Below are 42,184 nucleotides of genomic sequence, written 5' to 3'. Positions count from 1 at the left end.
ACAATTTATTAACAAAAATAATCCTAAATTATTTTAAAGCCTCTTTCTTAAAACTACTTTCTATTAATTCGATATTATCAATATTTTATAAGTTATTCATTTTGCTATCTAAATGTAAAATAATTATATAATGCACCTATTAAATTAGAGTCATTTTCAAATGTACATTTTTCAACTTTTATTTGAGGAAAATCACCTAATTCAGAAATTGCATCATAGCTTTCCTTTAAATTCTTATTTATATATTCTATTAAAATCGGCTGAGAACTTATTCCACCTCCTATTGATACTTTTTCAGGATCAAATACACATCCTAGATTAATTATCTGAACAGCTATTGTCTTTGTAAAATCATCCAGTACCTTTAATACATCCTCATCTCCATTATTTATGTATTCAAATACTTTATAACCATCTAAATCCTCTTCTTTTAATCCTTTAACATCTGCAGCAGCCTTTATTAAAGCACTCGATCCACTTTTCCTTGCCCATATGTTATCCAGATTATCTGGATCATTAATATCTGTTCTTATAAAACTGAATTCTCCAGCAAAAAAATGTTTTCCTTTATGCACTTTTCTGTCTTTTATTACTGCTCCTCCTATGCCAGTTCCAAGAACAACAACTATTCCATCTCTGCAATCTTTTAAAGATCCTCTCCACACTTCTGCTAAAGCAGCACATTTTGCATCATTTTCAATGGTTATTTTAATTGGACAGCGTTCTTGCAGTATTTTTACAATTTCTTTTTGATTATTATATAAAAGATTTCCTCCAGTATATGCATATCCTCTTTCACTGTCGATTAACCCAGGCAAACTCATAGCCATACCTTTTATTTCATCCTTAAATTCATCATATATTTTTCCAATCACTTCAACAAAATCCTCTATTTTTTCCTTTGGTGTTGGAACCTTTCCTTTTTTTAAAAACTCAGCTTCCTTTGTCATAATTGCATATTTAATAGAACTTCCTCCAACATCCAAAACTAAATACTTGTCCATAATCATTGTCCCCTTTACACTAAATCTAAAAATTACTTTATAAAAAGTCCGAGAAAAAAATTACAAGATTAATAATTTTCCAAAATTCTCAGATTATACAACAATATATCCTATAAAAACGCATACAAAACAATTTATGTATACGTTTTTATATGTTTATATTACCATTTTGATAATAATCAGTCAATATTTAGCGTTCCAATATAAAATTATTAATTTATATATAATTAAATTTAACTTTGTATTTGAAATATCTAAGTCATTATAATTTTATATTTTCTCCAATGATAATACATTTCGAATCCTTTCCATGTCCTATTTCTCCTGTTTTTATAATTGGAATATTTAAATCATTAACAATTTCTTTTGTCAACTCTACAATACTTGGTTTATATTTTTCTTTTTCCATTTCAGTATAACTTCCTAAAATTATTCCTCTTATTTTCTTAAAAACTCCAATATGTCTAAGCTGTGTTAGATAAGTTGCCATCTTTGCTGAATTGCCACTAAAACTTTCTAAAAATAATATTTTATCTTTAAAATCTGGCATATATTCTGTTCCTGCAAGTTTTAGCAAACACCTTATATTCCCCCCTACAACTATTCCTTCCATAAAACTTCCTTGAATCCACTCATAATTAAAATTTAAAATTGACTTATTTCCTTTTATAAATGTATCTTCAAAATTTTTTACCTGCTTTAATTTATCTGAATCTATTAAATTTCTAATTTGATATAAATATGATTTCTTACCTGTCTTAGCATATATAGAATTTAATACAACTGTTAAATCACTATATCCAAAATACGGTTTATAATATTTTTCTATTTTATTAAAATCCAAATGTTCCAATATCTCATTAGCCAGATCTCCTCCAGAAACATCAAATATAGCTTTTATTTTTTCATCTTCATAAAACTTCATTAATGTATCTGCTCTTTCTTTTCCTGTTCCATTATATGCTGAATATTTTCTATATAGATTATTACTCATAATGACATTAAGTCCCATATTTTTTAATACATACTCAAGTTCACATATTTTTTCTGTCATATTAAATTCCAATCCATTAGAACATGCTACTATTGCTACAGTATCTCCTCTTGATAATATTTTCATTTTATTTCTCCTATTGTTTCCCATTTTTAATTGCAATTCTTATTTAATTTCCATATATTGTTCATTGCATTTTCCATTAATTATAATTTTTATATAGACAACATAATTGTATCACAATATAAACTATAACTTTAAAATATTATCATTAAACAAATAAATTCTGATCCATAGTCTTAATATTTTTATCTATAACAGGTTCAAAATCCATTAAATCAATTATATCTTTTTGTATATCTACTCCTGGAGCTTTTTCAATTAGATAAAGTCTGCCTTTTAATAATTTGAAAACAGCTCTCTCTGTCACATATATGACATCTTTACCAAGATCCGAGGCTATACTTCCATTAAAAGTAATCTGATTAACCATTTTCTTGAATTTTATAGTTCTATTATTGTTTATTATTTTAACTTTCCCATTAATCATATACATTTCAAATCCTTTAGCTACAAAAGTTCCACAAAACACTATTTTATTTGTGTTTTGCGTTATATCAATAAAACCTCCACATCCAGCAAGTCTGTTTCCAAATTTGCTTACATTTACATTTCCACATTTATCACATTCCGCCATACCTAAAAAAGCCGTATCTAATCCTCCTCCATCATAAAAATCAAACTGATTTACCTGATCTATTATACATTGCGGCTTAAGAGAAGCTCCAAACAACTTTCCACTCTGAGCAACCCCTCCTATTGGTCCTGCTTCAACTGTTAATGTTATATATTTATGCATCCCGGATTCTTCTGCTGCTTTAGAAACTTCTTCTGGAATTCCTATTCCTACATTTACAATGTCACCCTTCTTTAATTCACATGCTGCCCTTCTTCCTATTATCTTTCTTGGATTTAATGTTTTTTGTCCTGACATAAAATTTCTTTTTATATTAATATTTTCTGGTGAGTTTATATTATAATTTTTTCTATCTAAATTTATATTTTCATTTCCATCTATGTCATGATATGCTGTAATCATAGAATTATATTTCATCCCTAATGCCTGAGAGTTTTCATTATTAGAAGAGGTAACTACAACATAATCCACATAAATTCCTGGAATTTTTATGCTTCTGCATTTCATTTCTCCTGAACATATTCTATCTACCTGAACAATAACAATTCCCCCACAATTTTTTACTGCTTGTGCAATAATAAACGCTTCTGAATATGTTGCTTCATAATCTAATGATATATTTCCATAACTATCGCAATAGCTACCCTTAATAAAAGCTGCATTTATATTAAGGTGATGAAATAGCAGAAAATCTTCTCCATTAAGTTTTATAAGCTCAACTAAATCTTGATTTGTTATAGAATTCACTTTGCCACCTTCAATTCTAGGGTCTACGAATGTTCCAATGCCAATTCTGCTCAATGTAAATTTTGATTTTCTTGCTATATCTCGAAATATGTTGCACATAACCCCTTGAGGAAAATTAAACCCTTCAACAATATTTTGATTCATCATTTTTGCAAGTTTAGGTGCTAAATTAAAATGTCCTCCAATAACTTTCTTTACAAGTCCATTATGAGCAAGATGGTTTAATCCCTTAGTATTTCCATCTCCTTGTGCTGCAGCAAACATAAGTGTCAGGTTTTTAGGCGTTTTACTATTTTCATATCTCTCTTCTAATGATTTTATAAGTTCTTCTGGCACTGAAAGTCCTGCAAAACCTGAAACAGCAACTACTTGATTATTTTTTATAAGAAAAGCAGCTTCTTTAGAATCAATAAATTTTACCATATGCAGCTCCTAAAAAATTATTTTTAGCCATTTAATATTCAGTTTCTATAGGGTTGTTTAGTTAGAAATAAAAAAATCAATGATAAGTACTTAATTTTGCTTTTAATACATATCATTGATTTTCGACATTGTAATCTATTCCCTTCAAGATTTTATTTCATTAATATCGAGGCGGTTAGGTTCTTTAAATTGATTTAAAATTAATACTTTATAATAAATTTCTGCAACATCCTCAACATATCTGGCCTTTGTGAGAAGTCCATCAATATCTTTGCTCGTTATTACCACCCCATGTCTTTCAAGAAGACATACATCATTTTTACTTAGAGGTTCTATAACACTTTTAGCAAGTTCTACTGTCTGCGCTCTCTCATAAGGAGCAACATATATATATCCTCCATAATGTCTTGAATCTGCAATTATTGGAGGTATAACCTTGTTAGCTACTGCAAATATTGTTGCATATAATGAATGAGCATACATTACAGATCTTACTTCCTTCTTCTGTTTATATATTTCTAAATGAAGCTTGAACTCACGACTTGGCTTTTTGCCTTTCTGAACTTCTATTTCATTTCCATTCATATCTATAATACATATATTTTCTGGTTTTAATTCGCTTCGACTCACTTGAGAAGGTGTAATCAGAACATATCCAGTTGAAAAATCTTTAATGCTGAAACTTCCAGTCTTTTCTTTACATAACCCATATTCTTCTGCTTTCTGAGCAATTTTTATAAGTTTTATTCTTAAATTTTCAAGCAAACTCATAACCTCCCATAATATACTACAAGAATACCCAAAGCCTTGTTATTTTTTTATCAATTTTATGTGTGATCTTTCCCTTAATGAAACTGATGACTGTATTCTCAATATATTATATGATTATATATGTTTTCTGTTACTAAATATTTATTTTAAGATTTTTTATATTAGTATAAATCGCCAAAAATAGATCAATAAAAAAATCTTTCAAATATTTTATAATTTATTATAAATTGTACATTGTTAATTAAAATCTATACATATTAAAATAGGATATATTCTTATGAGAATATATCCTATCCTTACTATCTTTAAGAAACCATTGCTCCTGAATCTCCTACATAATAACCGTTGATCCATGTGTTCCTTGCCATCTGCCCATTAGAATATAAATAGTACCAGCTTCCTTTATAGTTAACCCATCCTGTCTGCATAATACCATTTCCATCCATGTAATACCAATAGCCTTTTACCATTTTCCATCCAATCCCTGGAGCATTATTTTCAAGATAAATCCACTTTCCATCACTTGCTCTTCCCCATTGGGCATTAGTTCCTTCAATTGCCATCATACTCACTATATCAGTTGCACTTATAGGCCCAACTTGATCATATTTATATTCTGATATAACGTTATCTTCCTGATCATCATCATCCATACTAATTGCTTTTTTGGCAGAAAATGTATTCTTACCTGATTTCACATACTGATCACTCTTAGCTATATCATATGCCCCAAAACCTGGCAGTCTATTTTCAATTTCTTCTTTATCAAAATCATCTTTTTTGCTTGAACTTGCTGCATTTGCACCAATTCCTTGAAGCATTAACAAAGATAATACCAATGTTAGAATTTTTAATTTTTTCATTGTCCTCATCCTCCATAAAGCTTACAGAAATCATCTCCATTTTTATGATTTCTGTAATATATTACATAAAATCAAAATATATCTTCTAAATATTAATACATCAATAACTTTGCTTTTTAGGTATATTTTATTTTATTTATCGATAAAATAATTATTTTCTTAATAATATAAGATTATTTTTAAATTAAAAATGTACTTTTATCCAACCATTTATATTCTGGCTTTATTCTTTTTATATCTGAAACCAATTTATATAATGCTTCATCTTTCATCTTACATTCAAGCATAACATCAAAATCTCTATCTAATATTTTTGCTTTTTCTATAAATTCAATAAAATCATAAGGATTTATATAATCTGCATGTTTTCTGTCATTTATAAATTCTCTTGGTGATGAAAAATGAATTTTAGGTGGAAGTTTTTCTCTATTCCATGTATTGAATATACTTTCTAAAAATTCTTCCACTTTCTCTCCATCATTATTACAATTATGGTGATGTACATCTAAAACCATTGGAATCTTTAATACGTTACATAATTTTAAAACTTCTTTTGCTGTATATATCTTATCATCATTTTCAAGTATAAGTTTTGATGTTATCTCTTCTGGATATTCATTAAAATTATTTATAAATCTTTTGATACCTTGATCTTTTCCACCTGTTGCACCACCAACATGAAGTATCATTTTTCCCATATCATAATTCAGATCTTCAAACCATTCTGCTTGACATATAAGATTTATTTTTGTATTTGCTACCACTCTGGGATTTATACTATTGAGCACATTAAATTCATCTGGATGAGTATCTATCCTGATTTTGTTATTGTTTATTATTCTTCCAATATATTCAAAGTCCTTTTTAAATATTTCTCTATGCCCCCAATATCCTACTTCTGGATGTGTTACAAGAGGAATTAAAGCTGAAGTTATTCTATAAAAATGTATATTATTTTCCACATTATATCTCAAAATCTTTTCTAAGTCATTTAAATTGGATAACGCTACTACTTTAAGTTTATTAATCCTCTCCTCCTTAGTACTTAACTTATTATAATTTTTAAATGTAACAGTGCTTGAGCTTGTAACCTTTTTTCCAAGCTTCATAGATATTGCTACATAACCAAGTCTTACCTTCATAATTTAACTCCTTATATACAGTATTGAATATTGTATATATGTTCTAAGCAATAAACCTGAATAATAACCAAAGAAATCATACAAAAACTTTATCATTCGCTTTTAATTAGAACATATATTATACTTTATTTTTCTCAAATCTAATAATTTTAATCAAAAAACAGCCCTTCTCAAAATAAGAAGAGCCGTAGGTATATAAAAAGATTTATGAGCTTGTTTATAAGAACACGTTTACAATATATGTTTTACCCTATTCCATTTTCATTATAACTCAAAAATTAAAATATGTAAACAATTTATGAACTCTTTTTATTATTTATATTTCTATAAATAATCTTTCACTGTTTCATTATACTTAATACATCATTTACATTGCTTTTTATTGTAAATATTATATTTTCATCAATTTTTATTTTAGTTTGATTATCATTTACTTTAATTTGGTTTATTGTTAAATTATTAGACGACAACTCCCTATATCGTCCTGCCGAAACATCCACATTAAATTTTTTATCCTTCATTCCTGTTAATTTTACTATTGTTTCTTTTTTACAATCTTCATTTATCTTTATATGAATTATATTATCCTTTATGCTTTTACATATAGATTGATGATTAACTTCTGGAATTTTAACTATTTCAGCTTTTCCTGTAATTGTCATCCATCCTCCACTTAAAGCTGATCTAATAAGAATATCCATTTCATTTTTATCAGCAACATTCTTTAATACAGTTCCTAATTCACTTATTGTAAATTCAAATTTCATTTTATCATCTCCAATTAATATATAAAGTTTGATTAAATATATTCCCATTATTAATATATATACTAAAATATTAAAATTACATTTAAAATTTATTTAATACATGTAAAATGCAAAATTTGAAATGTAAAAAAATAATCATAATGTGCAGAACAACACAATAATCAAATAAACCTTGCAAAAATTTCATCATTAGATTGCAATTATAACATGATATATAATTTTCTTCTTTATATTATAATACAAAAAAAGAAACTATCACACAAAAATCAAACAATATTTATTATATCAATTTTAAAGTAACATCTATAAATATTGCAGTTACAATTCTTAATGTGACAGTTATCTTTTCTTCATATTGACTATTTAAATATTAAATTTTAAAATCAGATGGATCATATTTCTTTGCTTTTGGTTCTCCAAAAACAGCTTTTACACTTTCTTCTTGTGCATTATGACTCACATGTTTCTTTTTTCTGCTATTATCTGCTTTCATACTTTTACCCATGATTATCACCTCAAATTTATGATGCTCTCATATAAGTGGTTTTATTCAAAATAGATTTCTAATTATTATTTGTTATATTTTGAGACGATGATTTTTTAGGATTTAATTCTTTTTTCACCAGTTTATTTCCAGTTTTTGAAATTATGCCATCAGAATAAACTTGTAAAAACTCGCCTTCATAATTTATTGCTTTTCTTGTTGTAAGTTCTGTAACTGTTTTTGATGCTTTATCATTAATATAAATTTTTCCTGAATAATCTATTGAAATATCTTCTTTAGGAACTGATTTTGATAGTTCAAGTATATTCCATTTTAAATTTTCACCATTTAATATAGTATAATATATCTTTGTTATGCTTCCATTTATTTCTTCACCAAAATATACATAATCATTTATATCCGCTCCTAGTATTCTCGCCTTAGAAATATTTGGTATATATATATTATCCGGGCTATGCAGAATAGTGACACCATCACCCATCTCCATAACACAGTTAGCATTTGTAGTTGGAACTACAATATCTCCTATATCTTTATTTTCTCTTACAAGAGTCATTTGATTCATTACATTTAATGAGTATAAGTCACTCTTTCCATTTCCTTTTCTTATTTTTATATAAAACACATTTGTAGCTGTAGAAAATTCCACATTTTCTATAAATTCATTGTTACTGTTAACTGGAATCCTTATCTCATTGTAATTAAAATCAACAATATTGGTTACAGTATCTTTTTTAGCGTTATATGAAATTGGTTCATAATATATTTCGCCTTTTTCTTTTACTTTTTGAATTACTATCATACTGCTTCCCTCAGTAAGCCATTTATAAAATACAACATCACCCTTATTTTCAGGATTAAATACATTTTCTTTATTTTCTTTTGAGTCTAAAACTTTTAAGTTTTCTCCATCAACATAAGCAACAAATCTTCCATCATGGGATACTGATATATTTTCAACTCCATCTTTCAAAGCTATCTCTTCATTAACTTCTTGTGGTTCTTCTGGTTTCTCTTCTTCAACCTTTTCAGCTTTTATTTCATAATCAGTAGCAAGATATACATTCTCTAAATATAAAAATATACTCTGCTGTATAACTACTGCCAATAATGTCCAGACTATTACTCTCAATATATTTTTCATCTATCTGATCCTTTCATAATAATTATGTTATTCTACATAAAATGCTGTAGCAACACTTCTTTCTCCATTCCATGCATTTGGTGAATTTATAACATCACCTTTGTAATACATAGTTGATGAATATCCACCATCAAGTGCTCCTGCATTTACAGCACCTCTTTCCATCATTATCTCCTGAACATCATATAAGCTTGCTCCTGGCGCTGTTATCTTTCTTCCATCAATTACAAGGAAAATTACTGTTCCGTCCTCTTTCTGACCTACTGCAGTTCTAGGATTAAGCCCTTCTGCCATCTTATCCTTTACTTGTCTTACTCCATTTATTATTATGTTAGGTTTTCTGAAACACATAGCCTCACGCACATTAAGTTTTTCAAGATCTCTTAAAGAATGATCTCCTACTATAAGTTTTCCTTCTTTTGTAAATGCAACTACATTTTCAATTTTATCCTTATTAACATTTTCAGTAGGATATATCACTTTTCCATCCGATATTACAAATCCTCCTGGTTCTGCACCTGTTCCTGCATATACTGTTCCATCACTTGATTCATCAACAAATGCTCCTCCATTTATTGCTGCTATAGCATTATGCTCTTCTGCCATTTCACTTGTTTTTTGACCAAGCCTCCCCAAATATTTAGTCATTGCAACTTTGATATTTTTGGGATTTTTTATTTCAAGTATATATGCACTATATCTATCTGTATTCACAGTATATGATTCTATTTCCGTTCCACTTGTATATTTTATATTTATTTTATCCATATCCTGATTTGTTTTTTCTTCCTGTTTTTCATCTGCTTTTACCTGTGCTGATGTTTCTTTTATTCCAAGAAGGTTGTTTATAGTTTCCTGAGACATATTATCTGTAATCAAGTATGCATGCCTTGTAGCTAAAATTGTGTTTATAAGTGCTCTTCTTGTATTTTCATATGGTCCGAATAATAATACAAGGGGCGTGGTTATTCCTAAAAAAACAATTATATACATAATTGATACAAGAAATACTAAAGGTCTGAATCCCTTTTTTTTATCTTTACTGCTCCTTTTTTTTCTTGTCACTCTATATTCCTCCAAAACAAAAATATTTTAGCTTGTCCTAATATTCTTCAGCTATATAGTAAACTTCAATTAAACATTATACCATACTTAAAACAAGTATGTATTACATTTTTATTATTAATGAAAAAATAAAGCTGAACCACATAGATACAGCTTATTTATAAATTTACTAATTTTAATTAATTTGAATTTTTCCTATTACTTCCTTTGAAACAGCAACTTCAGCTTCTTTATAAGATAAATGTTTTTCCTTATCCATATTTTTAACCGCCACAGAAAGCATAAGCTTTATTCTATTAAGCTGGTTTACATTAGATGCTCCTGGATCATAATCTATTGCAACTATATTTGAATCTGAATATTTCTCTTTAAGTGCTTTTATTACACCTTTTCCTGTTACATGATTTGGTAGACATGCAAATGGCTGAAGACATACAACATTTTTTGTACCGCTTTCTATAAGTTCAATCATTTCAGCCGTAAGGAACCACCCTTCTCCTGTCTGATTTCCAAGAGAAATTATTGGTGATGCCATTTTAGCTAATTCCCTTATATTTTTAGGACTTGAAAATCTTCTACTCTTGTCAAGGTATTTTTTCATAGTACTTCTATATGTTTCCATAAATTTTATTGCAAGATTATAAATATTCTTTGTCATTTTCTTGCCGCCTAAATAATCAGCTTTAAATTCCTCATCAAATGCTGAATAAAACATAAAATCAAGAAGATCTGGAACAACTGCTTCTGCGCCTTCTCTTTCTAATGTACCAACAATATCATTATTTGCAGTAGGATGAAATTTAACTAGTATTTCACCTACAACTCCTACCTTTGGTTTTTTGATATTTAAAAGTTCAAGTTCATCAAATTCTTTTATAATATTCTTAACATTTTTTGAAAACTCTCTTCGGCTTCCATTTTTCACATTTTTCTTCGCTTCTTTATTCCACTTATTATACAATTCATTTGCAGAACCTTTAACTTTTTCATAAGGTCTTGTCTTATATAAAACCCTCATAAATAAGTCTCCATAAACAAGTGCCATTAAAGCTCTGTTTATTAATTTTAAACTTATCTTAAATCCAGGCTGTTCTCCCATACCTACTGCATTTAGTGAAATTAAAGGAACTTGTCCAAATCCAGCCTTTTTTAGAGCCAGCTTTAAAAAGCCTATATAATTTGTTGCTCTGCATCCACCACCAGTCTGACTCATTATAACAGATGTATTTTCAACATCATATTTACCTGATTTTAATGCTTCTATCATCTGGCCAACTACGATTATTGATGGATAGCAAGCATCGTTATTTACATATTTCAGACCTTCATCAATAGCTTTATCATCCATTGATGGAAGAACCTCAAGATTGTACCCTGACGATCTTACAGCTTCTTGAATTATATCAAAATGTATTGGAGACATCTGTGGACATAATATTGTATGCTTCTTTCTCATATCTTCAGTAAATATCCTATTATTATATTCAATTTTTTCTTCCACAGGCTTATAATTCTTTCTTATTCTCTCATCCATTGCAGCTTTTAATGATCTTATTCTTATTCTTGCTGCTCCAAGGTTATTACCTTCATCAATTTTAAGTACAGTATATATTTTTCCTTTTTCAGATATTATTTCAGATACCTGATCAGTAGTTACTGCATCCAGACCGCATCCAAAAGAATTAAGTTGTATAATATCAAGACATGGTTCATCTGCTACATATGATGCAGCTCTGTATAATCTTGAATGATATACCCATTGATCTACTACTCTAAGTTTTCCATGAAGTTTTCCCATATGGCTGACACTATCTTCTGTCAACACTGCCATTCCATAAGATGTTATTATTCCTGGAATTCCATGATTTATTTCAGGATCAATATGATAAGGTCTTCCACATAGTACAATACCTCTCTTATTATTGTCTTTAAGATACTTTACTACCTCTTCTCCCTTACTTCTAATGTCATTCTTATATTTTTCCTGCTCCTTAACGGCACATTCTACAGCTTTTTTGGCTTCTTCCATGGTTACATTGAATTGTTTAAATTCATCATGTATTCTCTTTATTAATTCTTTTACATTATTTAATGATAAGAAAGGCTGTATGAAATTTATATTTTCTTTTTTTAATTCATCTACATTATTTCTTATAACTTCCGGATAAGAAATAACCATTGGACAATTATAATTATTATCAGCTTCCTTATACTCTTTCTTTTCATAAACTATACATGGATAAAATATATTCTTTATTCCTCTATTAATAAGATTCATAATATGTCCATGAGTAAGTTTTGCTGGATAACATGCTGACTCTGATGGGATTGTTTCAATTCCAAGTTCATAAATCTTCTTGCTAGAAGGAGCAGATAATTTTACACTAAACCCTAAATTTGTTAAAAGAGTAAACCAAAATGGATAATTTTCATACATATTCAACACTCTAGGTATTCCAATAACTCCTCTTTTAGCCTCTGATTCCTTTAATGGTTTATAACCAAATGTCCTCTTATATTTGTAGTCATATAAATTAGGAAGTTTTTCCTCTGCTGTTTTTTCTATTCCACTTCCTCGTTCACACCTGTTACCTGATATGAACTCTTCACCTGTTGAAAATTTATTTATTGTTAATAAACAGTTATTTCCACATTTTCCACATCTCTTAAAACTTGATTCCATTTTAAAATCATTGATTTTATCCTTTGTAAGAAGTGTTGTTCTATGTCCTTCTTCAAATCTTTCTTTTGCTATTATAGAACATCCAAATGCTCCCATAAGACCTGCTATATCAGGCCTTACTGCATTTCTTCCTGAAATTTTTTCAAAACTTCTAAGAACTGCTTCATTGTAAAATGTTCCACCCTGAACAATCACCTTTTCTCCAATATCACTTTCATCTCTAAGCTTTATTACTTTATATAATGAATTTTTTATTACAGAATAAGATAATCCTGCTGATATATCAGAAACCTCTGCTCCTTCTTTTTGTGACTGCTTTACTCTTGAATTCATAAATACAGTACATCTTGAACCAAGATCTACTGGTGCTTTTGAAAAAAGGGCTTCTTTTGCAAAATCTTCAACCTTCATTCCCAGTGATTTTGCAAAACTTTCAATAAATGATCCACATCCTGACGAACAGGCTTCATTTAATAATATACTATCAATTGCTCCATTTTTTATTTTAAGGCACTTCATGTCCTGACCGCCTATATCCAAAATGAAGTCTACTCCTGGGAGAAAGAAATCAGCTGCCTTATAATGAGCTATTGTTTCAATTTCACCAATATCTACATGAAGAGCAGCTTTTATAAGTGCTTCTCCGTACCCTGTAACTGCACTATTAGCTATAGTTACTCCTTCAGGAATAATATAATTTAAATTTTTTATTATATTTATAACTTTATTTAATGGATTTCCTTCATTGCTTCCATAATAGCTATAAAGCAATTCATAATCTTCACTCATAAGAGTTACTTTTGTTGTTGTTGAACCTGCATCTATACCTAGATAAGCTCTTCCCTTATAAGTGTTTAACTCCCTTCGTTTTACTATTTCTTTGTCATGTCTTTCTTTAAATTCTTTGTATTCAGCTTCATTTTTAAATAGAGGCTCTAATGTTTTTGCTTCCTCTTCTTTTATTTCTGAAATCTTAGAAACTTTATCTGCTATTTTCTTTAATGTTGTCTTTTCTTTATCAGCAGATAATAGTGCCGATCCAATTGCAACAAAAAGCTGTGAATTTTCTGGAATTATTGTAGTTTCAGGTGTAAGTTTTAAAGTTTCTATAAATCTTTCTCTAAGTTCTGACAAGAAATATAGCGGACCACCCAACAATGCTACATTTCCTCTTATAGGCTTACCACAGGCAAGTCCACTTATTGTCTGATTTACAACTGCTTGAAATATTGATGCTGCAATATCTGCTTTATCAGCTCCTTCATTTATCAAAGGCTGCACATCTGTTTTTGCAAATACCCCGCATCTTGAAGCAATTGGATATATTATTTTGTGATTTTTAGCAAGTTCATTAAGTCCTCCTGCATCAGTATTAAGCAGAACGGCCATTTGATCAATGAATGCACCTGTACCACCAGCACAGCTTCCATTCATTCTCTGTTCTATACCGCCTTTAAAATATGTTATTTTGGCATCTTCACCACCAAGTTCAATAACTACATCTGTCTGTGGTATAATTTCCTCTACTGTCTTTGAGCATGAAATAACTTCCTGTACAAAATCCAAATCAAGCCATTTAGAAATAGAAAGACCCCCTGAACCTGTTATACATATAGTACAATCTATATCTCCAAGGGCATCATAACATTTATTTACTAATGATATAATGGTGCTTCTTATATCTGAAAAATGCCTTTCATATTTACTATAAACCAACTCATTGCTGTCATTTAAAATTGCTAGTTTTACTGTAGTTGATCCTACATCTACACCTATTTTATAATTCATCATGTTTCAAATTTCACCTACTCTATTTTCATTCATACATTCTAACATAGCTTGGCAATAAATTTACCCTATATAATTCAAAATTATACCATACAACTTTTAAATTTTCTATTATTTTTCTTTTATACAAAACATATAGACTTATCAAAAACTATATTTGTTACAATTTCTTGAATATTATTACAATCATTAGTCAATAATAAAAATGATTTATTTAAATCTATTTATTTTATGGAGGGAATGCTTTAATGAATTATTTCAATGAAGGAAACAAATTTTATAATAGAAAAGAATATAATAAAGCAATTGAATGTTATCAAAAGTCAATTGTTCAAGATTTAAACAGACCATGTTCATACTATAATATAGGTGTTTGTTTTATTAAATTAAAAAAATTTGATGATGCAATTGATATGTTAAAAAAAGCAATTTCCCTTCAAAAAGAAAGTAAATATTATTTTAATTTAGGTTATTGCTACAGCATGAAGAATTGTCTTGATAAAGCTATACGTCACTTTAACTTAGCATGGTCTATGGCTCCAGATGATGACGAATGTGAAAAAGCAGTAAATTTAATAATATCAAAACTAAAAAAAATATAACAGAGAAATGGAATCACCTCACCATTCTCCTGCTATATTTTCAATTTTATGTTGATTAAATAAATTGGAGTCAAAATAATTTCCAGCACTATAAAATGTAGGATCTACATTAATCCATATATTTTCATGCTGTAAATAAACCTGATTCCATGCATGACCTACATATTGTTCACCATCATAAGCTTCTCCACTTACAAGCCTTACTTTTAAATCTACCGCTCTGGCCATAGCAACATAAAGGCAAGCTTTATCAAAACAGATTCCTTTTCGTGTTTCAAATGCACATATTGCTCCACTTTCAGGCATTTTACTTCTGTCTGAATCATCCAAAACAACTTCTGCTTTTTCATTATCATATTCTATGTTGCTTCCTATCCATTCATATAAAGCCCTGGCTTTTTCCCTTTCACTTGAAATTCCTTCAGTAAGCTGAATTGCTTTATTGTCAATATCATTATTGGATTTAGTTCCTTCATCTATGGTCACACCATTATATATTATTATCTCTTTACCAATATTTCTTGATTTATACTCAAATTCTTCTAGTAATTTATACAAATCATTCTTTAACAATATACCATCCGTGCTATTATTTTTTATAATTGAAGGAGTCATAATCAAAAATATTAATATTCCACCTTGAATAACAGCAGAAATCACACCAATAAAAACAAGAAAAAATTTCTTCATTTCCAATTTTTTCCTCCATTAAATTTTATAATCAAAATCATTTGTTCATTGGTTTAATACATCCTTATATATATTATTCAAAATCATCTATAGACATTACATCTTTCACAACTTCTTTTACAATATCATATGAATATCCCTTGGATATTAAAAATCGATATAACTTTCCACTTATTTTATAAGTATCCTTTTCACTTTTTTGTATAACTCTAAGTTTCTTTTCTGCCAGTTCTTTTGCTTTATTCTTTTCATCTTCCTTATCTATATGCTCTAATTTTTCCTCTACTATTTCTCTCGATATTCCTTTTCTGATAAGTTCTTGTTTTATTCTCTGACTTCCTTTTGAATTTAATTTATCCCTTATAAAAGCCTCTGCATAATAATCATCATTCAAAAATTTATACTCTTTAAGGAACTCAATAGCTGATTCAACATATTTTTCTTCATATCCTTTAGACTGAAGTTTTTCTCTTACTTCCTTTTCTGTCTTATAGCTTCTTTCTACTATTTTTAATGCTGAATTTTTGCACCTTATATATGCTTCTTTATCTGCAACATGTTTTAATTTTTCAGTATCTACTATATCTTTTACTTTAAGATTTTCTTTATAAACAAGCTCTGCACTTATTGAAAAAGCATATTCATTATCAAGATATATATTTACTCTATCTTTATTTCTCTTTTGAATTTCTATCTTTGTTATTACTGACATATTATCACCTTTTCTTTAATTACAGGTCTTCAATATATGAACTGTTGGATCTTTCAAAACTTTCTTTCCTATTTCATTTATCTTTTTTACATTTAATGTATTAAGTCTATTCATATCATTTAGGAATTCATAAATATCCTCATCTTCAAGAGCCTGATGAAGCATATAATTACATAATTCTGAACTATCTTCTAATGTAGAAATAACAGCTGTTTTATGAACTTTTTTCATTATATCAAGGTCTTTTTCTCCAATTACAATCTTTCCTTCAACAACATTCTTTAATGTTTCATCAATAGCCTGCTTTGCCTCTTCAATATTTTCATTGCTTACGGCTGTATATATATATAATGTCTTTATATTATTTGTTATTTCCAAATGAGTGTATATATCATAAGCCAATCCTCTCTTCTCACGTACCTCTCTGAACAAAAGAGAATTGGAACTTTCTCCAAGTCTATGATTTAATATTCTAAGTGGGAGTTCGTCATCCTTATCAATATCATAAAAAGTATATAAATAAACTATTGTGCTCTGCTCAATATCTTTTTTATAACTTACTTCTACTACATTTTTATTCTTTTCTTTAATTATTTCCATATTTTCATTTTTCCTTCCAGACCACATGCCAAAATGCTCTTCAATAAGTTTTACTGCTTCATCATGACTGAGTGATGATACCATTGTTATAAGTGCATTTTCAGGAGTATAATGTTTTTTATAATATTCTTTTATTTCATTTCTTGTGAATCTGGCAACATTTTCTTCAAAGCCCGTAACTTCGTACTTCAATGGACTCTTATCAAAAGCTGCTTTATTTACATTTTTAAAACTCAAATCTTCAATATCATCCTTGCTCATTCTTATTTCAGATAATATAACCCCTCTTTCTTTTTCTATCTCATTTTTATCAAACTCTGGGTTTATTATCATATCGCCTAAAAGTTCTACTGCATTTTCAAATTCCTCTGCCAGGCAACTTATTGTATATACTGTTACATCATAATCTGTATATGCATTATACTCTCCTCCAAGAGCTTCAAGTTCTTCATTGAGCTTTTCATCATTTCTTTTCGTAGTTCCTTTAAATAGTGCATGCTCAATAAAATGACTTATTCCTTTTTCGTTCATCTTTTCATATAATGCTCCTACCTTTATTCCTATATTTATTGAAGCTATCTGTGTATCTTTATTAATAGTTATTACTTCCAATCCATTTTTAAGAATATGCCTTTTAGCATCAAAGTTTAATTTTATCATTCTATCTGTTCTCCCAAATATGTTTCGTTTCTTCATATAATATCTACTATTAATAATACTTTAAATTCAAATAAAAATATAGTATTAAATACTTACATAAAAATTTATTTCTAATTATTTAATGTTTTTATTTGATTATTGATGATAAAATATATTTGGATATTTGTATAAATTTATTACTTTTTGTGATAGATTTGACTTATTTTTATGATAATATTATAAATAATTATTATATATTTGAAATTATGAAGCGTTGTTAGGAGATGATATTTTATGAAAAAATCTATTTTAATTGTAGAAGATGAACTTAGAATACGATTTTTATTAAGAGACTATTTAATGAAGGATGACTTTAATGTATTTGAAGCTTCAAATGGTGAAGAGGGACTTTTTGTTTTCAGCACACAAAAAATAGATTTAGTAATTCTGGATATAATGATGCCTGTTATGGATGGACTCACAATGCTTGAAAAATTAAGAGAAGTTTCAACAGTACCAGTAATACTTCTCACTGCAAAGAGTGAAGAAGATGATAAACTTCAAGGATATGACTATGGTGCAGATGACTATATGACAAAACCATTTAGCCCAAAAGTTCTTATTGCAAAAGTAAAAGCACTTTTAAAAAGAAGCCGTGAAGATGTTGATTCAAGTTCTCAGGATTTTAATGGTCTTACTATAAACAGGCTTTCGCATGAAGTAAAAGTTAATGGCAAAGAAATAACTTTATCTCCCAAAGAGTATGAACTTCTTGTATATCTTATTACAAATGAAGGAATTGCTTTAAGCCGAGACAATATATTAGATAATGTGTGGGGATTAGATTATTATGGAGATATAAGAACGGTTGATACAAATGTAAAAAGACTTCGAGAAAAACTTTTAGATAAATCCAACTTAATAGTAACAGTCCGTGGAAGCGGATACAAATTTGAAAGCAAACAATAAGGATGGTTTATTTTTTATGAGACACAGTTTATCAAAAAGACTTTTTGCTATAACTTTATCCCTTATACTCGGTTTAATGATTTCTGTATACTTTACCCAGGCTGTGCTATTTGAAAAATTTTACGCTTATAAGAAAACCCGTTCTCTTGTAAATGAAGTAAGTAAATTTCATGATTTGTATTCACTTCATATTGATAAGAATTCTCCAAGAGATAAAAATTTTTATAAAGCATTAAAAAAATTTGAAGAGGACAATAGTGCACAGATTGCTATTACATCACTTAATGGGGACATCTTGTATATTTCAAGTGAATATAATGGTGACAGTATAGTTCCTCAAACTCTTGCTGGATTTTGTATTGACTTAATGAATAATAAAGATTTGATTAATGATGTAATAACTAATTCTAAAATACAATACACAACTTTTTCAAGTGAAAGTACTAACATAAAAAAAATAGGTATTATTAGTCCAATGTCTCTTCAAAGCAAGAATGACAGTTTAATATTCTGTGTTTCTTCAATACAGCCTATTGAAGAAGCTTCCAGCGTAATAGATGAATTTTTCTTTTATTTATTTATTGCTTTAATAGCTATTTCTGCAATACTTGCTCTAATATATTCAAATATGGTTTCAAAACCACTTGTAGTATTAACATATGTGGCTAACAAGATGGCAAATATGGATTTTTCAATGGTATGCTCTACTGAAAGAGAAGATGAAATAGGAAGTCTTGCCCAGTCACTCAATATGCTTTCTGATAATCTTCAAACAGCTCTTATTGACCTTCAGGAAAAAAACAAGAAACTTGAAGATGATATTGAAAAAGAAAGACAAATTGAAAATATGAGGAAAGAATTTACAGCTAATGTAAGCCATGAATTAAAAACTCCTATTGGAATAATTGAAGGATATGCTGAAGGAATAAAAGATGGAATTGTAAAAGGTGAAGATGCAACTTTGTATCTTGAAACTATTATAGATGAAGCAAAAAAGATGAGTGTTCTTGTTACCAATATGCTTGAACTTTCAAAACTTGAATCAGGTGCTTCAAAACCAAATTTTGAAGATTTTAATATAAATAGACTTATATCCAAAGTAATAAAAAAGCATGAGCCTGAATTTGAAGCACATAAATTTAATGTACATTTTAATTCATCCAGTCCTTATAGTTATGTTTATGCTGATGCATTTCAAATGGAGCAGGTATTTACAAATCTTATTACAAATGCAATAAAATATACACCTCCTGGGAATGATATAAACATTAATATTAAAGAAGGATTAGATAAATTCAGACTTTCTGTTCAAAATATGGGTACATCAATTCCTGAGTCTGAAATCAATAAATTATTTGACAAATTCTACAGAGTTGATAAATCAAGAGAAAGAACTCAAAGAAACAGTACAGGTCTTGGTCTATCAATAGTAAAAAACATCTTAAAACTTCATAATAGCGAATTTAATATCAGAAACATTGATAATGGTGTAGAATTTTATTTCTATCTTGAAAAAATAGTTGTTAATGATGATGATGACGAGATCTAAGATAAAAAGGAAACTGCAATTGATTTAGTATTTCAGCAGTTTCCTTTTTCTAAATTTATGTTTTTTAATTAGATAAATCCTCCATCAGCTCTTATTATTTGCCCTGTAACATATGATGAATCTTCAATTGCCAAAAACACTGCAAGTTTTCCTATTTCTTCAGCTGTTCCAAAACGTCCAATAGGAATTTCATCTTCAAGATTTTTTCTATCATCTTCTTCAAGAAAGGAATTCATTGATGTATCAATAACTCCTGGTGCAATTCCATTTACTCTTATGTTTGAAGGAGCCAATTCCTTTGCAAGAGCTTTTGTGAATAAATTTATTCCTCCTTTGCTTGCTGAGTACAGAACTTCACACGAAGCCCCTACTTGACCCCACATTGAAGATATGTTGATTATGCTTCCGCTCTTTTTTGATACCATATGATTCACCACATGTCTCGTCAAATATATTGGTCCCATTAAATTTACATTCATTATTTTATCAATAGACTCCTTATCTGAATCCATAAAAAGCCCTATTGTACTTATTCCTGCATTATTTACAAGTATATCAATTCTACCCATCGTTGTTATTATTTCATCAACCATTATTTTAGTTTTTTCATAAGAACTTATATCTTCCTTCACAAGAAGTCCATAGCCATTTAATTTCTTTATTTCTTTTAATGTATCTTCTGCACCTTTATCATCCTTAGAATAGTTTATTACTACGCCTGCTCCTTCCTTGGCCATTTCTATTGCAATAGCCCTTCCAATTCCTCTTGAAGCACCTGTAACAAGTGCAGTCTTCCCACTTAGTCTTCCCATCTATTTAATATGCAGGTACATATATTTAAGATATGCGCCTGACATACACCACCTTTCATTATTATTTTAGAGTTTCCTTAAATACTCTCTTTACATTTCCAGAAAAAACCTTATCAATTTCTCTTTGTGTAAAATTATGCTTTTCCAAAACACTATATAACTTATCAAATTCAGATGCATCTCTTATTTCTACTTCATTTGATATTCCATCAAAATCACTTCCTATGCACAATACATCTATTCCTCCCACATTTTTTATATGTTCTGCATGAAGAGCAATGGATTCAAGTTCTGCAATTTCTTTATCATGATTCTGTAAAAATTCAGAACAAAAATTCAGTCCCATAATACCTCCTTTATTAGCAAGTGCTCTTATCATATCATCTGTAAGATTTCTTGGATGATTTGTAATAGCCCTTGCATTTGAATGAGATGCAATAAATGGTTTAGTGCATATATCAATAAGATCATAAAATCCTTTATCTGACAAATGGGATACATCCGGAATAATTCCCAACTTCTCACATTCATAAACAATTTCCCTGCCTTTTTCAGTAAGTCCCTTGTCTTTATATTTAAATTGATAATTAGGATATCCAAGTTTATTTTTATAATTCCATGTTATTGTAAGAATTCTTATTCCCTTATTATAAACATCATGAAGTTTATTTACACTTCCTTTTACTACTTCTCCTTCTTCAATTGATAAGAATGCTCCTATTTTATTTTCTGATTCTGCTCTGTTAAGTTCATCCATATTCTTTACTATTTCTATATCTAAACTATTAGCTTCAACTTCATGGATAAATCGTTCATATATCTTAATAAATTCCTCATAAGGATCAGGATTTAATTTCTGATCAACAAATATTGCAAAAACCTGTCCAAGACAATTTCCCTTCTTTAATTTTTCTATATCCACTTTACATATACTTTTATTTAAATGCAGTTTTTCATAAAATATTCTTCCTGCTGTATCACAATGAAGATCTATGAATTTCACCTATACTTCATCCTTTCATTTTATATGCTGATTTATTAATAATTTTAAGTAATTCTCTTCAAAAAGCTATTTTTAAATTCTTCCTATATAGTAAAATAATCTGCTATTTTTTGAGGACCTCCGGTAACTATTCTGTTTATATAAAGATTATACTTATCATCAACCTCTATCTTCCATTTAACAAGACATATCTTGCCCTTTGTTATTTCTATAGTAGTCACAGATGATGGAAATACACAACATCCATCATTGAAATATAAACCTTCAGATGGTCTTGGAAATTTATCATTATGAGTATGTCCACAAATAATCATAGCATTCTCCTTTTTAGAAAGTCTTCCTAAGATTTTGTCTATCTTATCCCCCTTGTCATAATTGCTTGCAGGACTGGTGGGTGCCTTCATCCCCCCAACGCCTTCAAGAAATCTCCAGATATAACGAACCAAAAATCTTCCTATCTTCCAAAACTCACAGTTCATGCTATCAACCTGATGACCATGGAATGCTAATATTTCCTTATTTAATGGAGTATAATTCAAAACTGCACATTCATAAAATTTTATATTAGAATATAAATTAAGCATAGTGCATGGAAAATCATATCCAATATTATTATATACTTTTTTCTGCTTCATTATAAATTGCGGATTGGATTTTATCATATCATGATTTCCATACAATAGACATAGCTTATTTTTTTTATAAAATTTTCTCAATATCTCAAACACATTATCATAATTATACGCAATATCTAAAATATTTTTATTTTTCCATAATTCATCTCCATCACCAATTTCAACAAGCATATAATCATTATTATAATAATATTTTAATGCTGCTTTATATATATTTTCATTCAGCCTTAATGAATCTTCATATCCTCCATTTCCTCTGTGAGCATCACTTATAAACACTATTTTTGAATCATCATCAAAATTAATATGGCATCCTTCTTTCCTAAGTCTTGAAAGAAGCTCTCTGCTTTTTTTACACTTAGCATCCATATATTTCACTCTCATATTATTTTTTCACTTAAATATAATATGATTATTTTTTTCAGTTGACTCACTATAAACACATAAAATCAAAATAATTACAAGCTGTATATCTTATAAAATATAATTCTATAAAAAATACAGCTTTTTTGAGTTTGTTTTCTAATCTACAAATCCTAAAAGTTTAAGTACTTCTTCTCCAATCTTCCTTTCAGTTCCTTTGTAAGGATAACAGTGTATGTGAATTGCCGGATTAAAATTAAGTTCTATTATTCCATAAGGTTTGTTTTCATCACTATAATCTTCCAACATCATATCAACTCCACATATTTTAGCATTTACTGCTCTTGCACATGCAACTGCAATATTTTTAAATTTTTCTGGTATCATATCAGTATAATCTATACTGTCTCCTCCAGTACTTATATTAGAATTTTCCCTTAAATATACAATTTCATTTTCACTAGGAATATAATCAAAAGTTTTGTTCTGAACTTTTAAAAACAGTGCTGCATTTTCATCCAGATTTATTTTTTCAAGCGGGGTAACATAATGATATCCTCTTAAAGGATCCTGATTCTTAATTTCTACAAGCTGTCTTATTGTCTTTTTTCCATCACCTATAACATTAGCAGGAACTCTATGAAGAATTCCACACACTTTATCATTAATTACCAAAAATCTATATTCCTTACCTTTTATAAATTCTTCTAAAAGCACTGTATCATCATACTTAAAAGCTATTTCAAAAGCTTTGACAAGACTTTCTTTATCTGTTCCTTCACTAAATATGCTTATTCCTGTTCCAAAATTAGTAGATTTAGGTTTTATAACCACAGGTTTATTCTTATAAAGCTCTGCCACACTTCTTCCTTCCTCAAGAGAATTTACTTCAATTCCCTTTGGGACTCTTATATTGCATTGCTCTAAAACTTTTTTTGTAACGCTTTTATTTTCCATAATAAGAACACTTACATAATTATCTTTTGAAGTTTTTGTAGCCTGTTTTACATATTCAATTTTTTCTTTTCTTTTAAGAGATATAAAATTTTCATTTCTATCTAATACATCAACTTTTATTCCTCTTTTTACAGCTTCCTTCATCAATATCTGAGTTGATAATTCAAGATCTTCAAAACCTTGAAATTTGAATCTATTTTTATAACTATCTTCTTTATACTTTTCAGCTAGTTTCATATAACCATTAATGTATCCATAAGACTTTATAAATTCTTTTATTTTATATGAATATGTAAACTTATAATCAGTTATTTTTTTTATCATATTATCTAAAACATTTTTATCATCAATTCCTAGATAGATGCACATTTCCTTCATTTCGTTCAGGATCTCAATTCCCCATGATTTTATGGATATGCTTCTTCCATCTTTCATTAATTGAACTTCATCAGTTCCATGTTCAGATACATTTTTCTGATTTTCAGCTGCTTCTTTCTGCCACTTTCCATAATCAGATTCTTCTTTAGTTAAAAGATATATATTAAATAACTGCATAAATTTAAGGTCTTCAAGACTTATTCCTCCTTTTTCAAAAGGATTAATATCTATATTTCTATATTCCAAATACTCTATTCCATCTTCATCTAGAGATTTCATAAAATCATCAATATTTTTAGGTTTAAGTCTTACCGAACTATATAATTCTTTATGGCTTTGTATTAAATCATCATTTATAAATTTATTCAGACTTTCCATATAATCATTTGCAGTTGTATAATCCGGAAAAAGTTCATTCTTGTTCCTATATCCACATGTTCCATTTCTATAAGAAACTGCTCCTTTAGTTGTAAGACCATCATCTCCTATTCTATTAGATGTTCTCATATTACATTTTTCACAACCATAACTTTCATGAACTACATTGCTTGCTCCTAAAAGATATATTACAAGCCACCTATATCTAAGATAGTTTCTAGCAACTTTAAGATAAATAGAATTTTTAAATTCTTTATAGTTTTTTACACACAAACTATCAAACAAATCTTTATTATCATAAAGTTTTTTTAAAAATTGTTCATCAAACGAAAAATTGTAATGAATGCCACATATAAGCTGCCTTTTTCCTCCATATTTTCTTATTAAACTCTTTCTATATTCATAAGCTGACCTGCCTTTTTCATCATCTTCATACTCTGCAATTTTTATTTTATCATCATATGGTACAACACTTGGCATTGATTGTGGCCACAAATATTCATCACCTATTTCTGATATGCATATATCATACAATGAATTAGAAAAATCATACACCTGCTCAGGCGTTTTTAAAGGTGGTGTTACCATTTCAATTTGACATTCAGCAAAATCTGTAGTTATATACGGATTTTCACTTTTAGATCCAAACCCTTTAGGATGAATACTTTGCGCTAGATTACCATTTTTATAAATTCTTAATGCTTCACGCTCTATCCCATAATTTCCTTTTAATATTTCATATGATGAACATATTTTTCTTAATTTATCTAACATATGTAATTTTGTTACTGAAAATTTATAATGTCAGTAACTTTCCCCTTCCTTACTTTATTTACCATATAGTGCTTTTTTCAAATAATTTCTTAATAAATATATATTCCAATAATAATTAAAGAAATCTCTACTAAGATTTCATCCTTCATTGTTAATTGAAATATATATATAATCATAAAAGATAAATTTTAAATCTATTATTCTTTACATATATTTTCACTATTCTGTGTTATTATACTTAATAGAAAAAGAATAACTTTATTAGCATTTATCAAATTCAAACTATAATAACTCCATAGTCCTCTTTTTCTGCATTCCACAATTCCGCAGTCCATAAGAATCTTCATATGATGAGACAGTGTAGGTTGTGTAAAATCGAAATCTTTCAATATTTCACATGCACATTTTTCATTGCCAGATAAAATTTCTATTATTTTCAATCTATTTGTATCACTAAGCGCTTTTAATATTCTGGCATTCTTTTCATAATCCATTTTTTCACCTCTTACATAGATACAATTCTATATAAGAGTATATATTTTTATTGAGCTCTCGTCAAATAAAGTTAATTATATACTATTTATTTGCCTTATTTACAATGAAAATCTCTCATTGATTTATATAAATTAATATATTCATATAAATCTATATATTTTATATTAGCTCTCTTCAAGAACCATATATTAAAATAAGCTAATTTATAATTTCGTATATATCGCAAGCTTAAATTTACATCTAAAATTTATCTAAATATAATATCAAAGAAATCTTGTAAAGATTTCATCCTTCATTGTCAATTTAAAACACATATTCATTTTTTTATATCCATAATTGTAATATTTACAAATCGCTCTGGATGATAAAATTCCAGCTTTGTTATTTTGTAAAAAATATTACTTTTAAATGATAAAGTTATCCATTGTTCCGTATCAAGATTTATTAACACTTGATTTTTTAAAAGCAGATCTTCTCCTATTTTATTTCTTTTCATATAATTTTCTCTTGTAACTATTTTTTGATCATTATATTTCATATAATCTCCTCACTTATATTCACATTCACCATAGATATTATAATTAAATTATAATATCTATGGTATTCATTTACAATATTTTACTCAAAAAGTATATGATGTAACCTTATTCAAAATTTCTCAAAATCCACTTTCTATTCATCTTGCCATGCTTATAACACTTTAAAATTATATTCAAAATCTATTTCATACTTATAAATCAAAATTTGAAATAAAAAATAATTTAACTACATAATAAATAAACAATAAAATCAAAAAGAGCATCTCAAATGTTAGAATTTAACATTTGAGATGCTCTTTTTTTATTGTACAATATATTTTATTCTTAAAAGTTTTTTATATAATTTATATTTTAGCTATTTAACATCATATTATTGTTTTCTATGTGATTGCTTTTAAATACTAATTTTAACAAAACTGGTGTTATTATTGTTGTAACTAAAACCATTATTATAACTGGTCCCACAAAATAATCACTCATTATTCCAAGATTAATTCCTTTGCTTGCTACTATAAGAGCAACTTCACCTCTTGATATCATCCCTACTCCTATCTGCATAGATTCTGAATTTGTATATTTACATAATTTAGCACCAAGCCCACACCCTATAATTTTGCTTATAACAGCCGTAACTGTCAATAATATTGTAAATAAAATTATTTTTAAATTCATTTCTGGTAGTGTTATACATATACCTATGCTTGCAAAAAATATTGGTGATAAAAGCATATATGATGTAGTTTCAAATCTGTTTTGTATATACTTACGTTCATTATTTTTTGATAAAATAAGTCCTGCTATAAAAGCACCAGTAATATCTGCGACTCCAAAAAACTCTTCTGCTGAAAATGACATTAATAAACATATGACAAATGCAAAAATAACAAATCTTCTCTTATCAACATTGTACTTATGAGTCCATTTATTAAACAGAACAGATATAATTACTCCAAAGAATAAAGCTACTACAAAAAAGCCTACTATCTTTAATGTTACTATATACAAATTTATATTAGGATCTGCCATGCTTGTTACTACAGTTAAAGCTAAAATTCCTAATATATCATCTATTATTGCAGCTCCAAGTATTGCGTTTCCAGCTCTGGTAGATAACTTTCCTAGTTCTTTTAGAGTTTCAACAGTAATACTTACTGATGTAGCAGTCAGCAAAATTCCTATGAATATATTCTCAAGTGTCAGACTTACATTTGGCATTTTATTATTATTAAATATTTCTGCTACAGCAAATCCTCCTAAAAGAGGAATAATAACTCCTAATGTAGCAATTATTAAAGACGCTTTTCCACTCTTTTTCATTTCATCTATATTACTTTCAATTCCAGCTGTAAACATAAGAACAATCACACCAAGTTCAGCTACCTGGCTTATAAATTCAGTTTCTTTTAAAATATTAAGCATTGCTGGGCCAAGTATCACCCCTGCAAGCAGTGAACCAACTACTTGCGGAAGATTAAATCTTCTTGTAATCAAAGACAGACACTTTGTGCTCAAAAGAATTAATGCAATATCCAACAAATATTCATATGACATAAGCCCACCTCGTTTATATAAAACTCTTTTCTATATTCTACCACTGTATTTTACAATTTAAAACAATTATGATGTTTTTATTCTAATATTTTATTCTAGAATTCTTCTCAGAAATCAATAGTAGCATATTACAGGCGTACCTTCATCAATATTATAAAATATACAGCTTGCCAACTCATATGGCAGATTAACACATCCATGAGACCCATTTGATAGATATATATTTCCTCCAAATTTATATCTCCAACTTGCATCATGAAGCCCTATATTCCCATTAAAAGGCATCCAAAAAGAAACTGGTGATCTATAATTTTCACCTACAAGAACAGAATCTTTATCTTTATACTTAAGTTTATACGTACCTTCAGGAGTTATAGTTCCATTAGCTATGCATCCAGATACAATATTTCCTTCTGCTATAATATTTCCATCCTTATAAAACCATAGATATTGTTTTGTTAAGTCTATTTCAACACATGTATTTTCAATATCATTTATTATAGTATTCATACCTGTCTGCACATATATTGGTTCTCTGCTTGTCTCACTATTATTTTTTAATGTATCTATAAGTGCTTCTTTTTCTGCTTCTCTATTTATTTTAAATCCATAATCACCGCCTTTTATTGTGACATTTCTTCCACTTGTACTATACATATTTCTAATCTTTCCAAGAGTATCATACTTATCGGCAAATTCATTCACAAATTCCATAACTTTATCTTCATTTATAAATGAATTATCTTCATCATCCATATCAATCCAGTTCATCATAGTATTTATATCAATTCTTTCTTCTTGTGTTCCAAGATTATACACCACTGCTGATTTTTTATATTTCTCTAAAGCTTTCTTCCTTTTTAATATTTTTTCTGAAGATTTAGTGTATTCAGGATTTTCATAACAGTTTTCATCCTCGATATTTAAAATACTTTTCTTATATGATATATATTCTTTTATCTTTTCTTTCAATTCATTCTTTTTAATTTTGTTTCCATAAACTTCATCCTCAACTTGAATTTCTCCATTCTTATATACTAACTGAGGATTCTTAGGTTCAATAATATTATTCTCATTGAATATACTAAGATTATCTATAATGTTATCAAGCTCTTTTTCATCATATTTTATCAAATCATCCACATTCTTATTTTTTCCATATAGAAAATTCTTAATCCAAAAAGATTCTTTTTGTTGATTTTTTATTTCTTCAATAATATAATTTTTATCCTCGTCATATTTTAATTTAAAGTCTTCTCCTTTAATTTCTTCTGATACTCCATCTCTTCCTTCCAATAAAATAACATAGTCTGATGTTTCTTTCTTTATATAGTTTTCTGCTTCTTCTACTGTCTTTCCAGATATATCTATGCAGTTTATGGTTGTCCCTAAATAAAAATGATTTGCAAAATATATCTTCAAAAAACCATATGTACCACCTAATGACAATACTAATATCATTGCTATAACTATCTTTACTTTTCCTTTGGTCTGTGCTCTGCTTTCTTTTCTTTTATATCTTTTTCCCTTATTCTTTTTTACTAATTTTAATTTGTTTTTATTTCTGTTCCTCTCTCTTCTGCTTATCATGGTATTGTTATTATTATAACTATAATGTTCATTATCAAAATCGCTATTATCTATTGTCTCATAATTATGCTTATTAGTTCCTGCATAATGTTTCAAAATAATATCACCTCAAATTTCATAAATAATTCAGAATGAATTACTAATAACTTGTTAATTATATCATGTTTTTTCTTTTATAATTGTATAAAATATATATTCTTCTTAATCTCAAAAAATATTTTGTAAATTACCATAAATTCTCCTTTTGTTATTTTTAATGTTATAATATAATTGTTGAAATTGGAAATTTACAATCAATAAAAGATGAAATCTTTACAAGATTTCTCTTAATTATTATGTAATCTTATTATTAAAAAAATATACTTAATGATTTTTCATGCAAAGGAGACCTTATTTTATGAAAAAACTTCTCAGTAAAATGAGACAAGCAATAAACGACTATAATTTAATAGAAGATGGCGATAAAATAGCTGTTGGACTTTCTGGAGGCAAAGACAGCCTTACTCTTCTTCATCTTCTAAATACATATAAAAAATTCGCTCCACAAAAATTTGAACTAATCGTTATAACTTTAAATCCCGGAAATGTTGACAATAGCCCCCTTCATCTATTATGTGAAGATCTTCACATTCCATTTTATGAAATACAGACAGATATACAGAAAATAGTTTTTGAAATAAAAAAAGAAAATAATCCATGTTCATTATGTGCAAAACTGAGAAGAGGAGCACTTCATAATAATGCGGCAGAACTTGGATGCAATAAAGTTGCTTTAGGACATCATAAAGATGATGCTGTTGAAACTCTTATGCTTTCTATCGCTTATGAAGGTCGTATCAACTGTTTTTCTCCAAAATCTTACATGGATAAAGAAAACATAACTTTAATACGTCCTATGGTGTATATTTCAGAAGAATCAATAAAAAATACAGCAAAAAAATATAATTTCCCTATAATTGAAAACCCCTGTCCTGCAGATAAAAAAACTAAAAGGGAAGATATGAAAAAACTTATATTTGAATTAAATCATAAAATACCTGGCTTTAAAGAAAATCTTTTTAGGGCACTCACTAATAAAGAACAGCTCTTTATATGGGATAAAAATTCTATTAAAAATGAATAATTATTACAAAATTCAATTATAGAATATCCTTTAAAAATTTTTTCGTATTAGCATAATAAACAAAAGCAATTCAAAATATGATATAACACAGGCAGGCATTCATACTATATACTGATTTGAATTATATGAAATATCCACATTTATGTTAATAATATTAAAAATCAATCGACTATATAAATATCGATAAAATTTTTATATAACAGATTATTATAATATTTCCAGTTAAAATATTTGATAAAAACTTAATGGAGATGATAAATTATGAGTACCCAGAATTATAATTATTTAAATTACCTTACTGCCCGTATGTCTTTGGAAAACAATCTTTTTTCTTCTAATACATCTTCAAAAAATACAAACACCCTTACTGACTGCAGTTTTCTTATAAATGGATATTCTTCAAAAAATAATAGTTCTTCATCTTATCTTGATCTTGTAAAATCAAGTTTGAAGCAGATTCAATCTTCGAATGCTTCATCTAATACAGCTTCAATCAATAAGATAAAACATGAACTTTTTGATTCCTTAGATACACTAGCATTTAAAAATAACACTCTTGAAATTACTGAAAATACAAAATATAAGGTTCAGACACTCACTCATGGACTTGTTGGAATAATTACATCACAGCTTGGAGTAAACAGTTTATTATCGACTCTTTCTTCTGACTATAATGATATGTCATTTTACACAAATAAATATGAATTTGAAGATGTAACTCAGACAATAAAATTAATGAACTCACTTGTTTATGGTAAAACTGCTGACGAAAAAGTTTCTGCTCTTAAGGAGCTTTACCCTTCTATGAAAACTGACGGCGGCAGCCTTGATCTTCTTGAGAGATTAAAAAAACTTGGTGTTACTCCTGAGCAGCCATTTGAAGTAAAGGGATGTACTGGCAGACTTGTAATTGATAATAATGGAAATATCTATACCGAAAAAGAATACAACATAATTAAAAACAAATAATTTATGCCCATAGCAAACCTGTAAATCGAGCCTGCTATGGGCAATTTCCAAAATTTAAAACCATTTTATCTGTTCATCATAATATCCCTTTTTATAATCTTCTATTATATCTCTCATTTTATACACTAACCCATATTCACTACATTCACTTTTAAAAATACTCCATAATCTTTTATATTCTGGAGATGGACATTCATAATCATTTCCATAAGCATCAATATATTCTTTTACAAGCTTTCTCTCAGGAAAAAGATTCAATAATTTTTCATAATAATACTCCCTCTGGTTTCCTCTAAGAGTCATTCCCATTCCATAGGCAAAAATGAATTTTGCTCCACATTCATATGCTTTTTTTACTATCTTACATATATTGTCTTCTGTGTCATTTATAAAAGGAAGTACAGGCATTAACAATATTCCTGTATATATACCTGCATCACTAAGCTTTCGTATAGCTTCAAACCTTTCTGAACTAGGACTCACATTAGGTTCTACAAGCCTGCATAATTCATCATCATATGTTGTAACAGTTATCTTTATGAGCACTGGGGAATGTTGCTGTATTCTTTTTAATATATCAATATCTCTAGTTATCAATGGACTTTTTGTTGCAATTCCAATTCCAAACCCAAATTCATCAATAAGTTTTAATGCTTCTCTTGTATGTTCATATTTATATTCAAAAGGATTATATGGATCACTCATGGCACCAGTTCCTATAACCCCTTTCTTCCTCTTCTTCTTCAATTCCCTTCTTATGATATCCGTAGAATTTTTCTTTGCTCTGACAGTATCAAAATCATTTATATTGTAACATTCACTTCTCGAATCACAATAAATACATCCATGACAGCAGCCTTTATATATATTCATATTATAATTAATTCCAAACCATGAATTTCCCTCTACATATGATGATATTATGGTTTTCGAATCTATATACTCCATAAATATAATCCTTTCTATAATCCATATTCCAATTAACAGTGTACGATGGACAATTGACAATGAACGATAAAATCTTTTCAAGATTTTTTTAATTATTATGTAGTTCTATTATTGAAACTTATATCTTAATTACAACTTTTTCTTATAACTAAATTAAATCATATTTAATATGACATATGTATGTCATATTTTATATTAAGCTGCCCCGAATACTTATTTTTCAATTATATCTTTTTCAATTATTTCCTTAACTCTTTCTGGCTCTTCAAACATAGGACTATGTGCTGAATTTTCAAATAGATAAAAATTCTTTTCTGGTGCTTCTATAGAATTTAAATACTCTTCAGCCATCTCATAATTTACTGTATAATCATATTTCCCTGAAAAAAAGTAAACCGGAACATCTATGTTCCTAATTTTTTCTCTTAAATCAGCAGTATCTCTCTCTTCCCAGCTCAGAATTATTGGAAAATATTTTCCCTCTCCATAAATTTATCTTTTCAGCTACTGTTATAATTCCTAATAATATAAACATTGCATACTTCATCCTTTTAAATATATTTTTCATTTCCATTCTATAACCGCTCATTTCTTTTTGTAACTATTTTCCACTATGTTTAGTATATATTCGAAAGTTTACATTGTCAACATTAAAAAATAAAAGTAGATGTATCTATATTTTTAACTATATATACATCTACTTTTAAAAATAATAACATCTTAAAATATTATAAAGTTTCTATATTGAAATTTTGACTAGTTTTTGACGAATCAGTTTTTAAAGTAATATTTCTAATAATTCTTCAGGTGTCTTTACAACTTTAAAAGCTCTCGCTTGTGTAAGTTCTACTGGATTTCCATATCCATAAAGTACACCAATACATTTTAAACCATTTTCTCTCGCACCTATTACATCATGTTCTCTATCGCCAATCATGATTGTTTTATCTAAATCCTTAATTTTTGCAGTTTCAATAGCATATTTTATTACATCGCCTTTTTTTACTCTTGTTTCTTCAAAATCAGCTCCACATATAAAGTCAAAATACTTTGCCAAATCAAAATGATCTAAAACTATTTTAGCATGTGCTTCTGGTTTAGATGTTGCAATAATTAATGTTTTTCCATTATCTTTAAGAGTTTTTAACATTTTTTCTATTCCATCATATACTTTATTTTCATAGATTCCCTTCTCTACATAATATTCTCTGAATTTTTTTATTCCAAGTTCAGCCTGTTCATCATCAAAACCATAAAATCTTTTATATGAATCATTTAAAGGCGGACCTACAAATTTTTTTAGCTCATTTAAATCCTCAACCTGAATTCCAAAATACTCTAGTGCATATTTAACTGCTTTTGTTATTCCTTCTCCTGAATCTGTGAGTGTTCCATCTAAATCAAATAATAAGTATTTAAAATCTTTTTCCAAATGTATATACCTCCAAGTTATCTTATATTTATATATTATAACATCTATTTTTTATGTATCAATTGTTGAATTATGGTAGATAATTTACAATAGAAATATTACAATTAAACATAGATGATAAAAAATAAGTTGAGCCATTTGCCCCATCTTCCAGCAAACGATTTGAAGCCCTTGGTATATTATCAACTTTAAGTATAACTACAAGTATTACTCTAATGCCTGTTCTTCCTTTTATTGAAGATAATGAAAAAAATATTCTGAAGATTGTTAATAAAGCTGATTATTATGGCGTGAAATATATTGTTCCATTTCTAGGTATGTCTCTTAAAGACAGACAACGTGATTATTATTATAAAAAACTTGATGAGAATTTTCCTGATATTAAGGAAAAATATATAAAAAAATTTGGTAATCGATACAAATGCTACGATCCTAATATAACCAAACTTGGTTTTACTTTAAAAAATGAATGTTCAAAATATGGTATCTCCTTAAAAATGCCATCATATGCTGAAAAAATATCTGGAGTTCAGCTTAATTTTCTTAAAAATTCTTAATCTCCAGATACTTTTCAATCACAATAAAAATATGCTGCTAATTTCACATATTTTATAAATACAATTTTATTTTGTTTAAATTAATGCATTATGATGATTATTGTATACTATTTATCAGGCATATTTTTTTGTGATATTCTAACATCCAATAATCTGCCCACATGAATTTTTTCTAATTTTTCACAGTTACTGCTATAAATCACTTTACTCTTTATCATACGTTTTACTTCACTTCTTGAAATATTCAAAATATCTGATAAAACTTTATCTGCACGAACCTTTAATTCATATGGATTGGCTATTATCAAATTTGTCTCAAAATTCGAATCACTGCTCTTTTCCTGTTTTTCTTTAAACAATATTCTATATCTTATTTTTTCTTCATCAACAACTGCTTTATTTATTGAGAACAATTCCTTTTTTATTCCATATTGAAATGATAATTCTAGATCATTATTTAAAAATCTTTTATATTTATCATCATCAATTTCAGTTGATTTTACTCTTTCATAGATACTTAAATTGTAAGTATGTTTGCACTTTTCACATTGATAAATAAGCCATACATCAAGTAGATTACCATTTGCATTGATTCTAAAATTATTTGTATTTATATAATCAGTTTTACATCCACATTTAGGACAATTTCTTATAATCTCATAAGATTTTTGTGGTAAAATTTCATATTTATTTTCTACATAACAGCTCATACTGCATCTCCTCATATCCTGATACTTTATTGATATTGGATCTGCAAAGGCTATATGCCAATATGAACAATTTAACTTCTATAACTGCATAAGCCTCTGCTATGCAATATTATTTGGTCTACACATACGCACTTCCCCTTTCTGTCTTTAATGATATATCCTAAACTTCCTTCATTCCACCTCAAACTTTTTTCTAAAAAATAATGAGCCATTACACTTATATGAATTATTTCATTTAATCTAAAATAATTCCTGTGAATGACTCATTTTAATTATACAGCCAGTTTCATTTTGCTTATAATTCTTTGTATGCTTTTTTCTGATAGAAAATACTTTTCTGCAAGCTGAGATGTTTTTAAACCTTTTTTATGATCAATATAAATTTTATTATTTCTTTCCTGCAGTTCCTGTCTTATATTAGTTCCATTTCCCCATTTTTTACGTTCATTCTTTTTTCTTGGAATATAAATACACTCTCCATCAACATAATTCTGAATTAATTCTATTATTTCTGCTGGCAGAATATGTTCTGCTTTTTTATAGCTCATTTTTGCCCTCCTAAAATCATTAACTCTTAGGAATAGCAACAGCTATAACATTTTTTCTATAATGCTGCAATAGCTGATGCTATGCAAACATAACAGGTCTTGTCATAAAATATTCCTCCTTATTATAATAATCTGAAAATCATGTGTTTTTCATATTAATATTATTTTACCACCAAAAAGCCTTGTATTCAAAATTATTAATAACAATTTCAATTCATTACGTCTAACACTGCACTTTCTTTATATATAAACACTGCAGCAAATAATATCATAATTTCCAAGCCTTTAGATAGCATCTAAATATATTCTTTAATTACTTGACCAATTATTTTTATACCTTCAACAATTCTATCTTCAGGCATATTTGAATAATTAATTCTGAAATAATTTTCATGTCCTCCATTTGGGAAGAATGGTCCTCCTGGAACAAAAGCTACATTCTTTTCAAGACACTTCAAAAGAAGTTCTCGTGCATTTATATTTTCAGGAAGTTTAATCCATGTAAATAATCCTCCTTCAGGCCTGTTAAATTCAACACAGTCTGGGAATTCTTTTTCCATTGTATTTAATGCAAGTTCACATCTTTTCTTATATAATTCACGTATTCCTTTAATATGTTCATCAATATCATTCAATTCAAGGAACTTTGCAATTTCCATCTGTGCTGATGTATTGCACTGAAGGTCTGTACTCTGCTTTATTATTACAAGTTTTTCTATTATATCTTTATGAGCGGCTACCCATGCAATTCTATATCCTGGACAGAATATCTTCGAAAATGTTCCAAAACATACAACATTTCCAGTCTTATCAAATGACTGAAGTGAAGGAAGGTTTTCTCCCTTATATCTAAGTTCACCATAAGGGTTATCTTCAATAATAACCTTGTTATATTTATCTGCTACCTCTACAATAGCTTTTCTTCTTTCTAATGGCCATGTTATTCCTGTTGGATTCTGGAATGTAGGAATCGTATAAATTAATTTTACCTTAGGTGTGGATTTTATTATTCTTTCAAGTTCCTCGGGAATCATTCCATCCTTGTCTGTAGGAACTTCTATAAACTTGCATTCATATGCCTTAAATGCACTTATTGCAGCAAGATATGTAGGACTTTCACACAAAACCACGTCATCCTTATTTAAAAATATCTTACCCATTAAATCAAGTCCCTGCTGTGAACCATGAGTAATCAATATATTATCATATTCAAGATGTGTACCTATTGTAGTATTCATTCTCTGTGCTATCCATTTTCTTAATGAATCAAATCCTTCTGTTGTTGAATATTGAAGTGCTTTTCTTCCACTTTCCTCAAGAACTAGCCTGTTTGCCTCTTTTATCTGTTCAATAGGAAAAGTTTCTGGCGCTGGAAGACCTCCTGCAAATGAAATTACTTCCGGTCTCTGAGTAACCTTTAATATTTCTCTTATTTCAGAAGCCTTAAGTGAAGACATCCTTTCTGCAAATTCAAATTTCATATCATATCACTCCTGTTAATAATTTACTTATTAGTTATTTTAATATTGATATTGTATGAGTTCAATGATAAAATTGTATGCAAAACAATATTTTTTAAGGAGTTTTATAATAATGCCTGTAAATTCATTTGAAAACTATCCAATGTCATGGAAGCCAGATAGAAAAATTCTAAAACAGCCTCTATATAAATCTCTTGCCTCTGCCTTAGAGGAAGATATACTAAACGGTATTTTAAAACCTGGAGATAAACTTCCCCCTCAAAGAGAACTTGCAGATTTTTTAGATATTAACCTAAGTACAGTTACACGATCTTTTAAACTTTGTGAACTCAAAGGCCTTATAAGCGGTCATACTGGAAGAGGCACTTATATTTCATCTGATGCTCACGTTTCATCAAAACTTCTGTGCTGTGAATCAGATAATAATTGTATTGATATGGGAGCAGCTTTTCCCATATATGATCAAAATAAATATATAATTGATTTTATGAAAAAGCTATTAAAAAAGACTGATATTCATAATCTTTTAAAGTATACCGATTCATGCGGATTACTCTCTCATAGGATTACTGCACAAAAATTTCTGAATAATTTCAACATAAATGCATCACCTGAAAATATCATGATTTCTTCTGGTTCACAAAATGCTTTAGCTATAATACTTATATCCCTTTTTAATTCCGGTGATAAAATTGCAACAGATCCTTTAACTTATCCAGCATTAAAAACCCTTGCCAATAATCTTGGAATAATATTAGTTCCTATTCCATTATTAAATTCAAAGATAGATATGACTGCTTTTGATTCATTATGTAAAAATGAAAATATAAAAGGCTTATATCTTATTCCTGAATTAAATAATCCAACTACATATTCTATGTCTTTAAATGAAAAGAGCAGTATAGCTAGAATAGTTAAAGAAAATGATATAATTTTCATTGAAGATGGAATGTATTCATTTGTAAGTCCTAAAGATTCGATTCCAATATCCACCTTGGTTCCTGAACAAAGCCTTTATATATGTTCTGTTTCAAAATCAATTTGCGCTGGACTTAGAATTGGTTTTATGGTAGTTCCAGATAAGTTTAAAAAATCTATTGAAGATGGAATATACAATGTAAATTTAGTGACTTCTCCATTTAATGCTGAAGTGATATGCAAAATAATCGAGAGTGGACTTGCTTATAAAATTCTTGAGGAGCGTAAAGAAATGACTCTTAAAAGAAATGAACTAGTTGATAAAATACTATATGATAAATGTGTTTTAGGAAACAAATACAGTCCATTCCGCTGGCTTATGCTTCCTGATAATATGGACAGCCAAATCTTCGAAAACATTGCAAGATCAAAAGGAGTCAGTGTATACTGCGCTTCCAGATTTGCAGTTGGAAATAGTAATTTTTCTCCAGCTGTAAGATTGTCAGTATGTGCCCCAGACAGCATTGAAAGTTTAAAAAAAGGACTTTATATATTAAAATCCTTACTTGATTGACCCTATATAATTAAACTGTTACATTAAATGCATCTGAATTTAATATAACAGTTTCCTGCTTATATATATTGTATCTAATTAAAACCCTATCAAATTAATTTAGCGTGTCATTTAGTTATTTGGTCCAAAAATACGGTTCATATGTCTTTTGGAATTTCTTTACTATTTCATTTCCATCCCTTCCATTTATTATTATATCGCTCACACCTTCAAGATTTCCAAATGTAATTATTTTATCAGCTTCAGCCATTTTTTTAATTTCCATAATCATATTTTTCTTTACTGCCTGTTTATTATAAATTTTTATGTACATATATCCTTTATAGTCATGTGATAAATATTTCAATATTTTATATGATTTTGTATAGCCTGCCTGTACTAAATCCAAATACAGCTTTTCTATTCTTTCTTCAGTATCTATAAGCATTAAATAAGCTGATTCAGTATTTAATGGAAAGTTACCCTTTATATAATTCCTATATGGCGACACCCTTAATTCATTATATATTGTTTCTTCAATTTTATTTTTAAAATCACCATAATATATAACTACCGAATCTTCTATGACCACATTTACAAAACAATGGTAATTTCTTTTATGAAAAAACTCTATAAACTCATTAGTTTCTTCTACTGTCATTTTATACAATTTCAAGCATCTATTATTCTTAATATCAAAAAGCATTGCCCCATCCATTACAACAACAGGCAGATTAATATTGATTCCCTGAAGTGCTTCTAAAAGTGAAGCTGGAGATCTCATTGTAGCAATAGTAAATTTCGCTCCATCATCCAGCATTTTATTTAATTGAAATCGACTATAAGATGTAAGATTTTCCCTCATTGTTAAAAGTACATCGTCAAGTTCAGAAACAAATAGAATATCTTTATTCTTCTTTGTAGGAATTTTAAAATTATTTACTCCAAAAGCAATTGCAATTCCAATCATTGTATCTAGAACTCTGTTTAATACAAATAAATAAGGATTTTCATCTGTAATATGTAATACGACAATACTAAGATATACTACACATGAAAAATATGATGAATTTTTTTTATTTAATAGTACGGTTGTATATATTACTGCTATTATCAATAATGATATGATTGCATACCTTAAAAATTCATGCCTAAATTCAAGAACATAATATTCAAACATTATAAATAAAAGTCCATATACAGCACCTATTAATGTTCCTATTGTCCTTTGAAGAGATTTGTTTTTTGAATCACTTGTATATGGCTGCATACACCATAGTACTGATAATGCTGTGTAAAAAGGAGTTCCCTGTTTTCCCCTTATAAAATAAATTACAAATCCCAAGAATACTCCAATTGCTGATTTTATTATTCTCATACCTATTGGAGGCAGATTACTAAGTCTATCCTTCACAATTAATTCCCCTTAATTACTTATTCACAATATTATGATTTCTTAACAACTAAATATGCGTTTAACTGCTTTTTCTTTAAATTTAAAAACAATTTAAATATGCATATTCTAATTTGTTATTCATACTAAATTTTTATTGATTATATAGTAATATTTAATCTATATTTTGAAAAGACTTTAACAAAGTTTTCTTCTTTTTTAAAGTCATTTATTGTACAATATACAACTTTTAATCTTTAAACTTGTGAATTAAAATCAATTGATCTGATCTTTAAAAAAATCTAAATTATATTAACCTTTTCAGCCACACTAAATATTTGATTGAATTTCTGTTTATCTAAACTTAACATATAACGTTTAAATTCTTCCTGCCATTTCTTTTCGGAATTATTCCATAAATCAAAATCACTCATATGCCTGCAAAGGAGAATTGTCTGAACCTCAGGCAGATTTGTAAAAAATATATTAAATTCATTTTCAAAAATACAGTCAGCTTCCATTATGTCAATAAGGTCACCAAAACTTTTTATACTATTTTTAATCAAATCAATCTTAACTTCTATACAGCTGCTTTCATTTATTTTTTCTGCCAGATTTCTAAATGCTGAATTGCTCATCTTTTCTTTATCAACATATTTAATTAATTCATCATCATTATTTCTATAACTCACAAAAATTCTTTCAAGTTTATCTGTTTTTATCCCATTACAAATATTAATACTAATTTTATATATAGAACACTTAATATAATCTTTTAATTTTTCATCGTAAATCCCTAATATTTCAATAAGTTTTTCTGAACATTGAATCATAAATTCTGTTAATTCATCCCTTGTCATATCTTCCAATTTAATTTTTATACTCTTTCTCTCATTGTCTGTTATATTTAAATTCTCAGGATTTTTTCCACATATTATTTTGCCTAATGCATTTGTAAGAACTATTTCAAAAATATTAATAAGAAGCATCTCACTTTCTCTATTGTATCCTTGAAGAACCATTTTAACCTCATCTATATCAAATTTTCTACAGAAGTCATTTTCAATATCCAATATGTTCAAATAATATTGCATATATTCAATACCTGAATATTTCATATCATCAATATATAATGGATAATCTATAGATCCCTGATTTTCCTGAGGCACAAAAAAATCATCATATGATTTAAAAAATATTCCAAGACCTCTGTCTATTGTGTCATTATAAGCATAATGTTCTACCTTAAGCTTATTTTTCTGAATCTTCAAAAGAAGCTGTTTGCATAATCCTCTTTTTTTCTTTATAATTTCAAAGCCTTGTTTATGCATCTGAGCCAGTTCTTCATTTTTTAATTGATTTAAAAGAACAGTTTCCAATTTAGATTTATTTTTTTCATTTTCAAGAACATTCTTTAAGTAAATGCTTACAGAATAATCTATTCCTTTTAAAATTTTTTCTGCATCTTCTTCCATTACAGAACTACTTTCATCTTTTGTATAATATTTTAGGTGAATTTTTAATTCCTTCATCCTTTCAATATTAATTCTACTCAACTCAGATTCATCTAAAAGCTTTTTTTCATAAAAATAAATCATAATTTCTTTAAAAAAGCTTTCTGCACATAGGCTCTGTTTAAATCTTTTTTCATTGATTATATCAGTTAAAATTTCATAATTATTTTGATTAAGTGCAATACTTCTTTGTTGTTCCATATTTCCCA

Annotated in this window: 38 protein-coding genes; 7 read left to right on the top strand and 31 right to left on the bottom strand. The window is 28.0% G+C overall.

Annotation, left to right across the window (positions count from 1 at the left end; translation table 11 throughout):
* Positions 1–104 precede the first annotated feature (104 nt).
* The 11 genes from Q0F58_RS06205 to Q0F58_RS06155 all read right to left on the bottom strand — a co-directional run bounded on the left by Q0F58_RS06205 (position 105) and on the right by Q0F58_RS06155 (position 14,596).
* Positions 105–1,004, bottom strand: a complete 900-nt coding sequence (locus Q0F58_RS06205; RefSeq protein ID WP_294373742.1) for an ROK family protein — start codon at positions 1,002–1,004, stop codon at positions 105–107.
* 262 nt (positions 1,005–1,266) lie between these two features.
* Positions 1,267–2,124 carry a S66 peptidase family protein gene (locus Q0F58_RS06200; RefSeq protein WP_294373740.1) on the bottom strand — a complete coding sequence of 286 codons (858 nt, stop codon included), beginning with the start codon at positions 2,122–2,124 and terminating at the stop codon, positions 1,267–1,269.
* Positions 2,125–2,269: 145 nt separating this feature from the next.
* Entirely contained in the window at positions 2,270–3,865 is a 1,596-nt protein-coding gene (locus Q0F58_RS06195; protein ID WP_294373739.1) for an acyl CoA:acetate/3-ketoacid CoA transferase, read from the bottom strand.
* A gap of 144 nt (positions 3,866–4,009) precedes the next feature.
* The gene (locus Q0F58_RS06190; RefSeq protein WP_294373737.1) at positions 4,010–4,630 is read right to left on the bottom strand and encodes a class II aldolase/adducin family protein; all 621 of its coding nucleotides are present in this window, start codon (positions 4,628–4,630) and stop codon (positions 4,010–4,012) included.
* A gap of 311 nt (positions 4,631–4,941) precedes the next feature.
* Positions 4,942–5,499 (bottom strand): lysozyme, encoded by a 558-nt coding sequence (locus Q0F58_RS06185; protein WP_294373735.1) that lies wholly within the window; start codon positions 5,497–5,499, stop codon positions 4,942–4,944.
* Between the two features lie 179 nt (positions 5,500–5,678).
* Entirely contained in the window at positions 5,679–6,641 is a 963-nt protein-coding gene (uvsE, locus tag Q0F58_RS06180; RefSeq protein WP_294373734.1) for a UV DNA damage repair endonuclease UvsE, read from the bottom strand.
* Positions 6,642–6,979: 338 nt separating this feature from the next.
* Positions 6,980–7,408, bottom strand: coding sequence for a UDP-N-acetylglucosamine pyrophosphorylase (locus Q0F58_RS06175; RefSeq protein ID WP_294373731.1), 429 nt, complete (start codon positions 7,406–7,408; stop codon positions 6,980–6,982).
* Positions 7,409–7,778: 370 nt separating this feature from the next.
* Positions 7,779–7,913, bottom strand: a complete 135-nt coding sequence (locus Q0F58_RS06170; RefSeq protein WP_294373729.1) for a CPC_1213 family protein — start codon at positions 7,911–7,913, stop codon at positions 7,779–7,781.
* Between the two features lie 58 nt (positions 7,914–7,971).
* Positions 7,972–9,057 carry a hypothetical protein gene (locus Q0F58_RS06165; protein ID WP_294373727.1) on the bottom strand — a complete coding sequence of 362 codons (1,086 nt, stop codon included), beginning with the start codon at positions 9,055–9,057 and terminating at the stop codon, positions 7,972–7,974.
* 27 nt (positions 9,058–9,084) lie between these two features.
* The gene (locus Q0F58_RS06160) at positions 9,085–10,122 is read right to left on the bottom strand and encodes a phosphodiester glycosidase family protein (protein ID WP_294373726.1); all 1,038 of its coding nucleotides are present in this window, start codon (positions 10,120–10,122) and stop codon (positions 9,085–9,087) included.
* A 175-nt stretch (positions 10,123–10,297) separates the two neighbouring features.
* Positions 10,298–14,596: a 2-hydroxyacyl-CoA dehydratase gene (locus tag Q0F58_RS06155; protein ID WP_294373723.1), complete on the bottom strand. Its 4,299-nt coding sequence runs from the start codon at positions 14,594–14,596 to the stop codon at positions 10,298–10,300.
* A gap of 245 nt (positions 14,597–14,841) precedes the next feature.
* Between Q0F58_RS06155 and Q0F58_RS06150 the strand changes: the two genes are divergently transcribed.
* Positions 14,842–15,195: a tetratricopeptide repeat protein gene (locus Q0F58_RS06150; protein ID WP_294373721.1), complete on the top strand. Its 354-nt coding sequence runs from the start codon at positions 14,842–14,844 to the stop codon at positions 15,193–15,195.
* An 18-nt stretch (positions 15,196–15,213) separates the two neighbouring features.
* Here Q0F58_RS06150 and Q0F58_RS06145 read toward each other — a convergent pair whose 3' ends face one another.
* From Q0F58_RS06145 to Q0F58_RS06135, 3 genes are all read right to left on the bottom strand, one after another.
* Positions 15,214–15,885: a transglutaminase family protein gene (locus Q0F58_RS06145; RefSeq protein WP_294373720.1), complete on the bottom strand. Its 672-nt coding sequence runs from the start codon at positions 15,883–15,885 to the stop codon at positions 15,214–15,216.
* A 73-nt stretch (positions 15,886–15,958) separates the two neighbouring features.
* Entirely contained in the window at positions 15,959–16,597 is a 639-nt protein-coding gene (recX, locus tag Q0F58_RS06140) for a recombination regulator RecX (protein WP_294373718.1), read from the bottom strand.
* A 15-nt stretch (positions 16,598–16,612) separates the two neighbouring features.
* A complete protein-coding gene (locus tag Q0F58_RS06135) occupies positions 16,613–17,857 on the bottom strand; it encodes a pitrilysin family protein (RefSeq protein WP_294373715.1) in 1,245 nt (414 codons plus the stop codon).
* Positions 17,858–18,130: 273 nt separating this feature from the next.
* Between Q0F58_RS06135 and Q0F58_RS06130 the strand changes: the two genes are divergently transcribed.
* Positions 18,131–18,805, top strand: coding sequence for a response regulator transcription factor (locus Q0F58_RS06130; RefSeq protein WP_294373714.1), 675 nt, complete (start codon positions 18,131–18,133; stop codon positions 18,803–18,805).
* A gap of 16 nt (positions 18,806–18,821) precedes the next feature.
* Entirely contained in the window at positions 18,822–20,354 is a 1,533-nt protein-coding gene (locus Q0F58_RS06125; protein ID WP_294373711.1) for a cell wall metabolism sensor histidine kinase WalK, read from the top strand.
* 68 nt (positions 20,355–20,422) lie between these two features.
* On the opposite strand, the gene Q0F58_RS06120 is transcribed toward Q0F58_RS06125, so the two are convergent.
* The 8 genes from Q0F58_RS06120 to Q0F58_RS06085 all read right to left on the bottom strand — a co-directional run bounded on the left by Q0F58_RS06120 (position 20,423) and on the right by Q0F58_RS06085 (position 29,925).
* The gene (locus Q0F58_RS06120) at positions 20,423–21,166 is read right to left on the bottom strand and encodes an elongation factor P 5-aminopentanone reductase (RefSeq protein WP_294373709.1); all 744 of its coding nucleotides are present in this window, start codon (positions 21,164–21,166) and stop codon (positions 20,423–20,425) included.
* A gap of 61 nt (positions 21,167–21,227) precedes the next feature.
* Positions 21,228–22,169: a dipeptidase gene (locus Q0F58_RS06115; RefSeq protein ID WP_294373707.1), complete on the bottom strand. Its 942-nt coding sequence runs from the start codon at positions 22,167–22,169 to the stop codon at positions 21,228–21,230.
* 83 nt (positions 22,170–22,252) lie between these two features.
* Positions 22,253–23,173 (bottom strand): metallophosphoesterase, encoded by a 921-nt coding sequence (locus Q0F58_RS06110; protein ID WP_294373747.1) that lies wholly within the window; start codon positions 23,171–23,173, stop codon positions 22,253–22,255.
* A gap of 153 nt (positions 23,174–23,326) precedes the next feature.
* Positions 23,327–25,654 (bottom strand): bifunctional glutamate--cysteine ligase GshA/glutathione synthetase GshB, encoded by a 2,328-nt coding sequence (gshAB, locus tag Q0F58_RS06105; RefSeq protein WP_294373704.1) that lies wholly within the window; start codon positions 25,652–25,654, stop codon positions 23,327–23,329.
* 197 nt (positions 25,655–25,851) lie between these two features.
* Complete coding sequence (locus tag Q0F58_RS06100; protein ID WP_294373702.1) at positions 25,852–26,148, bottom strand: metalloregulator ArsR/SmtB family transcription factor; 297 nt, start codon at positions 26,146–26,148, stop codon at positions 25,852–25,854.
* A gap of 317 nt (positions 26,149–26,465) precedes the next feature.
* Entirely contained in the window at positions 26,466–26,687 is a 222-nt protein-coding gene (locus Q0F58_RS06095) for a hypothetical protein (RefSeq protein ID WP_294373699.1), read from the bottom strand.
* Between the two features lie 352 nt (positions 26,688–27,039).
* On the bottom strand, positions 27,040–28,239 hold the full coding sequence (locus Q0F58_RS06090) for a cation:proton antiporter (RefSeq protein WP_294373696.1): 1,200 nt from the start codon (positions 28,237–28,239) through the stop codon (positions 27,040–27,042).
* 114 nt (positions 28,240–28,353) lie between these two features.
* On the bottom strand, positions 28,354–29,925 hold the full coding sequence (locus Q0F58_RS06085) for a L,D-transpeptidase family protein (protein ID WP_294373693.1): 1,572 nt from the start codon (positions 29,923–29,925) through the stop codon (positions 28,354–28,356).
* 301 nt (positions 29,926–30,226) lie between these two features.
* Here Q0F58_RS06085 and Q0F58_RS06080 point away from each other — a divergent pair, with 301 nt between their 5' ends.
* Together Q0F58_RS06080 and Q0F58_RS06075 are read left to right on the top strand one after the other, a co-directional pair.
* Positions 30,227–30,952: an ATP-binding protein gene (locus Q0F58_RS06080; RefSeq protein ID WP_294373692.1), complete on the top strand. Its 726-nt coding sequence runs from the start codon at positions 30,227–30,229 to the stop codon at positions 30,950–30,952.
* A gap of 261 nt (positions 30,953–31,213) precedes the next feature.
* Positions 31,214–31,921, top strand: coding sequence for a hypothetical protein (locus Q0F58_RS06075; protein WP_294373689.1), 708 nt, complete (start codon positions 31,214–31,216; stop codon positions 31,919–31,921).
* Positions 31,922–31,975: 54 nt separating this feature from the next.
* On the opposite strand, the gene Q0F58_RS06070 is transcribed toward Q0F58_RS06075, so the two are convergent.
* From Q0F58_RS06070 to Q0F58_RS06055, 4 genes are all read right to left on the bottom strand, one after another.
* Positions 31,976–32,869 (bottom strand): radical SAM protein, encoded by an 894-nt coding sequence (locus Q0F58_RS06070; protein ID WP_294373686.1) that lies wholly within the window; start codon positions 32,867–32,869, stop codon positions 31,976–31,978.
* Positions 32,870–33,082: 213 nt separating this feature from the next.
* Entirely contained in the window at positions 33,083–33,220 is a 138-nt protein-coding gene (locus Q0F58_RS06065; RefSeq protein ID WP_294373683.1) for a hypothetical protein, read from the bottom strand.
* Positions 33,221–33,299: 79 nt separating this feature from the next.
* Positions 33,300–33,443, bottom strand: a complete 144-nt coding sequence (locus Q0F58_RS06060) for a hypothetical protein (RefSeq protein WP_294373680.1) — start codon at positions 33,441–33,443, stop codon at positions 33,300–33,302.
* A gap of 204 nt (positions 33,444–33,647) precedes the next feature.
* Entirely contained in the window at positions 33,648–34,301 is a 654-nt protein-coding gene (locus Q0F58_RS06055) for an HAD family hydrolase (RefSeq protein WP_294373678.1), read from the bottom strand.
* Positions 34,302–34,516: 215 nt separating this feature from the next.
* On the opposite strand from Q0F58_RS06055, the gene Q0F58_RS06050 reads away from it, so the two are divergent.
* Positions 34,517–34,858 carry a hypothetical protein gene (locus Q0F58_RS06050; protein WP_294373676.1) on the top strand — a complete coding sequence of 114 codons (342 nt, stop codon included), beginning with the start codon at positions 34,517–34,519 and terminating at the stop codon, positions 34,856–34,858.
* Between the two features lie 107 nt (positions 34,859–34,965).
* On the opposite strand, the gene Q0F58_RS06045 is transcribed toward Q0F58_RS06050, so the two are convergent.
* The 3 genes from Q0F58_RS06045 to Q0F58_RS06035 form a co-directional block, all read right to left on the bottom strand.
* On the bottom strand, positions 34,966–35,568 hold the full coding sequence (locus Q0F58_RS06045; RefSeq protein WP_294373673.1) for a DUF1062 domain-containing protein: 603 nt from the start codon (positions 35,566–35,568) through the stop codon (positions 34,966–34,968).
* A 272-nt stretch (positions 35,569–35,840) separates the two neighbouring features.
* Positions 35,841–36,116, bottom strand: coding sequence for a CD3324 family protein (locus Q0F58_RS06040; RefSeq protein ID WP_294373671.1), 276 nt, complete (start codon positions 36,114–36,116; stop codon positions 35,841–35,843).
* A 296-nt stretch (positions 36,117–36,412) separates the two neighbouring features.
* The gene (locus tag Q0F58_RS06035; RefSeq protein WP_294373668.1) at positions 36,413–37,597 is read right to left on the bottom strand and encodes a PLP-dependent aminotransferase family protein; all 1,185 of its coding nucleotides are present in this window, start codon (positions 37,595–37,597) and stop codon (positions 36,413–36,415) included.
* A gap of 112 nt (positions 37,598–37,709) precedes the next feature.
* On the opposite strand from Q0F58_RS06035, the gene Q0F58_RS06030 reads away from it, so the two are divergent.
* Positions 37,710–39,089, top strand: a complete 1,380-nt coding sequence (locus Q0F58_RS06030; RefSeq protein ID WP_294373665.1) for a PLP-dependent aminotransferase family protein — start codon at positions 37,710–37,712, stop codon at positions 39,087–39,089.
* A 115-nt stretch (positions 39,090–39,204) separates the two neighbouring features.
* Here the strand turns inward: Q0F58_RS06030 and Q0F58_RS06025 are convergent, their stop codons facing one another.
* Together Q0F58_RS06025 and Q0F58_RS06020 are read right to left on the bottom strand one after the other, a co-directional pair.
* Positions 39,205–40,482 carry an HAD hydrolase family protein gene (locus Q0F58_RS06025; RefSeq protein ID WP_294373662.1) on the bottom strand — a complete coding sequence of 426 codons (1,278 nt, stop codon included), beginning with the start codon at positions 40,480–40,482 and terminating at the stop codon, positions 39,205–39,207.
* A 281-nt stretch (positions 40,483–40,763) separates the two neighbouring features.
* Positions 40,764–42,184, bottom strand: a 1,421-nt coding sequence (locus Q0F58_RS06020; protein ID WP_367118154.1) for a DUF6179 domain-containing protein, incomplete at its 5' end; no start/stop codon positions are given.

Origin of the sequence: uncultured Clostridium sp. (assembly GCF_934754915.1) — a bacterium.
Lineage (GTDB): Bacteria > Bacillota > Clostridia > Clostridiales > Clostridiaceae > Clostridium.
Note: the sequence above shows the minus strand (reverse complement) of the source record. Positions and strands in the feature narration are given on the sequence as shown.

Excerpts from the sequence above, each read along its gene's own strand:
- Q0F58_RS06170 (WP_294373729.1), bottom strand. The coding sequence starts at position 7,913 with ATGGGTAAAAGTATGAAAGCAGATAATAGCAGAAAAAAGAAACATGTG.
- Q0F58_RS06080 (WP_294373692.1), top strand. The coding sequence starts at position 30,227 with ATGAAAAAACTTCTCAGTAAAATGAGACAAGCAATAAACGACTATAAT.
- Q0F58_RS06150 (WP_294373721.1), top strand. The coding sequence starts at position 14,842 with ATGAATTATTTCAATGAAGGAAACAAATTTTATAATAGAAAAGAATAT.
- recX (WP_294373718.1), bottom strand. The coding sequence starts at position 16,597 with ATGTCAGTAATAACAAAGATAGAAATTCAAAAGAGAAATAAAGATAGA.
- Q0F58_RS06095 (WP_294373699.1), bottom strand. The coding sequence starts at position 26,687 with ATGAAATATAATGATCAAAAAATAGTTACAAGAGAAAATTATATGAAA.
- Q0F58_RS06060 (WP_294373680.1), bottom strand. The coding sequence starts at position 33,443 with ATGGAAATGAAAAATATATTTAAAAGGATGAAGTATGCAATGTTTATA.
- Q0F58_RS06155 (WP_294373723.1), bottom strand. The coding sequence starts at position 14,596 with ATGATGAATTATAAAATAGGTGTAGATGTAGGATCAACTACAGTAAAA.
- Q0F58_RS06200 (WP_294373740.1), bottom strand. The coding sequence starts at position 2,124 with ATGAAAATATTATCAAGAGGAGATACTGTAGCAATAGTAGCATGTTCT.
- gshAB (WP_294373704.1), bottom strand. The coding sequence starts at position 25,654 with ATGTTAGATAAATTAAGAAAAATATGTTCATCATATGAAATATTAAAA.
- Q0F58_RS06110 (WP_294373747.1), bottom strand. The coding sequence starts at position 23,173 with ATGGATGCTAAGTGTAAAAAAAGCAGAGAGCTTCTTTCAAGACTTAGG.
- Q0F58_RS06125 (WP_294373711.1), top strand. The coding sequence starts at position 18,822 with ATGAGACACAGTTTATCAAAAAGACTTTTTGCTATAACTTTATCCCTT.
- Q0F58_RS06030 (WP_294373665.1), top strand. The coding sequence starts at position 37,710 with ATGCCTGTAAATTCATTTGAAAACTATCCAATGTCATGGAAGCCAGAT.
- Q0F58_RS06165 (WP_294373727.1), bottom strand. The coding sequence starts at position 9,057 with ATGAAAAATATATTGAGAGTAATAGTCTGGACATTATTGGCAGTAGTT.
- Q0F58_RS06050 (WP_294373676.1), top strand. The coding sequence starts at position 34,517 with ATGCCTGTTCTTCCTTTTATTGAAGATAATGAAAAAAATATTCTGAAG.
- Q0F58_RS06065 (WP_294373683.1), bottom strand. The coding sequence starts at position 33,220 with ATGGCTGAAGAGTATTTAAATTCTATAGAAGCACCAGAAAAGAATTTT.
- Q0F58_RS06195 (WP_294373739.1), bottom strand. The coding sequence starts at position 3,865 with ATGGTAAAATTTATTGATTCTAAAGAAGCTGCTTTTCTTATAAAAAAT.
- Q0F58_RS06040 (WP_294373671.1), bottom strand. The coding sequence starts at position 36,116 with ATGAGCTATAAAAAAGCAGAACATATTCTGCCAGCAGAAATAATAGAA.
- Q0F58_RS06135 (WP_294373715.1), bottom strand. The coding sequence starts at position 17,857 with ATGATAAAATTAAACTTTGATGCTAAAAGGCATATTCTTAAAAATGGA.
- Q0F58_RS06175 (WP_294373731.1), bottom strand. The coding sequence starts at position 7,408 with ATGAAATTTGAATTTACAATAAGTGAATTAGGAACTGTATTAAAGAAT.
- Q0F58_RS06045 (WP_294373673.1), bottom strand. The coding sequence starts at position 35,568 with ATGAGCTGTTATGTAGAAAATAAATATGAAATTTTACCACAAAAATCT.
- Q0F58_RS06100 (WP_294373702.1), bottom strand. The coding sequence starts at position 26,148 with ATGGATTATGAAAAGAATGCCAGAATATTAAAAGCGCTTAGTGATACA.
- Q0F58_RS06130 (WP_294373714.1), top strand. The coding sequence starts at position 18,131 with ATGAAAAAATCTATTTTAATTGTAGAAGATGAACTTAGAATACGATTT.
- Q0F58_RS06120 (WP_294373709.1), bottom strand. The coding sequence starts at position 21,166 with ATGGGAAGACTAAGTGGGAAGACTGCACTTGTTACAGGTGCTTCAAGA.
- Q0F58_RS06075 (WP_294373689.1), top strand. The coding sequence starts at position 31,214 with ATGAGTACCCAGAATTATAATTATTTAAATTACCTTACTGCCCGTATG.
- Q0F58_RS06145 (WP_294373720.1), bottom strand. The coding sequence starts at position 15,885 with ATGAAGAAATTTTTTCTTGTTTTTATTGGTGTGATTTCTGCTGTTATT.
- Q0F58_RS06205 (WP_294373742.1), bottom strand. The coding sequence starts at position 1,004 with ATGGACAAGTATTTAGTTTTGGATGTTGGAGGAAGTTCTATTAAATAT.
- Q0F58_RS06090 (WP_294373696.1), bottom strand. The coding sequence starts at position 28,239 with ATGTCATATGAATATTTGTTGGATATTGCATTAATTCTTTTGAGCACA.
- uvsE (WP_294373734.1), bottom strand. The coding sequence starts at position 6,641 with ATGAAGGTAAGACTTGGTTATGTAGCAATATCTATGAAGCTTGGAAAA.
- Q0F58_RS06035 (WP_294373668.1), bottom strand. The coding sequence starts at position 37,597 with ATGAAATTTGAATTTGCAGAAAGGATGTCTTCACTTAAGGCTTCTGAA.
- Q0F58_RS06185 (WP_294373735.1), bottom strand. The coding sequence starts at position 5,499 with ATGAAAAAATTAAAAATTCTAACATTGGTATTATCTTTGTTAATGCTT.
- Q0F58_RS06070 (WP_294373686.1), bottom strand. The coding sequence starts at position 32,869 with ATGGAGTATATAGATTCGAAAACCATAATATCATCATATGTAGAGGGA.